At 69.0% G+C, this 55884-nt stretch carries 55 protein-coding genes and 2 pseudogenes; 37 read left to right on the forward strand and 20 right to left on the reverse strand.

Annotation, left to right across the window (positions count from 1 at the left end):
• Positions 1–102: 102 nt before the first annotated feature.
• The 7 genes from fxlM to ACIBK6_RS30850 all read left to right on the forward strand — a co-directional run bounded on the left by fxlM (position 103) and on the right by ACIBK6_RS30850 (position 7881).
• Positions 103–2265: a methyltransferase, FxLD system gene (fxlM, locus tag ACIBK6_RS30820; protein ID WP_399054721.1), complete on the forward strand. Its 2163-nt coding sequence runs from the start codon at positions 103–105 to the stop codon at positions 2263–2265.
• Complete coding sequence (locus ACIBK6_RS30825; RefSeq protein ID WP_399054722.1) at positions 2258–3064, forward strand: PIG-L deacetylase family protein; 807 nt, start codon at positions 2258–2260, stop codon at positions 3062–3064. The genes fxlM and ACIBK6_RS30825 overlap by 8 nt, the downstream gene beginning before the upstream one ends.
• 103 nt (positions 3065–3167) lie before the next feature.
• On the forward strand, positions 3168–4220 hold the full coding sequence (locus ACIBK6_RS30830; protein WP_399054723.1) for an NUDIX hydrolase: 1053 nt from the start codon (positions 3168–3170) through the stop codon (positions 4218–4220).
• Positions 4221–4257: 37 nt separating this feature from the next.
• The gene (locus ACIBK6_RS30835) at positions 4258–5109 is read left to right on the forward strand and encodes a hypothetical protein (protein ID WP_399054724.1); all 852 of its coding nucleotides are present in this window, start codon (positions 4258–4260) and stop codon (positions 5107–5109) included.
• A 482-nt stretch (positions 5110–5591) separates the two neighbouring features.
• Positions 5592–6581 carry a hypothetical protein gene (locus tag ACIBK6_RS30840; RefSeq protein ID WP_399054725.1) on the forward strand — a complete coding sequence of 330 codons (990 nt, stop codon included), beginning with the start codon at positions 5592–5594 and terminating at the stop codon, positions 6579–6581.
• A complete protein-coding gene (locus ACIBK6_RS30845) occupies positions 6581–7285 on the forward strand; it encodes a hypothetical protein (protein WP_399054726.1) in 705 nt (234 codons plus the stop codon). Before ACIBK6_RS30840 ends, ACIBK6_RS30845 begins: the two co-directional genes overlap by 1 nt.
• Positions 7282–7881 carry a hypothetical protein gene (locus tag ACIBK6_RS30850; protein ID WP_399054727.1) on the forward strand — a complete coding sequence of 200 codons (600 nt, stop codon included), beginning with the start codon at positions 7282–7284 and terminating at the stop codon, positions 7879–7881. The genes ACIBK6_RS30845 and ACIBK6_RS30850 overlap by 4 nt, the downstream gene beginning before the upstream one ends.
• A 106-nt stretch (positions 7882–7987) precedes the next feature.
• Here ACIBK6_RS30850 and ACIBK6_RS30855 read toward each other — a convergent pair whose 3' ends face one another.
• On the reverse strand, positions 7988–8410 hold the full coding sequence (locus ACIBK6_RS30855; RefSeq protein ID WP_399054728.1) for a hypothetical protein: 423 nt from the start codon (positions 8408–8410) through the stop codon (positions 7988–7990).
• A 430-nt stretch (positions 8411–8840) separates the two neighbouring features.
• Between ACIBK6_RS30855 and ACIBK6_RS30860 the strand changes: the two genes are divergently transcribed.
• Entirely contained in the window at positions 8841–10112 is a 1272-nt protein-coding gene (locus ACIBK6_RS30860; protein WP_399054729.1) for an ATP-binding protein, read from the forward strand.
• Positions 10109–11233: a tetratricopeptide repeat protein gene (locus ACIBK6_RS30865; protein ID WP_399054730.1), complete on the forward strand. Its 1125-nt coding sequence runs from the start codon at positions 10109–10111 to the stop codon at positions 11231–11233. Before ACIBK6_RS30860 ends, ACIBK6_RS30865 begins: the two co-directional genes overlap by 4 nt.
• A gap of 301 nt (positions 11234–11534) precedes the next feature.
• Here ACIBK6_RS30865 and ACIBK6_RS30870 read toward each other — a convergent pair whose 3' ends face one another.
• Positions 11535–12410 (reverse strand): phosphotransferase enzyme family protein, encoded by an 876-nt coding sequence (locus ACIBK6_RS30870; protein WP_399054731.1) that lies wholly within the window; start codon positions 12408–12410, stop codon positions 11535–11537.
• On the reverse strand, positions 12407–13840 hold the full coding sequence (locus ACIBK6_RS30875; protein ID WP_399054732.1) for a helix-turn-helix domain-containing protein: 1434 nt from the start codon (positions 13838–13840) through the stop codon (positions 12407–12409). Before ACIBK6_RS30875 ends, ACIBK6_RS30870 begins: the two co-directional genes overlap by 4 nt.
• A 442-nt stretch (positions 13841–14282) precedes the next feature.
• Here ACIBK6_RS30875 and ACIBK6_RS30880 point away from each other — a divergent pair, with 442 nt between their 5' ends.
• The 4 genes from ACIBK6_RS30880 to ACIBK6_RS30895 all read left to right on the forward strand — a co-directional run bounded on the left by ACIBK6_RS30880 (position 14283) and on the right by ACIBK6_RS30895 (position 18917).
• Positions 14283–15326, forward strand: a complete 1044-nt coding sequence (locus ACIBK6_RS30880; RefSeq protein ID WP_399054733.1) for a hypothetical protein — start codon at positions 14283–14285, stop codon at positions 15324–15326.
• A gap of 35 nt (positions 15327–15361) precedes the next feature.
• Positions 15362–16894: an amino acid permease gene (locus ACIBK6_RS30885; RefSeq protein ID WP_399054734.1), complete on the forward strand. Its 1533-nt coding sequence runs from the start codon at positions 15362–15364 to the stop codon at positions 16892–16894.
• The gene (locus ACIBK6_RS30890; RefSeq protein ID WP_399054735.1) at positions 16894–18336 is read left to right on the forward strand and encodes a glutamine synthetase family protein; all 1443 of its coding nucleotides are present in this window, start codon (positions 16894–16896) and stop codon (positions 18334–18336) included. Before ACIBK6_RS30885 ends, ACIBK6_RS30890 begins: the two co-directional genes overlap by 1 nt.
• A gap of 68 nt (positions 18337–18404) precedes the next feature.
• Positions 18405–18917, forward strand: coding sequence for a hypothetical protein (locus ACIBK6_RS30895; protein WP_399054736.1), 513 nt, complete (start codon positions 18405–18407; stop codon positions 18915–18917).
• Here ACIBK6_RS30895 and ACIBK6_RS30900 read toward each other — a convergent pair.
• Complete coding sequence (locus tag ACIBK6_RS30900; protein ID WP_399054737.1) at positions 18892–19569, reverse strand: 2'-5' RNA ligase family protein; 678 nt, start codon at positions 19567–19569, stop codon at positions 18892–18894. The genes ACIBK6_RS30895 and ACIBK6_RS30900 overlap by 26 nt on opposite strands.
• Positions 19535–20905 carry a helix-turn-helix domain-containing protein gene (locus tag ACIBK6_RS30905; RefSeq protein ID WP_399054738.1) on the reverse strand — a complete coding sequence of 457 codons (1371 nt, stop codon included), beginning with the start codon at positions 20903–20905 and terminating at the stop codon, positions 19535–19537. The genes ACIBK6_RS30900 and ACIBK6_RS30905 overlap by 35 nt, the downstream gene beginning before the upstream one ends.
• Positions 20906–21209: 304 nt before the next feature.
• On the opposite strand from ACIBK6_RS30905, the gene ACIBK6_RS30910 reads away from it, so the two are divergent.
• Together ACIBK6_RS30910 and ACIBK6_RS30915 are read left to right on the forward strand one after the other, a co-directional pair.
• The gene (locus tag ACIBK6_RS30910) at positions 21210–22091 is read left to right on the forward strand and encodes an aminoglycoside phosphotransferase family protein (protein ID WP_399054923.1); all 882 of its coding nucleotides are present in this window, start codon (positions 21210–21212) and stop codon (positions 22089–22091) included.
• A 1-nt stretch (position 22092) separates the two neighbouring features.
• Entirely contained in the window at positions 22093–23148 is a 1056-nt protein-coding gene (locus tag ACIBK6_RS30915; RefSeq protein WP_399054739.1) for a hypothetical protein, read from the forward strand.
• Here the strand turns inward: ACIBK6_RS30915 and ACIBK6_RS30920 are convergent.
• The 3 genes from ACIBK6_RS30920 to ACIBK6_RS30930 form a co-directional block, all read right to left on the reverse strand.
• A complete protein-coding gene (locus ACIBK6_RS30920; RefSeq protein WP_399054740.1) occupies positions 23145–23318 on the reverse strand; it encodes a hypothetical protein in 174 nt (57 codons plus the stop codon). The genes ACIBK6_RS30915 and ACIBK6_RS30920 overlap by 4 nt on opposite strands.
• Positions 23319–23464: 146 nt before the next feature.
• Positions 23465–23689, reverse strand: coding sequence for a hypothetical protein (locus tag ACIBK6_RS30925; RefSeq protein ID WP_399054741.1), 225 nt, complete (start codon positions 23687–23689; stop codon positions 23465–23467).
• Positions 23686–23883, reverse strand: a complete 198-nt coding sequence (locus ACIBK6_RS30930; protein ID WP_399054743.1) for a hypothetical protein — start codon at positions 23881–23883, stop codon at positions 23686–23688. Before ACIBK6_RS30930 ends, ACIBK6_RS30925 begins: the two co-directional genes overlap by 4 nt.
• 183 nt (positions 23884–24066) lie before the next feature.
• On the opposite strand from ACIBK6_RS30930, the gene ACIBK6_RS30935 reads away from it, so the two are divergent.
• The 8 genes from ACIBK6_RS30935 to ACIBK6_RS30970 all read left to right on the forward strand — a co-directional run bounded on the left by ACIBK6_RS30935 (position 24067) and on the right by ACIBK6_RS30970 (position 35758).
• Positions 24067–25326: a Tat pathway signal protein gene (locus tag ACIBK6_RS30935; RefSeq protein ID WP_399054744.1), complete on the forward strand. Its 1260-nt coding sequence runs from the start codon at positions 24067–24069 to the stop codon at positions 25324–25326.
• A gap of 19 nt (positions 25327–25345) precedes the next feature.
• Positions 25346–25897 (forward strand): GNAT family N-acetyltransferase, encoded by a 552-nt coding sequence (locus ACIBK6_RS30940; protein WP_399054745.1) that lies wholly within the window; start codon positions 25346–25348, stop codon positions 25895–25897.
• 486 nt (positions 25898–26383) lie between these two features.
• Entirely contained in the window at positions 26384–27247 is an 864-nt protein-coding gene (locus ACIBK6_RS30945; protein ID WP_399054746.1) for a hypothetical protein, read from the forward strand.
• Between the two features lie 77 nt (positions 27248–27324).
• Positions 27325–28080 (forward strand): PIG-L deacetylase family protein, encoded by a 756-nt coding sequence (locus ACIBK6_RS30950; protein ID WP_399054747.1) that lies wholly within the window; start codon positions 27325–27327, stop codon positions 28078–28080.
• A 115-nt stretch (positions 28081–28195) separates the two neighbouring features.
• Entirely contained in the window at positions 28196–28324 is a 129-nt protein-coding gene (locus ACIBK6_RS30955; protein ID WP_399054748.1) for a hypothetical protein, read from the forward strand.
• Positions 28325–28566: 242 nt separating this feature from the next.
• Positions 28567–31602, forward strand: a complete 3036-nt coding sequence (locus ACIBK6_RS30960) for a TnsA-like heteromeric transposase endonuclease subunit (RefSeq protein ID WP_399054749.1) — start codon at positions 28567–28569, stop codon at positions 31600–31602.
• Positions 31602–32738: a TniB family NTP-binding protein gene (locus ACIBK6_RS30965; protein ID WP_399054751.1), complete on the forward strand. Its 1137-nt coding sequence runs from the start codon at positions 31602–31604 to the stop codon at positions 32736–32738. The genes ACIBK6_RS30960 and ACIBK6_RS30965 overlap by 1 nt, the downstream gene beginning before the upstream one ends.
• A complete protein-coding gene (locus ACIBK6_RS30970) occupies positions 32735–35758 on the forward strand; it encodes a LysR family transcriptional regulator (protein WP_399054752.1) in 3024 nt (1007 codons plus the stop codon). The genes ACIBK6_RS30965 and ACIBK6_RS30970 overlap by 4 nt, the downstream gene beginning before the upstream one ends.
• Positions 35759–35922: 164 nt before the next feature.
• Here the strand turns inward: ACIBK6_RS30970 and ACIBK6_RS30975 are convergent, their stop codons facing one another.
• Together ACIBK6_RS30975 and ACIBK6_RS30980 are read right to left on the reverse strand one after the other, a co-directional pair.
• On the reverse strand, positions 35923–36150 hold the full coding sequence (locus tag ACIBK6_RS30975) for a DUF397 domain-containing protein (RefSeq protein ID WP_399054753.1): 228 nt from the start codon (positions 36148–36150) through the stop codon (positions 35923–35925).
• The gene (locus ACIBK6_RS30980; RefSeq protein ID WP_399054754.1) at positions 36147–37022 is read right to left on the reverse strand and encodes a helix-turn-helix domain-containing protein; all 876 of its coding nucleotides are present in this window, start codon (positions 37020–37022) and stop codon (positions 36147–36149) included. Before ACIBK6_RS30980 ends, ACIBK6_RS30975 begins: the two co-directional genes overlap by 4 nt.
• A gap of 320 nt (positions 37023–37342) precedes the next feature.
• On the opposite strand from ACIBK6_RS30980, the gene ACIBK6_RS30985 reads away from it, so the two are divergent.
• Positions 37343–37774: an ATP-binding protein gene (locus tag ACIBK6_RS30985; RefSeq protein ID WP_399054756.1), complete on the forward strand. Its 432-nt coding sequence runs from the start codon at positions 37343–37345 to the stop codon at positions 37772–37774.
• A gap of 86 nt (positions 37775–37860) precedes the next feature.
• On the forward strand, positions 37861–39693 hold the full coding sequence (locus ACIBK6_RS30990) for an SUMF1/EgtB/PvdO family nonheme iron enzyme (RefSeq protein WP_399054757.1): 1833 nt from the start codon (positions 37861–37863) through the stop codon (positions 39691–39693).
• On the opposite strand, the gene ACIBK6_RS30995 is transcribed toward ACIBK6_RS30990, so the two are convergent.
• Positions 39688–40116, reverse strand: a complete 429-nt coding sequence (locus tag ACIBK6_RS30995) for an NUDIX domain-containing protein (RefSeq protein WP_399054758.1) — start codon at positions 40114–40116, stop codon at positions 39688–39690. The two genes, ACIBK6_RS30990 and ACIBK6_RS30995, sit on opposite strands and share 6 nt — an antisense overlap.
• Before the next feature lie 44 nt (positions 40117–40160).
• Here ACIBK6_RS30995 and ACIBK6_RS31000 point away from each other — a divergent pair, with 44 nt between their 5' ends.
• Positions 40161–41021 (forward strand): NTP transferase domain-containing protein, encoded by an 861-nt coding sequence (locus ACIBK6_RS31000; protein WP_399054759.1) that lies wholly within the window; start codon positions 40161–40163, stop codon positions 41019–41021.
• 41 nt (positions 41022–41062) lie between these two features.
• Positions 41063–41716: pseudogene (locus ACIBK6_RS31005) on the forward strand (radical SAM protein); the annotation flags it as partial.
• A gap of 12 nt (positions 41717–41728) precedes the next feature.
• Here the strand turns inward: ACIBK6_RS31005 and ACIBK6_RS31010 are convergent.
• A complete protein-coding gene (locus tag ACIBK6_RS31010; RefSeq protein ID WP_399054760.1) occupies positions 41729–41980 on the reverse strand; it encodes a hypothetical protein in 252 nt (83 codons plus the stop codon).
• Positions 41981–41997: 17 nt separating this feature from the next.
• On the opposite strand from ACIBK6_RS31010, the gene ACIBK6_RS31015 reads away from it, so the two are divergent.
• The 6 genes from ACIBK6_RS31015 to ACIBK6_RS31040 all read left to right on the forward strand — a co-directional run bounded on the left by ACIBK6_RS31015 (position 41998) and on the right by ACIBK6_RS31040 (position 46624).
• On the forward strand, positions 41998–42171 hold the full coding sequence (locus ACIBK6_RS31015; protein ID WP_399054762.1) for a hypothetical protein: 174 nt from the start codon (positions 41998–42000) through the stop codon (positions 42169–42171).
• Complete coding sequence (locus tag ACIBK6_RS31020) at positions 42171–43346, forward strand: protein-L-isoaspartate O-methyltransferase (protein WP_399054764.1); 1176 nt, start codon at positions 42171–42173, stop codon at positions 43344–43346. Before ACIBK6_RS31015 ends, ACIBK6_RS31020 begins: the two co-directional genes overlap by 1 nt.
• Before the next feature lie 478 nt (positions 43347–43824).
• Positions 43825–44247, forward strand: coding sequence for a hypothetical protein (locus ACIBK6_RS31025; RefSeq protein ID WP_399054765.1), 423 nt, complete (start codon positions 43825–43827; stop codon positions 44245–44247).
• Between the two features lie 572 nt (positions 44248–44819).
• The gene (locus tag ACIBK6_RS31030) at positions 44820–45242 is read left to right on the forward strand and encodes a hypothetical protein (RefSeq protein WP_399054766.1); all 423 of its coding nucleotides are present in this window, start codon (positions 44820–44822) and stop codon (positions 45240–45242) included.
• A 90-nt stretch (positions 45243–45332) separates the two neighbouring features.
• The gene (locus ACIBK6_RS31035) at positions 45333–45980 is read left to right on the forward strand and encodes a 2'-5' RNA ligase family protein (protein ID WP_399054768.1); all 648 of its coding nucleotides are present in this window, start codon (positions 45333–45335) and stop codon (positions 45978–45980) included.
• A gap of 83 nt (positions 45981–46063) precedes the next feature.
• Positions 46064–46624, forward strand: coding sequence for a 2'-5' RNA ligase family protein (locus ACIBK6_RS31040; protein ID WP_399054769.1), 561 nt, complete (start codon positions 46064–46066; stop codon positions 46622–46624).
• 262 nt (positions 46625–46886) lie between these two features.
• Here the strand turns inward: ACIBK6_RS31040 and ACIBK6_RS31045 are convergent, their stop codons facing one another.
• Positions 46887–48446 carry a hypothetical protein gene (locus ACIBK6_RS31045; protein WP_399054770.1) on the reverse strand — a complete coding sequence of 520 codons (1560 nt, stop codon included), beginning with the start codon at positions 48444–48446 and terminating at the stop codon, positions 46887–46889.
• A 390-nt stretch (positions 48447–48836) separates the two neighbouring features.
• A complete protein-coding gene (locus tag ACIBK6_RS31050) occupies positions 48837–50498 on the reverse strand; it encodes a hypothetical protein (RefSeq protein WP_399054771.1) in 1662 nt (553 codons plus the stop codon).
• A 70-nt stretch (positions 50499–50568) separates the two neighbouring features.
• Between ACIBK6_RS31050 and ACIBK6_RS31055 the strand changes: the two genes are divergently transcribed.
• Both ACIBK6_RS31055 and ACIBK6_RS31060 read left to right on the forward strand, forming a co-directional pair.
• A complete protein-coding gene (locus ACIBK6_RS31055; protein WP_399054772.1) occupies positions 50569–50697 on the forward strand; it encodes a hypothetical protein in 129 nt (42 codons plus the stop codon).
• Positions 50698–51561: 864 nt separating this feature from the next.
• Positions 51562–51726, forward strand: coding sequence for a hypothetical protein (locus ACIBK6_RS31060; protein ID WP_399054773.1), 165 nt, complete (start codon positions 51562–51564; stop codon positions 51724–51726).
• A 101-nt stretch (positions 51727–51827) separates the two neighbouring features.
• Here the strand turns inward: ACIBK6_RS31060 and ACIBK6_RS31065 are convergent, their stop codons facing one another.
• Both ACIBK6_RS31065 and ACIBK6_RS31070 read right to left on the reverse strand, forming a co-directional pair.
• Positions 51828–52106, reverse strand: coding sequence for a hypothetical protein (locus ACIBK6_RS31065; protein WP_399054774.1), 279 nt, complete (start codon positions 52104–52106; stop codon positions 51828–51830).
• Positions 52106–52792, reverse strand: coding sequence for a DUF1524 domain-containing protein (locus ACIBK6_RS31070; RefSeq protein WP_399054775.1), 687 nt, complete (start codon positions 52790–52792; stop codon positions 52106–52108). Before ACIBK6_RS31070 ends, ACIBK6_RS31065 begins: the two co-directional genes overlap by 1 nt.
• A 349-nt stretch (positions 52793–53141) precedes the next feature.
• Between ACIBK6_RS31070 and ACIBK6_RS31075 the strand changes: the two genes are divergently transcribed.
• Positions 53142–53402: a DUF6087 family protein gene (locus tag ACIBK6_RS31075; protein ID WP_399054777.1), complete on the forward strand. Its 261-nt coding sequence runs from the start codon at positions 53142–53144 to the stop codon at positions 53400–53402.
• A 135-nt stretch (positions 53403–53537) separates the two neighbouring features.
• On the opposite strand, the gene ACIBK6_RS31080 is transcribed toward ACIBK6_RS31075, so the two are convergent.
• Entirely contained in the window at positions 53538–53834 is a 297-nt protein-coding gene (locus tag ACIBK6_RS31080; RefSeq protein ID WP_399054779.1) for a hypothetical protein, read from the reverse strand.
• Between the two features lie 247 nt (positions 53835–54081).
• On the opposite strand from ACIBK6_RS31080, the gene ACIBK6_RS31085 reads away from it, so the two are divergent.
• A complete protein-coding gene (locus ACIBK6_RS31085; RefSeq protein ID WP_399054781.1) occupies positions 54082–54582 on the forward strand; it encodes a hypothetical protein in 501 nt (166 codons plus the stop codon).
• A 237-nt stretch (positions 54583–54819) separates the two neighbouring features.
• On the opposite strand, the pseudogene ACIBK6_RS31090 reads toward ACIBK6_RS31085, so the two are convergent.
• From ACIBK6_RS31090 to ACIBK6_RS31100, 3 genes and pseudogenes are all read right to left on the reverse strand, one after another.
• Positions 54820–55025 (reverse strand): annotated as a pseudogene (locus tag ACIBK6_RS31090) (transposase); the annotation flags it as partial.
• A 15-nt stretch (positions 55026–55040) separates the two neighbouring features.
• Complete coding sequence (locus ACIBK6_RS31095; protein ID WP_399054784.1) at positions 55041–55262, reverse strand: hypothetical protein; 222 nt, start codon at positions 55260–55262, stop codon at positions 55041–55043.
• Between the two features lie 49 nt (positions 55263–55311).
• Complete coding sequence (locus ACIBK6_RS31100; RefSeq protein ID WP_399054786.1) at positions 55312–55656, reverse strand: hypothetical protein; 345 nt, start codon at positions 55654–55656, stop codon at positions 55312–55314.
• Between the last annotated feature and the right edge of the window lie 228 nt (positions 55657–55884).

The following is a 55884-nucleotide window of genomic DNA, read 5'->3' on the forward strand; positions in this document are numbered from 1 at the left end:
GCCTTTAGGACTTGCTTGAGCCGTGTGCCGCGACGAGTGGCACGCACGGTTCTGAGGGGGGACCGCCGCAGCAATGCGGTGGTCCTACCCGACACCGGTGAGATGGCCGCCTACCTGGCCTCCCTCGGATACACCGTCGACGCCGCCGACTTCGCCGAGGATGTCCTGGAACGAGCCCGCCAGGAGCATCCCGGAGTGGAGGGGGTGCGCTGGCTGTGCCTGGACATCGAGCACGACGACCTGGCAGACCTCGCCGACGACTACCACCTGATCACCCTGCGGCACTTCGTCGCAGGTATCCATGATCGCGGCCGGGTGCTTCGCTGTCTGACCGCGCGGCTGCGCCCAGGCGGGGTGCTCGTCGTCCTCACGCCGGTCGCGGAGCACACCGCCGAGGAGCGGCGCCACATCACGCTGGGCGCGGACGAACTGACGGCGCTCGCCGATGGGTTCGATGGCGTCGAGCGGTTCGACACGGAGGGCCTGGTGGTGCTGGTCTTCCGCGGACCGGGCGGGTCGTTCAGCGCGGAGGAGAAGCTGCGGCCCGACCCGCAGGCGGTCTTCGGCGCCGCGGTGGTGGTGACCGACGCATCCGGGCGGGTCCTGTTGGGCCGCTCGACCCGGGACATGTGGGAGCTGCCCGGGGGCCGGATCGAGACAGGTGAAGCCGCCCCGGCCGCCGCCGTGCGGGAGCTGGAGGAGGAGAGCGGACTGCTGACGGAGGAGGCGGACGCTCATGTCATCACCGTGCTCCACGACGATCGGCTGGACGTGCGTCGTGTCACTGCGGTGGTCCGCGTGACCCGCTGGGACGGTGAACTGGGTCTGCCGGAGCCGCACCGCTTCCTGCGCTGGGAGTGGCACGACCTGCACACCCTGGCCAGTCTCGGGCGGATCTTCGCGCCCAGCGCTCAGGCCCTGGCCGCGGTGTGGCCCGGGGTGCTGCCCGGGCTGCCGTCGGTCCACTCCTATACGTGCGACACCGCTGTGCCGCCGGTGCCCGGTGAGCCGGCGGAGGCCGCGCGGCTGCGCGAACGGATGACGCAATCCGTGATCGTCAAAGGCTGGGCTCCCTCCCCGCGAGTCCAGGCCGCGCTACTTGAGGTCCCGCGCCACCGCTTCATCCCCGAGGCCTCGCTGACGGAGGCCTATCACGACGACCTCGCCGTGGTGACGGTCCGGCAGTCCCCCCAGACCGCGCTCAGCTCCGTCTCGGCTGCCTGGTTGCAGGCCGACATGGCCGAGCAACTTCGGCTGGAGCCAGGGATGACGGTGGTGGAAGTCGGGTCGGGCGGGTACAACGCGGAGCTGCTCGCGCACCTTGTCGGTGAGCGCGGACGGGTGGTGACCGTGGACGTCGACCCGTACGTGGTGCACCGCACCCGCAGGCTGTGCGCGGAGGCCGGCAGCGGCCGGGTCACCGCCGTCCTCGGCGACGGCGGACTCGGCGCGCCAGGCCATGTCCCGGCTACCGGGTTCGACGGGATGATGATCACGCACAATGTGTCCGACATCGCGCCGGCCTGGCGGGAGCAGCTCGCCGAGGGGGCCCGGCTGGTCGTGCCGCTGGAGATGGGCGGCTACACCCGTTCCCTCACCCTGGTCCGGCACGGCGACGTGCTGCACTGCGAGCACTGGACGTACTGCGGTTTCGTACGGGATCGCGGTGCCGCAGCCCGTACCGCCCCGGCCGTGCGGCTGGACGACGGCGAAATCACGGTGCGGTGGGACGACGGGGCGCCCGGCGACACCGCTGGCCTCGACGAGGCTCTGCGCGGGCCCCGGCACGAGCGCTCCACCGGCCTCGTCGTCCGGGGAATGTTCAACTTCGAGACCTTGCAGGTCTATGCCGCGACCACGCTGCCGGGGTTCTGCCGCCTGACCGCGCCGAAGGGGTCCACGCTCGTGGCGCAGCAGGACGCAGCCGCGATCCTGGCGAACGGCTCGCTCGCTTACCTGACCTACCGGCAGGTCAAAGATGCCCCGGAGTCGGCCGATCGCATCACGGAGTTCTTCATCCACGCCTACGGCCCAGCTGCCGAGGCGGCGGCGGAGGACTTCGCCGAGTGCGTCCGGGTCTGGGACCGCGAGGTGCGCGAGAGCGGCTATCCGGCGATGACCGTCCACCCGGCCACAACGCCCGACAACCAGCTGCCGCCCGGTGATGTGCTCGACAAGCCCAGCGCACGGCTTGTCTTTCAGTGGCCGGGTCGAACCCCCGCCGGCACACAGAGCCTCTCGGCCCCGGGTGGCCAGCGTGCCTGACTCCGACGAGCTGACCCCCGCGAAGGGGGCGGCTTCCGCCTTGCCGTCCCTGCTCGGCGTGTTCGCGCACCCCGACGACGAAAGCCTCCTCGCTGGCGGTGTACTCGCCCAGCACGCCGCCGCGCACGCACGCACCGCTGTCGTCACCATGACGTGGGCGCCCGACAGCCCGCGAGCCGCCGAACTCGCCGACGCCTTGCGGGCACTCGGTGCGGGCGCACCTCGCATGCTGGGATACGGCGATGCCCGCAACCCACAGGCGGCCCCCGGCCGTCCCCGGCTCGTCGACGCACCGCTCGACGACGTGATCGCCGCCCTGGTCCGCCAGATCCGCTCGTTCCGCCCCGACATCGTGGTGACGCACGACGCCCTGGGCCAGCTGACCGGTCATCCCGACCACCGCCGCACCCACCAGGCCGCTCTCCTCGCCGTTCAGGACGCGGGACTCGCGCACCTTCACCCCGAAGCGGGGCAGCCCTGGCAACCGCGCGCCGTGTACTGCGCCACGCACCCCGAGTCCGGTGTCGGCGAGCTCGGACCTCTCCTGGAGGCCGTCGGCAAAGCTGTGCTCGCGGTCCCGGACGCGTACGCCACCACAACCGTCGACGTCACCCTGTGGCTGGAGCAGAAATGGGCCGCCATCCTCGCTCACCGAGGCGAAGTCGCCCGCGAACGGCCACTGCCCGGCATCCTCGCCCGCCTGTCTGAGGAGACCCGGCGCAACATCATCGCGACCGAGTACTTCACTCGGCTCGCGACCGGGCCCGTCCCGGATGACCCCCACCTGCTCACAGCCTGACGGCGGCCCACCACCTCCCTCCTTTCCCGGACCCGACCTGCCCGTTCTCGATCGGAGAGCCATGACGACCACATCCGTTCCCGGCGAGATGCCTGGCCCCCGAATGAGCGACGAGGCATACGGTGCTCTGCGAGCCTCGGCCGCGTTGTGGGCCGGAACGTCCGTGCTGATCACCGACCCGCTCGGGCAGGTCCTGGTCCAACACGTCGACTATCGCGACACATGCCTCCTGCCGGGCGGTGCCGTCGACGAGGGCGAGTCCCCCGCTCACACGGCCGCCCGCGAGCTCATGGAGGAACTCGGGGTCGCCGCCCGCGTCGATCGGTGCCTGGCCGTTGACTGGGTCTCCCCCGACAGCGTCAGCGCGCCTGCCGCCATGCGGTTTCCCGGCGAAATCCTGCACGTTTTCGACGGCGGCACCTGGGACGACGCACGGATCGGCGAGATCCGTCTGCCCCCGAGCGAGGTCACCGCGATCGAATTCGTCGAGCCCGCACAACTGCCCGACCTGCTCTCCCCACTCGACGCCCGCCGCGCCCTGTCCGCGCTGCGTGCCCGGATCAACGCCGGAGGCACCGTACTTCTGGAAAACGGCCTCCCGATCACTCCCACTGCCCTGGACCGTCTGGGCGTTCTGCGGACCGCTCGCCCGACCTACCGCTACCCCTGGCATCCTGGACCGGCCCCGCACAACCTGACCGTCACCCAGGTATGGGCATGGCTGTTCGCGCCGGACGGGCGCGTCCTCGTCCTCCTCGAACCCCACACCGGACTCGCCATCCTGCCCGGCGGCACACCCGAGAAGCAGGACCAGGGCGACTTCGTAGCCACCCTGCGCCGCGAAGCCCAAGAAGAAGCAGCCACCCGGATCGGGAGCCCGCTGCTCCTGGGACATGTCACCGATCCCGCCGCGCGGCGCGGATACCTGCGCTACGCCGCGGCACTCGCGGACGTCGGTCCCGCCCAGCCGGACCCAGCCACCGGTCACACCTACACCCGCATCCTGGCAGCTCCCGAACAGGCCGCGGAACTCTTCGACTGGGGACCGGCGACCGCAGAGCAACTCGCCGCGGTCCATCAAGCCCGCCGCCAGCTCGGTCTCCCCCGGGCCGCCCGCCAGCCCGTCACCGAACTCACCGGCTCCAGCGCCCGGTAACCGACCACTCCCTGTCCTCCACCGTCTCGAGGAACCTATGAACCCCCTGCTCCGCATCGTCACCTACAACCTCCAGTTCGGCGGCTGCGACGACAACGGCCTGGGCAGCGACAGCCGGCTGCGCAAGGTGTTTCCCTTCCTCCGCTCCCTCGACGGCGACGCCTACCTCCTCCAAGAGGCCAACTACTGGGACCACTTGGGCAAACGCCGCCTCCACCAGGCCCGCGCCGCGCTGGACATGGCGAGCGCCTTCCTAGCCAAGGCGAACAAGACGACCACCGGGCACGCCTTTCACACCGCGATGCTCTTTGGGCGGAGGTGGAACATCGTGGCAGAGGACAGCGACCGCGCCCGCTACCACCACGTCCTGGGCTGGGCTACCGTCCAGCTCGACGACACCGCGACCACCTGGGACATCCGCAACCTCCACCTCGATCCGTTCTCGCCCGCCAACCGGCACAACGAGGTCGCACCGCTTCAGACGCTGGCCGCGCCCGGCCGCCTCGCCGCGCTCATCGGCGACGCGAACACGCTCGGGATCAACCACCCTGAACCGGACTGGACTCCGCTGCCCGCCCACCTCCGCGCCGCCCAGCTCGCCCCGCATACCGAGGCGGCGGCCTGCGCCGACCGGAGGGCGATACGGCTCCTGCAGGACGCCGGCTTCGTCGACGTTGCGGACCGGTTCGGCGATCAGCGGCCCACCGGTGGCTTCGGGCCCAGCGACGTGCCCCGGCGCCAGGACCTGTTCCTGCTCAGCCCCGCACTGGCCGAGGCCGCCGTCGACTACCAGGTCCACGACCAGCCCGTCACCCGCGGCTTCAGTGACCACTGCGCCGCATCGATCACCCTCAACACCGCCCGCCTCTCCCTCGCAGGCCCACGGTGACAACCGTGCGCCCCCACCCCTGGACGCCGACGCCGCCCCTGCTCGACCGACACCCCGCCTAACCAGGCTTACGTCCGCACCCACGGCCCCCACCTCTGGGTCGTCTCCGAGCGGTGGCTACACGCCACTACAACAGCGTCACCCCCGTCCAGCTCGACCAGCTCGCCGCGGCCGCCCGCACTGCCCTCCAGAACATGCGGCCGTGCACCGTGCAGCTCGGCTCCACCGCGCACGCAAGATCGGACGATCGGACCGCATGGCCCGTACGGAGCGGGCGACGAGGAAGGCGACGCGCTCAGCAACGATGCGTCCGGCAGCGGTACACCGCGGCCGGCGGGTTGAGGCGGCGTTGTTCTGACGGTGATCAACCCGGGCGCTGGCCAACTATCGGGCGACCGGCTACCGCTCCACCGACGAAGATTGCATCGTGCGATTCATTAAAACTGCATCGCGCGATGCAATTGGTGGGTAGTCTGCGGTGCATGGACAAGGTTCTCCCCGATAGCGGAACACTGCCCCTCGATCCGGCCGTCTACTTCGACGATCACGAGGCCGCGTACGACGCGCTCCTGGACTGGTGGCTCGATCGAATCGACAGTGACCGGCGCAGAGATGCGCTGGTCCGCGGCGCCCTCCGGGTGTTTCCAGCGCACGGTGGGGTGACGAAGGTCCACCGGGCGACGCGGCTGGCGCGCTCCACCATCGAACGCATCGAGGCGGCGGGTGTGGGGGTACCGGCCGTAACCGAAGGCCACTTCCCCGACATCCTCGGCTATGCCGACGTCCTGGACGTGCTGGCCAGCCGGTCCGGAGCGGAAGCGCGCCGGTGCAAAGGGGACAGGGCAGAGGAACTCCGCCTGGAGCAGATGGTGTTGCAGGGTCTCGCGGCACGCCTGCGGGACTGTCCGGGTGACGACGTTGGCCTGCAAGCCTTGGCCGCGCGACTCCACTGGGAAGCGGAGGACATGCGCCGCGGCACGGTCGACACTTACGACGGCCCGCTGCGCGTCTCCCATGCGCCGAACCACGTTACTGTCCACTGCCTGGAGATGGTGGCGGGGCAGCTCACCCAACTGCGCCTGCGCGGAGACGCGGCATTCGAGGATCTTGCACCCGAGCTCGTTGCTGAAGCTCAGCAGCGAGCAAAGGAGAACCAGGACAGGGACGTCGGCGAACTGATGGGCGGGGTCCGGTACTTTACGGCGCTGCGGGAAGGCCGATCCGTTCACGGCAGTCGCGAAGCCGACCGGGCAGCAGGCCGGGTCATCACCCTGGCCCAGCGCAAGAAGGAGCTGGAGCGGGAGATTGCCGAACTTACCGACACAGCACTCGATCAGATCTCCGAGGAAGCCGACCCCTCGACCCTGCGGCCGACCGCGGCGCAGGACCAGGAAGTCCGCCTGGCCCTCATCACCGTCCTCGGCGAACAGGGCGCCGCAGACTTCCTCGCCAGCAGCGGCCAAGGAGAATGATGACCGGCACCGAGAGGCTCTCCTACCTCCTCGACATCTCTCTGCCCGCAGGTGATCTGGCGCACGTAGAAGGCTGGGTGAACCCGGGACCGCCCCGTCATAACCGGCTGGACGGATACAGCGCAGCCCAACTGCTCCTCCTGGCCGCCATCCATGAGGCTCAAGGGCCGTTAGCAGTCTCGGCTGACCTGGAGAATGCCGTCGCTCGGCACGTGCTGTCCTGCGGAAGCCAAGCACTGCGTGGCAATGGCTCGAAGACGCTGCGGGCCTACATCGGAACACCGCTGTTCGCCGGGCGCGTTGCGGCCGAGACCATCCGCGCTGCGGTCCAGAGGCATCCGGAAGCGCGTCTCGACGGCGAGCTCAACCGACTTCTCGACAACGCGGTAGAGAGCCTGTGGACGGACACGAAGGAGGGGTGGATCCACCCCCACCCTCGGCGTGACGCTGCTGCTGGGCTCGGCCTGATACGGCACGTCAACCTGCTGCAGTACTCGCGCGACGTGCATCGTGGACTGGACTGGCTGGGCCGGACCGCGGCCTGCAACTCCAGCGTGTACCAGCCGCACCTGCGGAAACTCTGTCAGATGGTCTTCGAGGAGCACTTGCGCAGCGGACTCAACCAAGGACGGACAAGCCTGCTTGGCCAAGCCCTCACAGCCTTCACGCCGATGTCCCACACCACGGGCGGAGACGATCAGTGATCGACGAGACGTACCTGCAGATCCTCTGCGCGCACTTGGCGCAGAATGTACCGGCAGGGGGCCGCTGGACGAACCACGCCAGCCAATGGGGAAAGCCGAAAGGCACTCCCGGATCTGGACACTTCCTCAACGTGAACCCGATCGTCCTCTACGCGGCAGCGCGTGATGCCGAGCTGCCGCTGCCTGACGACCATGAAGGTGAGCAGCAGATCATTCACGACAATGCCCTCGCCGTGGTCCTGGCTGCACACGCCGTGGGCAGCAGGCACGGAAAGGGACACCAGGCCGGTTCGGCCACCGTTGCGGAGGTCCTTGCTGAAGCGCGGCCCGACTCTATGAAGGTCACGTTGGAACAGCTGCTGGCAAGCAAAGCAGACGGATTCCGCCGACTCCTTGCACAGAGCGGCTGCACAGCCGCATGGATGGATCTGCGCACCATCGCGGCCATCGCATACACCACAACCCATCAAGGCGGTGTGGTACGTCTTCAGAGCAACCCCACGGGCCGATGGCCCCAGGCCGGAGGCCCATGGGAACCCATGATCACCTTCGCCCGGGCAACGTGGGCGGCCCACACGGCTGCTACCACAGCGTGACGGCACCGCCCGAGAAGCGAAAGGAAGGGGGGCCATCCCTGCGGAACCGCTCAAGCACCCTTGTCAATGCTGGCGTCAAGCCGCGCCAGATGCTGTCTGGCGGGGTTTACTCAGCTGATTCAACGGTCACCGCGACGGCGCGGCCGCGGAGGTGAACCGCCAGGACCTCCATTTCGACGAGCGTGCCGGTGAGACCGGTCTCGACGAGTTGCGTGGCCTGCTCTCGTGCCTCGCCCAGGGACAGTTCCCGTGCACCACGGAGGGCCTGCAGGACGGGAACCAGGTTTTTCGGCGGGTCTGCAGACAGACGAAGCCGTGCGGGCCCGTGTTCTTGCAGCAGAGCTTGTCGAATGTTCTCAGGCGTGACGGGGCCGCTGTCTTCCTCGCACCACCCACTCTGGCAGCTCGTGCATCGTCCTTCGGTGCCCCAGCTGAGCATGCCGCGCTCGAAGAACTGACCGACATCGCAGATGGTGGTGCCTCCGCAGGCATCGCACCGGCCTATGACGTGCACTCCTTGCGTGATCACAGGGGTCTCCTCAACATCATGGGCCAATCCAGACGGGATCCTTCCCGACAAGTCGGCTTTGGTCGATCAGGTTTGCGATCAGCGACAGCCAGCCGACAGCGTCCGAAGACGACGCACTCTGCCAGCCTCTCCGGCGTTCCGAATCTCCTCGTCCTGATTCCGGCTCACTGTCCGGACTGCTGACTAGCGTGCTCGTCATCCTCCCGCTGACGACGAGAGGCGCCGCCCGTGCCCTGTTGTTCTACGGGCTTGCGGAATGAGGACGCTCGAATGCCGGAGAGGGTGGGTTGAGGCCAGGTGTGATGTGCGGCCCGTTTGGGCCAGTAGTTGGACACTTGCGTTGGGTGTGGCTCGCTACGCCCAACACCTTCGTCAGCATTCGGCAGGGCCCGCGAATGGGATGGTGTCGTCGTGTCCGTAAAGTGGCCGCATGCCTGAGGCCTCTCCCCTGATACGTAGCTTGCGCTCGGCCGTCGAGGCGGCACCCGGTGACGTACCGCTGCGGCTGCACCTGGCCGGCCTGTTGCTGGACGCCGGGCAGCAGAACGACGCGGTCACCGAGGTGGCCATCGCGCTGCAGCACGCACCGGGTGACAGCCAGGCCAAAGCGTTGATGGCGCGCGCCATGGGTGTGCACACCCCCGCGGAAACACCGGCTCCCGCCCTTCCGCCTGCCCCGGCAACCCCGCCCACGGAGCCCGGACTCGACAACGAATTCAACTGGGGCGCAGCCGCTGACCAGTTCAAAGATGTGATTCCGCCCCGCTTCGTCGAAGCACCCCTCACCACCGACGGCAGCGGCAACCCCGACGACTCCCCCGCCTGGGACGTCGATACTCCGGGCACCGTGCGCCTCGCCGACGTCGGCGGCATGCAGGAGGTCAAGGACCGCCTGGAAGCCGCATTCCTCGCCCCGCTGCGCAACCCCGAGTTGCGCAAGCTGTACGGCAAGAGCCTGCGCGGCGGCCTCCTCCTGTACGGACCTCCCGGCTGCGGCAAAACCTTCGTGGCGCGCGCCGTCGCGGGCGAGCTCGGCGCGAGCTTCCTGTCCGTGTCGGTCAACGACGTACTCGACATGTGGATCGGCAACTCCGAGCGCAACATGCACGAACTCTTCCAGACCGCCCGCCGCCAGGCACCCTGCGTCGTGTTCCTCGACGAACTGGACGCTCTCGGCGGCAAGCGCAGCCGCACGCAGAGCGCGGGCATGCGCAACACGGTCAACCAGCTCCTGACCGAGCTCGACGGCATCAACGCCGCCGCCAACGAGGGCGTCTTCGTGCTCGCCGCGACGAATGTCCCCTGGGACGTCGACATCGCCCTGCGCCGCCCCGGCCGCTTCGACCGCACCCTCCTCGTACTGCCGCCCGACGCCCCGGCACGCGAAACGATTCTCCGCTACCACCTGCGCGAACGCCCCATCGAGAAGGTCGACTTGGGCAAGCTCGTCAAGCTGACCGACGGCCTGTCCGGCGCCGACCTCGCCCACCTGTGCGAGTCCGCAGCCGAGACGGCCCTCCTCGACTCGGCACGCACCGGGGTCGTCCGCATGATCGGCATGAAGGACCTGCTGGATGCCGCGAAGCAGACGGTGCCCTCGACCGAACCGTGGTTCGCCTCGGCACGCAACGTCGCGATGTACGCGAACGACGGCGTGTACGACGACCTGGTCGCCTACCTCAAGAAGAGGCGGAAGCTGTGACCGCGCTGCACCCGACCCTCGAACGGGCCCACGCTCTGATCGAGTTCGGACGCCATGACCAGGCCCTGGCCCTGCTGGGCCGCCATCTCGCGGAGGATCCCGGCGACATACGCGCCTGGGTCAAGCTCAGCTACTGCCACTTGCACGCGGACGAGCCCGAGAAGGCGATGGAAGCGGCCGATGAGGCTCTCAGACTGGCTCCCGAGGACTACGGTGCACTGTTGCTGCGTGCCCAGGCGATGGTGCGCAACGGGGGCTGGCTCGACGTCGAACCCGTACTGCGTGAGGCGGTCCGGGTGGCTCCGGAGGAGTCCTACGCTCGTGCCATGCTCGCGGATGCCGTATGGCGTGTCTCCCTGGTCCGATACGCCCGGGAAACCGGCGGCGGCGGCAAAATCAGCTTCAGCGACACCGAGCGCGTCACCCGCGAGGCGGCCGACCTGGCCATGGAGGCACTGCGCCTGGGCCCCGAGGACATCTACGCCCACGAAATCGCCCAACGTATCGCCAGCACCTCCGGTAACAGCACCGTCTCCGATCAACTCGACGAGGCCATCCTCCGCATCGACCCCACGCACTCGGCGGCCCTCGCCCGGCAGACGGAGAAGGCCGCACAGGCGCCGGGCGTAGGCGCGGGCCGGGCCGCCGAACTGTACGCGGACGCACTCGCCGGTCAGCCTGACCACCCATTCATGCAGCAGCAACTCGACCGCGCCACCTACCGCCTTCTACGCGGCACCCGATGGCTCGCTCTGCTCTGCCTGGTCCTGGCAGGCGGCATGATCAACCTCTTCCCCTCGGACGACCAACCCGCCCCCGAACTGCCCCTGCCCATCGGCCAGCGCCTCTGGTCCATGGTGATCATGGCAGTGATCTGGGGCTTCGGTGCCTGGCGCCGCTACCGCAAGCTCCGCGCCGGCGTACAGCTCAACGTCCGCTCCCTGATCCGCCGCGGCCGCTGGGCCCGCGTTGTCCTGGCCCAATCGGGCTGGGCCATGCTGTGCGCCGTGCTGATTGCCGGGCCCCCCTGGACAGACCTGCCCGTGCCGCGCCTCCTGTTCTGGGCAGGGATCGTGCCCATAGCGGCCACCATCCTGTTCGACAAGAAGAAGGCCCGCTAGTTGGGCCCGTCTCGTGGCCCGAGGTCCGCTGCCACCGGCCGCCGTGTCCGTGCCATGCCAGCCCTGGGCCGCGGCCCGCTCCACGGTGCGCCGCTCGATGCGCACCCACGTGCCGCTGCTGGTGCGGGAGCCGGCCGTACGACGCTTGCGGATCAGTCAGGCCTACTCCCCGGGTCGCACGTGAGAGGGCGACTTGGTTCAGCATCTCGTCGACCGATCCGCGGCGGAGATCGACGTTGCGGTTGTGCGTGTTCACTGAGCCTCCGTCGCCGACGCCCGCGCCCCGCACCGGGAGCGCTGCTCACGAGGCCGCCGACCAGCAGGCTTCGTCCCGCCCGGCACGGAGGGTCTCGACCCGGTGGGCGAGTTGGCGGGCGGCCGCTTCGTCGCCGCGGTCCGCACGTCTGACGTAGGACCCCAGGGTGTGCAGGTCCCGCATGCGGCGCAAGACGGGGAGACCGTGCCAAGCCCTGAGGTCGTAACCGTAGGCCGTGCCGAACTCATCCAGTTCTCGCTGGGTACGTCCGAACCTGATGCCTTGGTAAGTATTCGCCAGGTCGAGCTCGCGAGGGCCGATCGCCACCTCGTCCCAGTCTCCCAGGAGGACCCTCTGGTCGTCCCAGAGCGTATTGCCGGGGTAGGCATCACCGTGGAGCAGACCATCTCCCAGGGCGAAGTCCAGGCCCCGGTAAGCCTCCAGGAGCTGTTGTCGGCGCTGGAGCAGCCAGGCGCGCTGGTCTGGCCGCAGACTCGTACTGTCGGTGAGGGTCGCGAACAGGGAGGCCAGAGGCTGGAAGGGCGGAAGCTCGACGGGCGGGGCCGGCAAGTCGTGCAGGGCGCGCAGGAGTTCGCCGAGATGGCGTGCTGCCGGCCGGTCGGTGCGCGGTTGCGGGTAGTGCGTCCAGAACGTCACCGCGAATCCGTCCTGGTGGACGGGCTGGGGCAGGTCGGCCGGCTCCGTTACGGGGTACCCCTGGTCGACCAGCCAGCGTGTCACCGCGATGGACGTTGCCAGGCGTTCGTGGTGCTCGGCCCGGCTCACGCGGACGACGACCTGGTGTTCGCGGAGCAGATAGACAGCGGTGGCGTGGTTGCCGAGGGGGATGAGGGAGCGGTCTGAGAGGCCCGCGTTGCGGCAGGCGTGGCGGGCGGCTGTTTCCGCGGGGGCCTTCGTCATGGGAGGGGCACCTTCGCTGTTGTGTCTATCGCTTGGTAGCTGCGCGCGGCGTCGGCGAGCTCCCGGGCGAGTGTGCTGCCGGTGTACCGGGGATGTTCAAGGCGGGATCCGATGCGGTGAACGGCACTGCCGAGCTGGCGGATCCGCAGGTTGGCGGGCAGGTCGAGGATCTTCTGGAGCTGTGCTCGGGCGCCTTCCACTTCGCCGGTGGCAACCCGGGCCGTCGCGATGTCGAGTCGGGCGAGTGCCTCGTCGCCGTAGGAGCGGTCCTCCTGGGCGCCCCGTTCGTACAGGGCGATCGCGGCGGCGGCGTGCTGTTCGGCCCGTCGGTGGTCACCGAGCAGAGCGTACGTTCCGCCCAGGTAGTACTCCTGCTTGGCCTCGGGGAAGGTGAGGATGCCGCCGAACTCTCCGAGCCCGCCGGGTTGCGCGTGCTCGTCGCGGGCGTGGCGCATGACGGCGAGGGCGGCCTCGGCGCGGTCCCGGTCTCCTCGGCGGGCCGCGGCACGGGCTTCGACGGCTGCGATCCGGATCCGGGATTCGCCGGGTGGTGCGTAGGCGGCGGCGCGCTGGGTGTAGCGGTCGATCGAGGTCCGCAGCGGGGACCATTCGCAGATGAGGGCGGCGGTGCCGTTGGTCCAGGCGCGCAGTCCGTGGTGGTCGGCTCGTTCGGCGCACATCCAGGCGGTGCGGACCTGCGTCATGGCGGCTTTCTCGTCGCCGAGGTTCTGTGAGGCATGCGCGAGCAGCAGGCAGCCGGTGCCGGCGAGACGGAACAACTCCCTGCTGTGGGCGGGGGCTTGGCGCCCCTCCAGGAGAGTGAAGGCGCGGCCGGTGGTGTCCAGGAGCGCCGCGAGCAGCGGTTGCAGCGGAGTGTGGACGTAGTCGCGGGCAATCCTGGCGAGGGCGACGCTCAGGTCTTCCAGGTCGTCGTCACAGACGTTGGTGCCGATGTGACGGGCCGCGAACCGGGCAGAGAGTTGGGCTGCCCGGCTGGCCAGTCCGGCGTCGGCTTCGGCGATTGGCGGTGTGGCGGCCTGGACCCTGGCTGTCCGGCGGGCGGCCGCCGGGCGGAGGTCCCTGGTGCCCTTGGGCGCCCCGACGGCGTCGAGGAACCGGTTGATCTTGTTGATGTTGGTGAGGTGTCTTCTCCCGGATTCGAGGAGGGAGAGGTAGCTCTGACTCAGGCCGGTCGCGGCCGCCAATTGCACTTGGCTCACCCCGCCCAGGGTGCGGATCAGTCTGCTGAGCGCGCCGAAATCAGCCGAAGCCAGCGCGCCTTGTACGTCCGGGTCCTGCCAGATGCCCGGCGGAACCAGTGGATCGGCGGGGAGAGCCGTCCTCTTGGCGCAGGCCGCACACCTTTCGCTGGCGTTGTACTGGCTGAGTCGGCAGCCGCAGCTCGCACACGTCCGTAAGCGGTCCGCCATCACCACTCCAGGTTCATTCTGGCCAGCATTCGCGCAATGACAAGAGTAGGCCGCATTCCGCAAATCGCCTGCACCCAGCTGGAGTTGGCCTCGGCGGTGCATCCGATAGGTGTCGTTTCGCAGCATTGGAGACACGCTAATTCCCGCCATCAGTGCCTCTATGACAACTGTGATATTGCACTTGGAATGGGCAAGGCGGTGTGCGGCGATCACAGTAGTGCCGCAGCCGTCCCTGGTCGGGAACCGCAGCGCCGCGCTCGCCGACCCCGGCCCGCTCGCGGGGCTCCTTCCAGCCCGGTTCAGTGCGTCCGACCTCGCAATCCCCGTCCCCGGAGGCCACTTTGCGCCCCGCCTATTGTTCGCGAGCACGTCGTCCGGCAGTGCGCCATCACGTCGCGGCCGGCTCCCTTTCGGCCGTCCCTTCGTGTGAGGGGAGTGCCTGATGCGCGATGCGCAGCGGCTCCGCGACTTCGAGCCTATTTACCATCCGGCGGGCTTCGACGGTGCGTTGCGCCGCGCGCTGGAGGATCTGCAGGCGGGCCACTGGTGGGCCACCCGGGATCTGCTGCTGCGCACGGGCACCGACTGGCCGCTGCGGACCAGCCGGACCCAGGTGCTGGCCGCCGCGGCCGCGCGCTCGGACGTGGCGGAGGCGTGGTTGTCGGAGGACCGCCGCAGCCCCGAGGCACTCCTGCTGCATGCGCGGGTGTTGGTGGAGCGTGCACTGCAGGCGCACCGCTCCGGGCACGACGAGCGGTATCAACTGGCGTCGCTTGCCCGGGAGGCATGCCGGGGCGCCGGCGAGGCGGCGCCCGCCGACCCTGTTCCGTGGGTCGGCCTGATGGCGCTCGCCCAGGTCGACCGGGAGACCCGTTTCACCGAGCACTGGCGCGGGCCGTGGGAGCAGATGCTGCCCGGCGGCCCGTGGGGGCTGCTGTATTACGTGCATCAGCGCCACCCGGTCAACCGTGAGGCCTACCACCGGATGTTGCAGTTTCTGTACTCGTGCCGGTGGACTTCGAACGCGGACGCCCTGTCGTTCGCCCAGTGGGCGGCGAGCACCGCAGATCCGGGCTCGCCGCTGCGCATCCTGCCGCTGTACGCGTGGGTCGAGAACTACCGCCAGCGCCGTGAGAGCGGCAGCACCGATGTTCTGACGGACCGCCAGTGGGCGAACGAGCCCGTCATCTGGGATGTCCAGCGCGCCCACGAGGGCTGGGTCGCCAAGCCCGCCAGCGCACGCTCGGTCGGTGACTGCAACTACCTGGCTCACGCTCTGTGGGCGGCCTGCCAGTACGTGGAGGCCGGCGAGGTCTTCCAGTGTCTCGGCGATCTCGCGACCCAGGCCCCGTGGATTCATCTCACCGACGAGCCGGGCCGTCCGGACCTGGCGCGGGCCCTGTTCGTGCGGGCCCGCGCGGAATGCCTGAGCCCGGCCCGTAAACGGTCCGCCCGCGGATCAGCGCACCGTCCCCGCTTCGCCTGACCCCCCTCTTTCTTCTTCGGACTGGAGGCAGTCTCATGTCCCACCCCCGCCCATCCGTATCCGCTTCCCCGCCGCGGCCGGACGGCGACCTGCTGCGCGGGCTCGGCTACGAGCCTGTCCTGACCCGTCGGATGAACGGCTTCGGGAACGCCGCCATCTCCTTCTCTGTCATCTCCGTGTTGTCCGGCTGCATAACGATGTACGGGTTCGGCCTGGCCACCGGCGGCCCTTCGGTGATGCTGTGGGGCTGGGTGATCGTCGGGTTCATGGTGTTGTTCGTCGGCGCCGGGCTGGCCGAGGTCACCTCCGCCTATCCGACCTCGGGCGCGCTCTACTTCATGGCCGACCGGCTCGGCGGCCGCCGCTGGGGCTGGTACACCGGCTGGCTCAATCTCCTGGGTCTGCTGGGGGCGATAGCCGGTATCGACTACGGCGCGGCCGTGTCGATCGGCGCCCTGTTGAATCTTCAGACAGGCTTCGAGCCCACCCCGCAGAAGATCCTTGTGATCTATCTGGTGATCCTGGCGCTGCACGCCGGCCTGAACCTGTTCGGTGTGAGCCTGGTGTCCCTGCTGAACCGGATCAGTGTCTGGTGGCACGTGGTGGGAGTGGTGGTCATCGTCGGCGCCCTCACGTTCGCGCCGGTGCACCACCGCTCTCCGCGGTTCGTGTTCTCCGAGTTCGTGAACACGACGGGCTGGTCGAACAGCACCTACGTGGTGCTCATCGGGCTGCTGCTGGCCCAGTACACATTCTCCGGCTACGACGCCTCCGCGCACCTGTCGGAGGAGACCACCAACGCCGCAGTGTCCGCGCCGCGCGGCATCATGCGCGCCATCACCTGGTCCTGGGTGGCCGGCTTCGTGCTCCTGTTCGGTCTCACGTTCTCCATCCAGAACTACGCGGCGGTGCAGGGCAGCGAGACCGGGCTGCCGCCCGCCCAGATCTTCCTGGACGCCCTCGGAACCGGCGGTGCCAAGGCGCTGCTCCTCGTGGTGATCATCGCGCAGTTGTTCTGCGGCAACGCCGAGGTAGCCGCCTGCTCGCGGATGGTGTTCGCATTCTCCCGGGACGGGGCGCTGCCCGGCTCTCACCTGTGGCGGCGCGTCGACGGGCGGACGGGCACGCCGCGGGCGGCCGTGTGGCTGTCGGTCGGCGTGGCAGCCGCCCTGGCGCTGCCCTCGCTCTACAGTCCGACCGCCTACAACGCGGTCGTCGCGATCAACGTCATCGGCATCACTCCGGCGTATGCCATTCCTATCTATCTGCGCCTGCGCCACCGGGACCGGTTCACGCAGGGCCAGTGGAACCTGGGGCGGTGGAGCATGCCCGTCGGCGTGGTCGCGGTGGCCTGGGTGGCGTTCGTAACCGTCCTGTTCTGCCTGCCCCAGACCCGGCCCGAGACCGGCGCATGGGTCTCCGTGGACACCTTCAACTACGCCCCCGTCGCCCTCGTGGCCGTGCTGGCACTGGCCACCGTGTGGTGGCGGATCGCCGGACGCGACTACGAGATACCAGCCGTGGCCGCCGATACCGAGATGGCCAAGATCCAGGACGGGGTCGTCTGATGACCACCACACCCCCCTCCTTCAAGAAGCTCCCCCGACTGAGCACACCGTCCGCCGAGTCGGTCCAGAACCCGTCAGCAGCCCGGAAGCTCCCGGTGGGAAGGCTTGATGTCGACGAACTGCGAAGCACCGTCAAGGCTGGGCTGATCGACACAGTGGTCCTCGCGCTGCCGAACCTTCAAGGCCAGTTGCGCGGCAAACGCTACGGAGCCCGGCACTTCATCGACCGGGTCGCCGACGGCAGCGCGGAGATGTGCAAGTACATCCTCGCCACCGACATCGACATGACCCCCGTCGACGGCTTCGACCTCACCTCCTGGGAGACCGGCTACGAGGACGTCGCCGTCGTACCGGACCTCTCAACGCTGCGCATGCTGCCGTGGCTACCGCGTACCGCACTGGTCCTCGGGGATGCGATCGGACCGGACGAGCATCCTCTGGACGTAGCGCCGCGGCAGATGCTGCGCGACCAGCTCACCCAGCTCGCCGCGCACGGCCTTCACGCACAGGTGGGTCTGGAGACCGAGTTCGTCCTCTACCGCGGCACCAACACGAAAGCCATCCGCATAGGGTCCGGCGGGCTGGTGCCAGTGGCCGAGGACAACCTGGACTACGCCCTCGATCACCCCCCGGCGATGGACCGGTACTTCCGCCGCCTGCAGGGCTCCCTGGCGAGGGCGGGGATGCCGGTGGAAGCGATCAAGACGGAAGGCGCCCCGGGCCAGGTGGAGATCACCTTCCCCCACGGCGGAGCCCTGGCCGCGTGCGACAAGCATCTCGTGTTCAAGCACGCGGTGCGCACCCTGGCCAGCCGGGCGGGAATGACCGCGACGTTCATGGCGTCCCCGGCAACCGGTGTCGCCAGCGGCCTGCACGTACACATCTCCCTGACCCGCAGCGGCAACGCCATGCTCCCCACGCCGGACGGGGAGCTGTCGTTGATCGGGGAGCGGGCGGTCGCGGGGCTGCTGTCCGCGTTGCCGGGCCTGGCACCGCTGTACGCGCCGAACATCAACTCCTACAAGCGGTACGTGCCTGGCTCGTTCGCTCCCACCCGCATGACGTGGGGCTTCGACAACCGGACCTGTGCGGTGCGGGTGGTCGGCCACGGCGATGGCCTGCACCTGGAGGTACGAACACCGGGCGCGGACGCTAACCCGCACCTCGCGGTCGCCGCGACCGTTGCGGGGATCGTGCAAGGGCTGGAGCACAAGACACCTCCCCCGCCGGCCTGCACGGGCAGCGCGTACGAGGCGGACGCGCCCCTGATCCCCACCACGCTGGAGGAGGCCCGCTCGGCCTTCCAGAACAGCGCGATCGCCCAGAGGGCATTCGAGGGGCCCGTCGTGGACCACTACGCCCAGCTGGCCCTGCTGGAGATCGAACACCACCGCCGGCATGTCACCGATGTCGAGCGGGACCGCTGGCTCACCCGGGCCTGACCTTCGCCGGCCCCACCGGCTCATCCGCCGACGTGTTCGCGACCGAAATCATTGAAGGAACCGAGCCAGTGACCATCCCGATCAGCACAATCCCCGTCCAGCAGCTCACTCCCCGCCAGCTCCTGGCCGCCAGTCTCCTCGCCGAAGGCCGGACCGCCCGCCAGGGCACCACGTCGTGCCATAGCGAGGCAGTGAGCCTGAACGCGATGCTGCGCAGGGCCGGCCGCCAACTGGGCGTGATCGGCGGGCCTGCCATCGTCCACACGCTGTACCGCGCGCAGCAGTTGCCACGCCCCGCTCGCGCCGTCCTCATGGCTGACCTGTCCGAGACACAGCGAGAGGTGTGGCGCTATGTCGCGAGTGGGGTGACGTCGGCGAGGGCCATCTCCGACGCGTCGGCCAAGTCGGCCAAACGTCTATCGGTGAAAGCCGCACGCCGGTTACTCAGCGATCTGAAGTTCACGGTGGGAGCGGAGAGCAACGCGCACCTCGTGACGCTCGGCTGGAAGTACGGCGTGGTGGACGAGTCGGTGAACGTGGTTGCCGCCGCGCTGCTCAGCCCAACGGCAGGGAGTGAATGACGTCCCACCGGTAGGCGCGGTTCTCCCGGCGTAGCTCAACGAGGTGGACCTGGTCCACGGCCAGGTCCACCGGTTCGAGGCTGCGGAGCGGCGCGATGGTCTCCCTAACCAGCTGCGCGTCCGTTGCGATGGGGCAGTAGGCGATGCCGATGTGAGGCCGTAGCGAGGCAGTTGCGCTGTTGAGGGCCAGGCCGTTGTCCGTGCTCGCCTGCGCCAGTGTGGCGTGCAGGCTCACCACGGGGTCCCACGGGGCGAGGCTGAACCGGATGGCGCCGCGGGATGCGGTCATGGGGATGGCCTGCAGGGTGAAGGCTGCCGGCAATCGGTCGGCGGCCGCGCCGGCGAGCGCCCTGAGCTGGTGTCGGTCCACAGCACTGGCCAGCCCGATCCTGCCGAGGGTGAGATGCAGGCCGTCGGCGGGGATGGAATCGAAGCGGAGGGGCCCCAGGTGGTGCTGGCACTTCACGGCGAGGTCGACCAGCGGGACTGTCTCGGGGACGGTAAGCATCCAGTAGTAGGCACGGGTGGCCGGCGCCCAGCCGGGGCGGTCCCAGTGGTTGGTCATCTCCCGGATGCGGCTGAACTCAGCCCACTCGTAGGCGGCGATCCGGGCTCCGTCAGTGGTGCTGGGCGGCGGAGTCGGCGGGAACACTCTCGGATCGTGCGCGAGCAGCACTCCCTGCTCCTTCCCTCTGGGTCCTCGGTGCAGTCATGGTCCCAGAGGCCGTCAACGCACCGACGGCCGGTGTGCTGCGCCATGCGCGCAGCGCGTCGGTGTAGTCGCGCACGATCGCCATGTCCTTCCACGGGGAGGCGTGTTCCTGGAGTTCTCCGGCGCGCTGGACCACGGAGCGGATCGGAGCCCCGCTGCCGTTGCTGAGGACCTGCCGTCCCAGCACCATCGCCTGCTCGACATCCGGCCGGGAGCCGGCGAGGAGCGCGGTGGCGACGTCCAGGCGGACCAGGGCCCGGCTCCACGCGGAGTCGGACCCATTGACCAACGTGTCGATCTGCGTGGCGTAGCACAGGACTTCACGGGCATGGCCGAGCGCGAGGTGGGCTGTCGCGGCGTTGGCCAGGGTCCGCGCCGCGCTGTAGGGCTCGAAGGCGATGCAGGAGGTCAGCCCGTCGGGAACGCGATGCCGTGCGGTGAGTTCTTCGGCTTCGCCGATGGCGCGCAGCGCCCCCGTGGTGTCGCCGAGCTTGGCGCGAGCCCGGGCCAGACCGTTGGACAGCAGCCGGATTGCCTGAGGATCGTCCGGGCCGAGTCCGATGCCGTGCTCGGCGGCCTGGGCCGCCCGCGGAAAGTCGCCGGCGTAGTAGGCGGCCAGGGACCGGGTTCCGTGGAGCCACATCATCAGCGGCCGGTCCTCGATGTGGCCGGCCAGGGCGAGGGCCTCGGCGCAGTAGGCCTCGGCCAGGGTTTCGTGGCCCGCGTTGACGGCCATGTAGGCCAGGAGCCCCGAGGCCTGGGCGGCCAACCGGAACAACTTCTCCCGCTGGCGGGGCGGCTGTCGGCCATCGAGCTGGTCCTGGACGAACCCGCGGAGTCCAACGGTCTCGGGCGCCAGCCGGTACGGACCTTCTGTCTCGTAGCGGGCCACGAGGTCGGTGACCGTCTGCTCCAGCAGGTTCAACGTCGCGGGCTCGACGTTGGATCCCGTTGCCACGGCGAGGCGTTGCGCGATCTCCAGGGGGCTTTCCCAGGGCTGGGGAATGGGGTGCGGAGACAGCGGGGATACCGTGCCGGGCAGCACGATCGGCGAGATCTCCGGCGGCACCCCCATCCCCGACAGCATCCGGGCGATCTTCTCGATGTTGACCAGCCGGCGTTCGCCGGTTTCGACCAGGGACAGATGACTCTGGCTCAAGCCGGTGAGCGTGGCCATCTCGGTCTGGCGCAGCCCGGACAGTTCACGGATCCGCTGCAGCGCGATGGCGAAGTCCCAGGCCCGCAAGGCGCCGGCCACCTCCGGGTGCTGCCACACCTGTTCCGGAATGCTGCTGGCGTCTACCTGCTGCGCGGACCGTGAGCAGGGCCCGCAGGTAGACGAGTTGTTGTAGCGGCTGGTCCGCGTCCCGCACCGGGTGCACCGTTGGTCGTCCTGCGCCGTCACTGCATGCCTCCCCATCTCGCGGAGATCCTCGCGCCGGCACCGTCCGACCGCCAATGACAACTGTCATATTGCGGATGGAATTTACCTCCCTCACGCCCCGGCACATCATGTTCGGGCACACCGCCAGGCGCGTCCGCGGTGGCACTCACGAAGGAGGCCGCGCTCAGTGATCGACATGCCCAAGGACGTCGAAGCTCTCCTCGGGTCGATAACCGTCAACTTCTCGGTCCTCACCCAGCTCAGACCACCAAGCCAGGGCCGCTCCGACCTCTGGGAGGCCGAAGACTCCCGCGGCCAGCGCCTCGTGGCGAAGCGGCATCGCAGCTCCGAGTCCCTGCGGCGAGAGACCCACGCGTACCGGCGTGCCGTCTACTCCCTGGGCGCCGACCGGGCGCCGCGGCTGGTGGCCAGCAGCGACACCGCGCAGACCACCGTGCTCACCAAGCTGGCCGGCCGGACCGTCCCCGACCAGCGCCACCGGCTGGACAGCAGCGTCGAGTGGGAGGTCTTCCACCAAGCCGGCACCCTGCTCGCCCAGCTGCACGCCGCACCGCATGACGGCGACCGGGCACGCGTCCTGCCCGCGGAGCCGTGGGACGCGCTCACCGACGGCCTGCTGAACCTCATCAACGTGTACGTACCCGCGCACCTGGCCACCGCCCTGCGCGCGCTCCTGGCCGACCAGCCCAGCCTCCCGGACCCGGTGGTCGTCCATGGCGACTACACCCCCCGGCACTGGCTGTGGGACAGCCGGCAACGCTTCCTCAGAATCATCGGATTCGGCCGGTCGGGCATCGAATCTCCCCTGCGACGAGAACTCCCCCGCCTGCTCCACGGAACGCTCAGAGGCCGGCCCGACCTCAAGAGCGCCTTCTTCGACGGATACGGCCGCAGCCTCACCTCGGACGAGCACCACGCCTGCGCCGTGTTCGCCGCAATCGACGCTGCGCGCAACCTGCGTTGGGGCCATCAGCACAGTCACCTCGACACCGTGGAGGAAGCACTCGCCATCCTGGAGCACATCCACACCGGCACGGCCGCCGGGACAAACACCTGACATGGACGACGACTGGGAGGAGCGCGACGGCATTGATGAGCTGGACGAGCGGCAGGTACGAGAAGCCCTTGAGTGCCAGTACCCGCTCACCGTGGCGAAGGTGGAGGAACTGCCCGGTGCGGATACATCACTGCGATGGCGCGTCCTGACGAACACCGGACAACACCTGTTCGTCAAGGAATGGGAGTCACACCATCACGTCCCGCGGACTAGGGTCGCAGCGGACGCAGCCATGCACGCCCGGGCCGGGCTGCTCAAGCTCCCGATCCCCAAGGTCCTCTCGGACCGGAACAGAAACCTGGTGTCCGTCACGGAAACCGGAGCATGGATGGTCATGGAAGAGGCCGTCCTGGGACAGGCCAACCCCGGGCCGTTGTCCGTGGCCCAGGCCGAACACGTCGGCATCATGCTGAGCCGACTGCACTGGTCCCTCGCCTCCTACCCGCAGCCAGCGCCCGCCCGACGACCTCCCTGGACATGCGGTGTCACGAAGGCCGTCCACCACTGCGACACCCTGCTCACACAGACCGGAAGCCAGACCTGGGCAGCGCAGCCGCAGCTTGCCGCCCAACTGGAAAAGCGCCGCCATGACTTGCACCAGAGCGCGGACTCGCTGCTCTCTGCCATACCTGACCTGCCGCCGCAGACCCTGCACGGCGACTTCACACGCGCCAACCGCTTCGTGGTCACCGATGTCGTCCAGTCCATCGTGGGCTTCGCACCCGGGTGGGGTCCACGAGCCTGGGAACTCGCACAGGCCGCTTTCGACCCCCTGACCGTCACCAGCCGCAAGAACTGGGCGGAGATCGCTGTCTCGCTGATCAACGCCTACCGCTCGGAGCGATCGGGGCTCACCCCGGCCGAGGTGACGGCCGTGCCGCGGCTGGCCCTGCTCTCCGCCCTCTTCGACCTCGACGGAGCCCAGCCCCTCGGACACTACCCGCCGCCCGCCGACGCAGCCCGGCGGACGGCGTGGACCCTGCACCACACGGCCTTTCAGGAGATCTCCGACCATTTAAGCCTGCTCGACGAAGCGCTGGCGCATCCTCCTGGCTAACGCCGCTGCAACATGAGCGAGCCCCGGGCGCGGCAGGCGGCAGCCGTAGCAAGCAGCTCACGCGACTGCTCGGCCTGCACCTTCGCCCAGCTTCCGCAGGAGCCGCGCATCACCGAGACGAGTGAGACGCCGAGCAGGCTGTGCTTGGCGAACAGCGGCTGGCCGCCCACCTCGATCCGCTGGACGTACCCGATGACGCTCGACGTGTGCGCACCAAGAACGGCGTGCTCGCCCGGCCATAATGAGGCAGCGGCATGCTGTATCTACATCTGCGCGGCGCAGAAGCCGGACAGGACACTGGCGTCAACGACGGGGATCACAGGCCCTCCCGGAAGGTGCTGGGGCCGCTCAGGTGCTCCCGCCGCCGGTCCTCCGCCCGCTCGACCTGAACGGCGAGCAGTGCGAACTGGTCCGGGCTGATGACGAGGCGGGTGTCCTCGGTGGTGCCGTCAAGCTGGTGCACGGTGATGGGCCACACGAATTCCTGCGTCTTGGGGTCGTAGGAGATGTCCTTCTGGCGGGACGTGGCGTGCGTGATCACTGCACCGCCTCCTTCGCCGAATCCTTTGGCGCCGGGCTGAGGGAGCCCATCCGCGCGGGCCACGTTTCACTGCCATGCGCGGCGCGCAGGATCAGACGCTTGAACGCGGCGGAGTCGGGGAGCTGCTCGATGAAGCCGATGCGGGAATGCTCGGCATCGAGCACCCGGTCACCGACGTTGAACCGTTGTGTCATGAGGGGCCTCCCTCGCCGGGAGCTGCGAGACGTGAGATGGGGTCACGGTGGGTGTGCATCAACTAACCGCACCCGGCGGCCAGTTGGTCATGACGAACCCGCCGTGATCTGCTCGCCGCAGAACTGACGACTTGACACTTCCTTGACTGTCGGCGGTTGCGGCCGGGGCTCTACGGTGTGGATATGCCGGGGAGCAAGAACCAGGACCTCGCCGCCTGGATGGACGCCCACGCGGTGGCGGCCGACGAGCTGGCCGAGGACCTCAACGACGCCTTAGCCGACCTCACCGGCCGTCGCGGCAAGCTCACCGAGCGCACCGTCTTCCGCTGGCTGTCGGGCGAGAACCAGTGGCCGCAGGGCAAGTACCAGGTGGTCCTGGAGCGGGTCACCGGCCGCCCCATCAGCGACTTAGGGTTCGTCCGCCCCGCACGGAACACGGCCGGCCCCGCATCACAGGAGGACCCCGTGCGCCGACGCACCTTCGTCACTGGCACCACCGCAACCGTCCTCGCCGTCGCCACGGCCCCGGTCGCAGCCCGGCCCACCGTCGGGACCACCGACGTGATGGGCCTGCGCCGTCAACTCGCCGCCCTGTGGCTCCTGGACGACACCTCCGGCGGCAGCGCCGAGCTGGAGGCCAAGGCCGTCGCCCTCGTCGAGAAGACCCGGGGTCTGCAGCAGAACGGCAGCGCCACCCAGAAGACCCGCTCCCGCCTGTACGCGCTCGCCGCGGCCTTCACCGCGACCGCCATGTGGGCCGCCGTCGACTCCCGCCGATTCACCGAGGCCCAGAGGCACCTCAACGAGGCGATCCACCTCGCCGCGCTCTCGGGCGACGGCCAGGTCCAGCACCAGATCTGGCGCTACGCCGCGGTGCTCGCAGACCAGCGCGGCCGCCATGCCGACTCCATCGCTGCTGCCGAAGCCGCTCTCAACACCCGCTCTCACCGTACTGATCCGATGTACGCCTCGCTCAGCCACGCCCGACTGGCCCTCTCCGCCGCAAGCGCCGGCGACCGGATCCGCGCCCAGCGGGCGATAGGCCGGGCCGCCGACGCCTTCGGCCGCGCCGACCCGGCCCGGCCGCGGCCAGCCTCCATGGACTTCTACACCCTCGGTGAACTCCACGGCCTGACCGGCATCACCCACTACCGGCTCGGCCAGGGCGAACAGGCCGAATACCACTCCCACCGCTGCCTGGCGGCCCTGCGCCCGGAACAGAACCGCAACCGCGCGTACTACACCGCCCAGACAGCCCTGTCCCAACTCCAGCAAGGGGAACTGGAGATGGCCTGCGCGACTGCCGAACGCGTCCTGCCCCAACCCGGTGCGGGCGTCGGCCGCGTCTCCCACCTGCTCGGCGGCTTCACCGCCAACCTCAACCAGCGCGCCCCCGGCGCACAGATCACCCGCACCTGGAACACCCTCGCCCGCACGGCCTGACCCATGAATCGGAGACCACGTGACCGAGACCGGCACCATCAAGCTGCACCGCTACGGCATCGACCAGCTTGAACAGATCCGCCCGACCCTCGTCGCCCTGTACGCCGAGGTGTACGCCGCGGACATCGAGCGGGACCCGTTCTTCTCCGTGGAACGCTTCACCGAGCGCCTCGCCGGTCACGCCTCCCGCCCCAGCTGGGAGGCCGTCGTCGCCTACGACGGCGGCGAAGCCGCCGGCTACGCCTACGCCTCCTGCCTTCCCGAGAAGACCGGCTGGTGGACCCACATGCTCCAACCGCTCACCGAGGTCGAGACCCGCGAGACCGGCCAACGCACCCTGGCTCTCTTCGAGTTGATGGTCCGAGCCCCCTGGCGGAGCTCCGGACTCGCCCAGCGCATCCACGAGAAACTCCTCACCGATCGCGCCGAAGAACGCGTCACACTCCTCGTCGATCCCGAGCATCCCAAGGTCAAGGCACTGTACGAGTCCTGGGGATACCACGACATCGGCGGCCAGCAGCCGTTCCCCGACGCCCCGATCTACGCCACCATGCTGCGCCAGCTGCACTGACGGCGCCCATCGCGTCTCCGTCCACCTCTCTCGACCCTGACCCACGGGGGGCCAGGCATATCGACCTGATCCTGGCCAGCCGCCCCGTCGCCCCCGCGCCGACCGGCAATCACGCTCAGCGCAGTGCCGCCGCCCAGGAGGCGTCCGACCACCTTCCGGCCTACGTGGGCTTTGCCCCCTCCGAGATCGTCGGAGGGATCGCGAATTCTGAAGGTTCAACTGGGGGAACTCGCGGGACGTTGGCCCTGGAGTGCAGGGTTGAGGACCGGAGTTCCGCAACCGGCAGCCTTACCCCACGCCGCACGTACGGCGGCCCGACGGGCCGTCAGGGGCCGGGACCGGATTGGGTCAGAGCCCCCCGCACGACGTACATGATCACGGCCATCCCGACAAGGCACTGCACGTCGGCAAAGACGACGCAGCCGTAGCCCTTTGCCCGCCAGCCGCACCATGCGCGCCGGCGCCTCCAGCCCCAGCACGAACACGATGAAAGGCAACCCTGTGCAGATAACGACCGGTGAACTGTCCGGCGGCGGCCGCCCGTCCGAGGACCGCATCCTCATCAACACAGACTCCACCCTGGTGGTCGTCCTCGACGGCGTCTCCACGCTCACCGATGAAAACCCTCGCGGCGGCTGGTACGCCCAGACCCTCGGCGAGGAGATCCTCGCCTCCCACGAGCGCGCCCAGCACCTCGACCTGCGCACCACGCTCTACGAAGCCCTCACCACGGTGGCCGGCGAACACGACCTGGTCCCGGGAGCCTCACCGGCGGCCACCGTGGCGATGGTGCGGCACCGCCCCCACGACCACATGGTCGACGCGCTCGTACTGTGCGACACACCCGTCGTCGTCGAACACCGCGGCGGCGTCGAAGTGCTGCGCGACGAGCGCCTCGAAACCCTCGTCCGCCTCTCGCCGGACAGGGCGGTGATGTTCGAGCAACTGCACGCCGGGCGCGGGTTCCAGTCCTGCGAGCACCGCCAGGTGGTGCAGCAGCTGCGGGATCACCAGATGCAGCACATCAACGAGCCGGGCGACCCGCTGGCCTACTGGGTGGCCGAGGCAACCCCGCAGGCCGCCCACCAGGCCGTGGTGCGCTCCTGGCCCGTCTCGGACGTCACGCGCATGTGGGTCATGACGGACGGCGCCCTGGCCGGCATCGAGCCCTACGGCCTCTGGTCCTGGGACACGTTCGCCGACGCCTGCACCGCCCTCGCGCCGCAGCAGGTGGTCGAGACCATCGACGTCTACGAGCACACCGAAGATCCGGACGGCATCAAGCACCCCCGCTACAAGGTGAGTGATGACAAGGCGCTGGCCTGCATCGGCTTCGGGACTCAGCGATGAGAGGGCCCCACACCGCCAGGCGGAGCCCCGCACGGGCGGTCTTCCACATGGCCGGTCCCGGGACAACCGTGCTGGCCGTGCACGCTCACCCCGACGACGAGACGTGGGCCACCGGGGCCGCGCTCTCGACGCTCAGCGCGCTCGGCTGCACCGTGCACCTACGCGTGGCCTCTGGCGGAGAGGCCAGCGAGCCCGGCCAGACCGAGGCTGCCGCACGCACCCATCGGGCGGACCGCCTCGCCAGCGCGACCGCAGCACTCGGCGTACATCACTGGGACTGGCTGGACGAGGGGCGTTGGATCGACACCGCCGGCCACCCCTCTCCACGGTCCCTGACCGGCGCACGGGTCGAGGACCTGTCCGACGCCATCGGCCAGCACATAGCCGACGTCAACCCCGACATCGTGCTCACCGTCGGGGCCGACGGACTGACCGGACACCCCGACCACATCCTCATCCACCAGGCGGTGCGGCACGCGACGGCTCACCTCCCCGTTCCCGTAACGGTGTTCGGAGCGCACCTGCTGCACAGCGACATCGCGCGCGGCCATGAACTACTGCGCGCCGAACTGGGCGACATCACCATCGGGTCAGGACGGTGCACCGGGTCCCCAGCCCACACGAGGCTACGCACGCTGACCGCCACCGCTCAGGCGGCCGCGTCACGCCGTACCGCAGTGGACCACTACAGCCAGGGACTCGGTACCGCGCGGCTAGCCGACCTCCTGCGCACCTACCCCGGGCGCGGTGATTCCCTGCTCCTGCGCGGTGTGCATGACGCCATCGGGTGGGGCACTGAGCGATATTGCCTCTACGGCACCACCTTGAGGTGAATCCCCACAGAGCCAACCAGCCCTGGGGCACGGGCGGTTCACTGAGTCTGCCCGTGAAGGAGATCGACGGCCGGTAGCGTGGCGACGAAGTGACCAACTGGCAGGGGGCATTGGCGTGGAGAACTTCTTTTCCCGGGTGGAGAGCCGCGAGCACGCCTGGCCGCCCGGCCGGAAGGACCTGCACTGGCTAATCATTCCGGACCCGGACATCGCCCGCGACCAGCTGTATGCGCCATATCTGTAGGTTCGCATTTCGGGTGTCCCTTTCTCATTGACCGTGGCCCTTGTCCGGCCCAAAGGACACCGCGGTGAGACGAACTCCTGTCCGATCGTTCACTCGTCGTAGTGCTGTCCCGGCCTCGAACTATGCAGCGCCCCTCTCCGACCTGATCGTGGAGACGTCGCTGCTGATCGGGGCCGGGATTTCTGCTACCCGCTCTCGCTGCTCGGGGGTGGGCCATGGCGCGCGTGGTTGGCGAAGTCACGATGAGTCTCCGTCTCCTCGATGGGGCGATCGACGAGGACCTGGTCTGGTCGACGACAGGCGTTGACGTCTTCGAACCCTCGCTGCCGTGGCGTACGTTCCGGTGGCGGGACGGCCAGAAGCACTACTCGGGAACGCACTGGTCTTCCACGATGCGCGACCACGTCGTGTACGAGTCGCGGCTAGAGCTGACGCGCCTGCTCTACGCCGACTTCGACCAGGGCGTGACGGCCGTCTTCGCGCAGCCGTTCCTGCTGACCACCACCGTGGATGACCGTCGGCGCCGGCACGTCCCTGACTTCCTGGTGCTGCGCGAGAAGGGCGTGCCGCTGGTCGTCGATGTCAAGCCGCGCCATCTGCTCACCCGCCCCAAGGTGAACTTCGCCCTCGGATGGGCCCGCGAGGTCGTCCTGTCGCGTGGCTGGGACTTCGAGGTGTGGTCCGAGCCTCCGGAAGCCGAGTTGGCGAACGTGCGCTTCCTCGCGGGCTATCGCCGCGACTGGCTCTTCGACGAGGACCTGCTCGCCGAGATCCGGGCGGCAGACCTGTACGGGGCGTCGCTGGGTGATGCGTTTCGCGCCTTTCCCCGCCACCCGGAGTGGCGGGTGCGGGCCGCTGTACTGCGGCTGTTGTGGTGTCAGCACTTCGTCACGGACCTGACGGAAGTCCTGACCGAGCGCCATGTGCTGCGGCAGGGGCCGGCTTCGGTGATCGGGGCCGGGCGACGCGACCTTCCGCGCCCGGAAGAGACCGATCCCGATGACGAAGAGGGCGCGCAGGTCCATCTGTTCCAGAGGGTACGGAGGGAGGGGCGCATGGGCGGAGCCGCTGTGCGTGTCGGAGTGGGCACGCGGCTGATGTATGACGGGGAAGCCGTTGTGGTGGAGGAGATGTTCGGCTCGGCGGCAGGCAACGAGGTTCTGGTCCGCGACCGCTTGGACCGCCGTTTCCGGCTGTCGCTGCGTGAAGTTCTTGCCTCCGGCCGGGCCTCGGTCATCGCGGCCGGGCCGGGGCCGGCGGCCGACGACGACGCCGAGACGGCATCGGTGTTGTTCGCCCAGCTCACCGATGAGGCGCTTGCCGAGGTCAGGGAGCGTGCGGCCCACATCAACGAGGTTCTTTACGGCTTCCGTTCGGGCAGCGCCGAGTTCCCGGAAGCGGGCGAACCCCGGCCGCAGTACGAGTCCACCGTGCCCAAGCTGCAGCGGTACGAGGCGAAGGCCAGGGAACTGGGCGTGAGTGTGCGCTCCATCAAACGGTGGGTGAGTGCCTTCCAAGCCGACCGGGAGGCAGGTCTCGTGTACGGCGGCCCGGACCGCGGGAGCGGGGACATGGGCGGGCTGGGCCGGGCCGATCCGCGATGGGTGGAGATGGCCTTGGAGATCATGGCCGAGCACGGAGAGGCCAAGGACTCCAAGCCGTCCCGCGGGTCAGTGATCCGCCGTGTCGGCCCCCGCCTGGTGGCCCGGCACGGCAAGGGCGCGGTGAAGTCGCCGTCGAGGGCGACGGCCTACCGGTGGCTCGAGGAACTCGAACGCAGGTTGCCGACGTTCCGCCTGAGCGCCAAGCGCAACCGGGACATCGCTGGCCGGCCTCCGGGTGCGTACGGGAAGCTACGGCCCACGAGGCCGGGCGAGTACCTGCTGATGGACACCACCCGCCTCGACGTCTTCGCGATGGACCCGATCACGCTGAAGTGGGTACAGGCTGAACTCACGGTCACGATGGACTGGTACGACAGGTGTGTGACGGGGATCCGGGTGACGCCGGTGTCCACATCGTCGATCGACGTCGCGGCGGTGATGTTCCAGACCTACCGGCCCCGTCCGGCCGGAAAGGACTGGCCCGCGTTCGCAGTGTGGCCCGACCACGGCATTCCCCGCACCGTGTTCGTCGAGCACGAGGCCCTCGAACCCGAAGAGGAGGAAGAAGGGAAGGCGAAGAAGGTCAAGAAGCGCGGCGTGGCGAGCCCGGCGCTGGTGCCGGAGACCATCGTGGTCGACCACGGCAAGCCCTACATCTCCGAGCACATCACGTCCGTCTGCCAGCGGCTCGGCGTGTCGATCCAACCGGCCCGGCTACGAACGGGCCGGGACAAGGGACCGATCGAACGTTTTTTCAAGACCCTGCGCGAGGGACCGCTTGAGGTGTTGCCGGGCTACAAGGGCCCGGATCTGTTCTCGCGGGGAGAGAACCCGGAGGACCAGGCGTTCTTCTTCCTCCACGAGTTGGAAGCGATCATCCGGGAATGGGTGGCCTGCGTCTACCACCACAGGCCGCACAGGGGTCTCGTGGATGCGTACGCGCCGGGTGTACGCCTGTCTCCGGCGAAGATGTTCGAGCACGGCATCGCCCGGGCCGGCTACATCGAGGTGCCGCGTGATCCGGCGCTCGGCTTCGAGTTCCTGAAGACCGAGTGGAAGCCGATCCACCACTACGGCGTTGAGATGCGCAAGTGCCGCTACAACGGCGACGGCCTGGACGGCTACAGGGGCGAGACCAGCCCGTACACCGGCCCCAAGGCCAAGGGGATGTGGCCCATCCAGGTCGACCCCGACAACATCAACTACGTCTACTTCCGCCGCCCGGACACCCGCAAGTGGCACACCCTGGAATGGGAGCACGCCCCGGCTCAGAAGTTCCCGATCAGCGAGGGCGCCATCGAGATCGCCCGGAAGGTCGCGGGCGAGAAGTACCCCTACCCCGATGACGAGACGGCGGTCGCGGAACTCCTCGAACGCTGGCACCTGGGCCTCGGGCTGACCATGGTCGAGCGGCGGCTGGCCCTGCGTCAGGCCCGTGAACAGTCCGCCTTCGATCTGCCGGACACCGCAGAGAGCGACGTGCGGGCGCTGCCGACCGTCGCCCGGATCCTCACCGCCACCGACGACCAGGACGAGGCCGGAACGGCGGAGCCGGCGGCGGTCGAGGCCGAGCCGTACGAGGGCCCGGTCGCCGGGGATGACGACGAGGACGACGAGCTCGATGGCCCTGACACCGCTGAGGACTTCTACGACGACGCCATGGAGGACGCATAATGCCGCCCGAGACGCCCGAGAACGCCCACTTGGACAACCTGACACTCTCGCGGAAGGAGGGCTTGGGAGCGATGGCCACGGCGCCGCCCCGCAAGCGGCCGGAGCTGCTCACCCGCAAGCAGAAGGCGGACCTGAGCGAGGCGGCGCTGCTGGAGTACGAACACGAGCGGTCGGTGTGGCACGCCAACATCGGGCCGCTCGCCACCCCTCAACTCAAGGCGCTGCAGGAAGACTTGTGGGACATCATCACGAGTAATCAGCAGGATGGCGACAAGGCCAAGGGAGCCATCGCCGTGGACGCGCATCCAGGGCTCGGCAAGACCACCGCGGTCCTGAACTTCGCGCTGAAGTACCACCGGCAGGTGATCGCGCGGGAGGGGGCGTTCACCACCGCCGGGCACGAGCGGTGGCCGGTCTGCCGGGTCGGGCTGACCAGCAATATCGGCATGAAGGAATTCAACCGGTCCTTGCTGGAGTACTACGCGCACCCCGGCCGTAAGACGGGCACCGCCGCGCTGTTCGCGCAGCGCGCCCTGGACTGCGTTTTGGAGTGCGAGACGAGGGTCTTGATCATCGACGACCTGCATTTCCTCAAATGGCAGGACAAAACCGGCACTGAGGTCAGCAACCACTTCAAGTACATCGCGAACGAGTTCCCGGTGACTCTGATCTTCATCGGCGTCGACCTGGCCAACCGCGGCCTGTACTCCGAGGCCCACGCCCGCGGCAACATCACCCTCGCTCAGACGGCCCGCCGTACGACGCCGTTGTCGATGGAGCCCTTCACCGTCAGCAACAACAGGCACCGCATCCAGTGGCGCCAGCTGCTGAAGGGGCTGGAACAGCGGATCGTGCTGTGCGAGGCATACCCCGGCATGCTCGCCGAGGAGCTGACCGACTACCTCTACATCCGCAGCAGTGGGCACATCGGTTCCCTGATGACGCTCATCAACCGAGGCTGCCAGCGCGCCGCCCGCCTGGGCACCGAAGTCCTCGACCAGAAACTCCTCGATCACGTCAAGCTGGACGCGGCGGCGGAGAAGGCACGTAAGGGCCTCGCGGAGAAGTTCGCCCGCGGGACGATGACGACCAAGCCGCGTCCCAGTAGGGCGAAGCCCAAGAAGACGGACGGGTGAGTGGACCCCGTACCCTGCCGCTGCGGCTGGCGCCGTTCGACGGGGAGGCGTTGGACTCCTGGTTCGAGGCGATGTCTGCGCAGCTGAGGGTTCCTCTGGGCGCGTTGCTGGTGGCGCTGGGTCTACGCCAGGAGTACACACCTCCGTCGGGTTGGGCGCCCTGGGTCACGCAGCTGAGGCCGCATCAGGCCGAGCGCATCTCCTTCGTCACCGGCGTCCCACCAGAGGTCCTGCACTCCATGACGCTGCAGCACCTCGATCAGCGAGCCCTCATCGTCCACCGAGACCGCGACCGGCTCCAGATCGGCGGATCATTCATGTGGGGGCCGCGCGGCGGTGGCAGCGGATCACGGTTCTGCCCGGACTGCCTGGGTGACAGCGAAGGCCGCTGGCCCCTGGCCTGGCGGCTCGGCTGGTCCTTTGCCTGCATCACCCACCGTCGGCTACTCGCGGACTTCTGCCCCCAGTGCGACTCACGGCACCGTAAACGCCCGCATCCCAGCCACCTCATCCCACAGCCCGGCCACTGCGATCGCCTCAGCCGTCCACTCGCGTCGACTTCGCGGAGCCGGTGCCTCCACCCGCTGGCCGGCACCGAGACGATGCGCCTCGGTGCCGGGCACCCCGCACTGCTGGCCCAGCAGGCGCTGCTGGATGTGATCGCCACTGGTGTCGGCGCATTCGGCGTCTACGCCCACGATCCGCAATCCGCCGTGGCCGTACTCGCCGACATGAAGGCGATCGCACGTCGGGTCCTGATCCACATGCCCGCGTCGCGCATGGAGCGTCTGGTCCCCGAGGAGCTGGTGGCGGCCCATTTCCGGGCCCGGGAGCACAACAGCTCCTTGACGGACTCCCAGCGCCGGGCGCCCGTGGATCCCGGCCGGGCGGCCCCGGCCTACGCGGCGACCGCCGCCGCGGGAGCGGTCGCCGCCTGGCGCATCCTCGGACAGGCCGACTGCCGCCGCGCCGCCCCCTTCATGCGGGAACTCCACGGCGCGATCGTGGACCGCGGCCAGTGGACCAGCCCCACGGTGACCAGGAACTGGGCCCGCCACAACAGCCCTCTGCTCGAGGCGGTCCACCTGAAGAGCATCGCGCCGACGATGTGGCCCAACTCTGCCCTGCGCTACCGCACCGCGCTGCCGACCCCGTCGCTGCCCACCACCACGCCCGTACAACTGACCGCCCGGGCCCGGAAGATCCCCGGCATCATCTGGCCCCTGTGGGCCGTACGCCTCAACCCCGTCCCGCAGGTTCGCGAGAACCTCGCCGCCGCGCTCTCGGCCGGCCTCATGCTGGTGAACAGCCGGCTCGAGCTCCCCGACGCGGTCAAGAAGGTCGGCGACCTCATCAACCAGCCCGTTCTGACGCACGTGCTCCAGGCGCTCCGCGACGATCCTCACTACGAGGGCATCCAGCTTGCCCTGATCCGGCTCGCCGGGTATCTCGACACGCACGCGGTGCCGATCGACTACGGCCGGCGGCGGCGCCTCAACTACGCCTCGCTGTTGCCCGAGAGCGAGTGGATCGCCCTGTGCCGCCGCACTCTGACCGAGCCCGGAGCCGGCACGCGCTACCAGGTCGCCCGTAACCACCTCTTCGAGAAGATCAGCGGACTGCCCCACCCTCGAATGCCCGACCCACCGCCTGACCGGCAAAGCCTGCGCAACAGCCGCGTTCGGTTCCCCTACGTCCTGACCCCGGAGATGTCCGCCGGGCTCGACCAGCTCGGCAGCGCGTTCCTGGAACATCACGGGATCGACGACGAACCTCTGACCTGGGAACCGCCCGCCGAACTGCTCGACGGCCTTGACCTGCCCCGTGCAGACCCCGGCACCATCGACCTTGCCGATCTCCACCGCCGTGTCCGTGCCGAACACACCAGCAGCCGCATCGCGGACGATCTGGGAACAGATCTGCGCACACTGCGCTACATCCTCGCCCGGAACCCCGCCCCGGCGCTGAAGCCGACCGCCCATGGCATGGAACGCGGTCTCAAAGGGCTCCATGCCGCCCGGCAAATGATCTCCAAGGAACGGCTCGAACAGCTCTACGTACAGCAAGACATGCCCTTCCTCGCGATCCAGCACCAAACGGGCCTTAACCGAAAGGCGCTGGCCGCGCTCGCTGATGAGTACGGCATCCCACGGCGCACTCACCGCCCGCGCGGAACCCAAAGCCGGGCATGGCTCCACGAGCAGTACGTCGTTCAGCGCCGCACGCTGAACGACATCGGCCAGGAGATCGGCATGAGCGGGACCAGCGTCGGCGCCCGCGTACGCGAGTTCGGCATCCCGACGCGGTACAACCGGCAGCCGAGGGTCCCGCAGCAGGAGTTCGCGACGGCACCGCCGGTGCTGCGGCCATCCCTGGGCAACTCCTATGCGATCCGGCGGCTGCGGGTGTTCATCCAGGTTGTCCGCTACCCCACCCTCTCTGAAGCGTGCCGGACGCACGGCATGGAGCCACCGACCCTCACCGTGCAGCTCCAACGCCTGGAAGAGGACTTCGGCGGTCCGCTGCTCATCCGGGCGGGGCGCGGTCGCCAGACGGAACTCACGGAACTGGGCCACAGGGTCGTCCAAGCCGTCGAGCAGTGGGCCCACACCCTGGCCGACCAGCCTCGGGAGACCTGGGACCGAGCGACGGTACGCCGCCCGCACAAGAAGAAGCGCAAACCCCGCCGGCGCCCGGCCGATGCCCCAGGCACCGACGCGTTCCCGGCCCTTCTGCAGCCTGCCGTGCGGACATTCGGCGGGCGCCGACGACTCCGAAGGTTCTTGCAGGCCGTGGAGTACCCGTCGCTTTCGGCCTATGCCCGCGCGGTCGGGAGGTCGCCGTCGTCGATCAGCGTGCAGCTGCAGCACCTGGAACATGACCTCTTGGAGGAGCTCCTGATTCGTGGTCAGCGCGGGCACCGGATGCGCCTGACGGACTTCGGCCAGGAGGTCGTGGACGCCGCCCGTCCACTTGCGGGTCTACTCGATGACCCCCGGCGCGTTGCCGGGCCGACCTGAGCGCACCCATGCGGCAGACGGGGCCTGGGCGCACCGCCGTGTCCCCTGCCTCGCGGCGAGGAGTAGCGACAGGGCCGAGGTGGGTACGTCTGAACGGCAAGGGCCGCATCCCCCCGCTGCCGGCTGGGGGATGCGGCCCTTTTCGGTCTTGGCTTGGCCCTGTCTTACAGGGAGCCGTCAATCATGCCCTTGCGGAGGGCTGACCATTCGGAGGCGGTGAAGCACAGGGCGGGGCGGGAGGGGTTCTTGGAGTCCCGCACGGCGATGCCGCCGCCGGGCAGGTCGGTGATCTCCACGCACTGGCCCTCGCCGGCGCTGTAGGGGGACTTGCGCCAGTCGGCGCCGGTCAGGTCGTATGCGTACAGGTCGGCCTTGGCCGTGTTGTCGTTCACGGGGTACTTCCTTCGCTCATTTTCAACCGGTTGATACGGGCCAGTGAGTCGCTCACCGGCAGGGCCGCCGCGACGATCTGGCCGAACGCGTCGTCGTACAGCTTCACGTCGTCGGTGCCCTCGACATAGCTGGTGCCCTTGAGGTTCTCGAACTGCACGACCGTGGGCATCGGAGCCGGGAAGGAGACCAGGTCGAAAGCGCCCGCCCCGCCCGGGTGCGGGGTGGCGTCCAGCGGCATGACCTGGATGGTGATGCCGGGCACCTCGGAGGCATCGAGCAGGCGCTGGAGCTGGTCGCGCATGATGTGCGGGCGGTCGGAGAAGCGGCGGTACAGGACCGCTTCGTCGATGACGGCCCAGAGCTTCAGCGGGCGTTCGGGCCGAGAGAGGACGGCCTGGCGGGCCAGGCGGACCTCGGCGAGAGCGGTGACCTCCTCGGGGGTACGGGTGATCGCGTTCGCGGCGATCGTCTCGCGCGCGTACGCGGCGGTCTGCAGCAGGCCGGGGATGAGCAGGGGGGCGTAGATGCGCACCGACTCGGCGTCCGACTCCAGCGAGATGTAGTCGGAGTAGGCTGGGGAGACGACCCCGTTGTAGGTCTGCCACCAGCCGGTCTTGGAGGCGTCCTTGGCCAGCCCCTCCAGCGCGGTGACCACTTCGGGGTCTGTGACCCCGTACTCCTTGAGCAGTCCGCCGATCGCCTGGGCGCGGATGTGCGCCTTGGCGTTCTCGATCCGGGAGAGCTTGCTGGAATCCCAGCTCATCGCCGCCGCGGCGGCGTCCAGGCTCATCCCCGCATCGCTTCGCAGGCGCCGCAGCAGGCTGCCGAGACGGCGTCTGCGTACCGTGGGAACCAGAGGAACGGTAGGCATGGTGTGGGGTGTGCCTTCCTGTGAGTGTCCGGGCGGGCGGTTGGGTACCGCCTGCCCCCTGCCGGGTGTCCGTGCTCCGGCCGCGGGTGCAACTCCCTTTCATCCGGGCGCTGGTGAGCGCCTTACGGGGGCAGTCTGACGCCATCCGGGGGTGCAAGTCGATGGAACAAACTTTCTTCTTTTGGGGATTTCAACCCCAACATTGCAGAGCCGTGCCCCACGGGTGCATTCTGCCGGGACAGGAAAGTGACGGTTCGTCAATCCTTGATCACTCACTGACGTCCGGTCACGCATGTCCGCTCCGGCCAAAGGCCCCCCACATGACGACCACCACGAACGCCGTGCACGCCGCGGCGACCGGCCGCCCCGCCTACACCGAGACGATGCCGTGCGAGCCGGCCAGTGCCCGCAAGGCCCGCATACTCGTCGCGCTGGCCCTGTCCGCGTGGGATCTGGACGCGCTCGTCGAGGACGGCAAGGTGATCGTCTCCGAGTTCGTCGCCAACTCCTGCGAGCACACCGACTGCCGCAACCTGCGGGTCACCGTCATCCGCCTCGCCCCCACCTGCGTACGGATCGCTGTCATCGACAAATCCGTGAAGCTGCCCGCCCGGCGCACCGCCTCGGCCGACGAGGAGAACGGGCGCGGCCTGGCCGTCGTCGCCGCCCTCGCCACCGACAGCGGCACGGACACCTTCACCTGGGGCAAACGCGCCTGGGCCGAGCTGACCGAGGCCGCAGAAGACCGGTAGACGCCCGCACCACCACACCGCCCGTCCCACTCCGGGGCGGGCGGAGCCCGGCCGCCGCCGGGCCCCTTTTCAACGGGAGGTACCGCGTGCACACCCCGACCAACCTCACCACCGACCTGGCCGACTTCGACCGGCCGGGATCGCCGCGCCCCAAGCCGGGCAGGGTCCCGCTCGACGGCACGATCGCATCCGTCGTCGCGCGGATGGACCGCCTGGCCGAGCAGAGCGGGGGCCCGGCCGTGGCACCGGTGCTGGCCCTGGGCACCTTCGAGCGCGTCGGCTCGAACTGGCTGTGTGACTCGCTGCGAGAGGCGATGCCGCAGCACAACGAGCCCTTCCGCCAGCAGCTCGGCCGCGAACACCCGCTCTCGCCCAGCGACCGCATCCCGCCGAGCCTCGCGGGATGCGGCCTCGGCGGCCTGGGCCTGCACCACCTGCTGTGCGCGCTCAGCGACCTGCACGCCGCCGACGGCTTACCCCGCCACCTGGTCAAGGAGACCAACCTCTTCTTCGCCACCGACACCGTCCTTGGACTGCTGCCCCGTTCCCCAGCCCTCGTCCTGACCCGGGCCCCGCTGGGCATCGCGTCCTCCTTCACCCGCGGCCGGCTCTGGGAGCGATGGCACTACGGCGAGCGGTACCGGCAGGTCGCCGCCACCGCCCGCGCACCACGCTGGCGCGGCGAGTTCGCCGGGCTCCTCGACCTGGACGATCCCCACTGGGCAACCGCACTGGGACGACTGATCACCGTGAACGCCCTCCTCCTGGCCCGCGCCCTGAGCGGGCAGGGGGCAGGAGAGCGGCCCCATCTGGTCATTTCTTACGAACGGCGCGTCGCCGAGCGCACCCGTACGCAGACCGAACTCGCCCGCTTCCTCGGCATCACCCTGCCAGAGGCCGAGGCCGTGGCCCGGACCGGCGTCGACGCCGCTGTAGCGGACACCACGTTCGCCACCACCACGGACAAGGACGCGCTGGTCGCCGAACTCGACGCGACAACCGCCCAGTTGGTCACCGAGGCGGTCACGGCGACCCTGCACCGGGCCCGCCGGGCGCTGGACCCCGCCGTCACGGCGACAGCGGCCCCCTGGCTCGCCAGCGACGATCTGTACGAGGTACACCAACCCACTTCCCGGCCATCGCGCCACCCCAGGCCCGTCCGGCAGGAGGCGGACCGTGCGGGGGTGCCCCGGCCCGCGTACACGCCGGTGAGCGGGGCATGGTGGCGCAACCTGCTGGTCACCAACGAGGAGATGGCCGAGCTGCTGACCCTGCTGCACGCCGGCGGCGCACCCAACTCCCGCCTGGGCACCCGCCTTCTGGTGTGCCCCATGCCCCACGAGCGCGGCGGGCGCCTCCATTACGAGCCGTCCACGCGGCGGTGGCGGGTCAGCCCCGGCTACGAGGCGCACCCCGCGTACTGGGTCACCTGGATCGGGGCGGCCCTCATGGCCGCCTGGCACGGCGCCCGCCTGCCCACCCGCGCCGAAGCCCTCACCGCCACCCGCGGAGTGACGGCGTACAACAGCGACTACCGCGTGGGCGACTGCTGTCCGGTCGCCGAACCCGGGCTCGGCGACCACGAGATCCACCACCGCATCGGCAACGTACAGATCTGGTGCGGCGACGGACCCGACCAGCCCGGAGCACAGCCGGTGCAGCGGTACTTGTTCGGCGCCGCCTGGAACACACCTGGCACACCAGAGGCGGCGACCGCCGTGCGCTCCCGCTACCTGATGGGCTCCTCGCGGGGCGTCGGCATCCGCCTCGTACGCGACCCCGGCACAACGGACGCAGCCGGGCTCGGGGCGTGGGAGCTGGCGCACCGCCTCAACCAGTGGGCCGACGCCGCCGATCGCGGCGACCAGCCCACACCAGGCGGCCTCGACCGTCTCTTGCTCAGCGCGCTGGGCTCATAGACCGATCGCGGTCTTGGGCCCCATGTACGAGCCAGCGCCCGGGAAGTTGTCCCGGGCGAGCTTCACGAACAGATCGCTGAACCCCAGCTTCACCAGCTCCTCCAGGGCCACGAACTCGACGCTTCGGATCGGCCTCGTGTCCGCACCCTCCTTGACCGCCCCCAGCTGCCCACCGACACGGCGGGCCTCGAAGGTGATGTGAGTGACGTGAGCCTTCTGGTTGTCGCACAGGTACAGCAGCCGGCCCACCTCTACCTCGACGCCGGTCTCCTCGATCATCTCTCTGACCAGGGCCTGTTCAAGACTCTCCCCGTCCTCGACCTTGCCCCCGGGAAGGGACCAGGACCGGGAGGAGTCCGTGTCCTGGTCCAGCAGCAGGATCTTGTCGTCCTCGATGACGATGCCCGTCACGCGTACATGCATCCGCCGACGCTACCGCCCTCAGCACCGTCCCGAAGGGAACACCGATGACAAAGCCGTCCACCCCCGCCGCGGCCCCGGTGGTGATCGCCGCAGGCGGACTCGGCACCCGCGTGGGGAACTGGTCACCGTATCTACCCAAGGAACTTCGCCCGGTCGGGGGACGGCCGGGCCTCGCGCACATTGTGGACGAAGCAGCCGCCCTCGGCAGCACGCGCGCGGTCGTGGTCCACCACCCCTACTACACACCCCTGATCGACTGGACCCGCCAGGTCCTCGCCCCCGGAGCCCTGGCCCGCTACCACGCGCTCGCCGCGCAGCCGCCCGGCCAGTCCCCGCCCGCCGAACGTCTGCGCCTCGACTTCGTCGCCCAGCACGGCCGGTACGCGGATGTCACCTCCGTGCTCAACGGAGCCGAACATCTGCGCACCAAGGAGCTGTACGTGGTCTTCGCCGACAACGTTGACCCCACGCACACCGCGCTGTCCGCGCTGGCCACGGACAGCGCCCCGGGCACGCCGGCGGTCCTAGCCGCCCCCTTCAACCCGGCCGCCGCGGGCCACCACGGCGTCATCGTCTGCACCGGCACCGGCCCTGTGCAGACGATGACCGCTCTCATTGAGAAGCCCAGCCCAGCACACGCGGCCCGCCTTCAGGCCGAGTACGGCGTCGCCCGTCTCCGGCTCCTCCACGGACGCCTGCGCGTGACACCCGGGCTGCTGCACTACCTCGACCACGCCGCGCGGGAGGCGGCCGGGGAGCCGAAACTCTCCCTGCTGCTGGCCGCCTACGCGCGCGTCCACCGCGTTCAGGTCGTCACCAGCAGCCGTCCCCTGACCGACCTCGGAGCGCCCGACCCCCATCAGGCCGTCCTTTCCGGCTCCGGCGCGTCCACCGAGCGGTGGTAGACGACACGGGCCAGGCCCGGTGGAGAGGGGAAAGCAGGCCCATGACGAGCCTCGCCGGGCCTGTGCCCGCGCCTCAGAGCCGATGGCCATCCGTGCGTGCACGGCATACGGAAGTGCCGGGACGGCGGGCGCCCGCCGGACGGCGCGCGGTTCTCCAGGCGCCGAAAGATCTGCCGGCCTCCTTCTGCGAAGAGCGGGGCTGGTCCACCGTGGAACACAACCGAAGGGAACGGCTCGTGACGATCGCACCCGAAACCCCGAAGACGACAACCCCCGTCATCCCCAGCTTCCTTGAGCTGGAAATCACCCGCCGCTGCCAGCTCACCTGCGCCTCGCACTGCTACGCCGAAGCCGGCCCGACCCAGGGACACGGCACCCTGAGCGTCGCCGACTGGAAGCGAGTCATCAGCGAGGCCGCAGCCCTCGGCGTCAAGACCATCCAGATCATCGGAGGCGAAGCCACACTCCACCCCGACTTCGTCGAGATCGCGGAACATGTTCTCGCCGAACGACTCGGGCTTCAGGTCTACTCCAACCTCTACCGCGTCCGCCTCGAACACTGGACGCTCTTCGCCCGACCCGGCGTCACCCTGGCGACGTCGTACTACGCGGACACCGACGAGGGACACGACCAAGTAACTGGACGCACCGGCTCCCACGCCGCGACCCGCGCGAACATCATCGAAGCACTCCGGCGCGGCATCCGCCTACGGGTAGGGATCGTTGACGTCCTCGACGGTCAGCGCGTCGAAGAGGCCCGCGTAGAGCTGGCGGAGCTCGGCATCACCGAGGTGCACATCGACCGGGTCCGAGGCGTCGGCAACGCCGCCAAGGGCGCCGGGCTGCCGTCCACATCCGAGCTGTGCGGCCGGTGCGCCACCAACATCGCCGCGGTCCTTTCGGACGGCACCGTGACCCCCTGCGTACTGGGCCGGTTCCTCCCGGCCGGACAGGTCCAAGCCTTCCGCTGGAGCGGGTGTTCACCTCACCACGGTGGCAGCAGATCGCCGCGAGCATCCCAGCCAGCCGCAACGACCCGTGCGCCCCGGACTGCGGCCCCAACGACGACACCTGCAAGGGCGGCGGAACCTGCGACCCCGCCTCCGACGATGTCATCCCGAGCCCCGCGGGCCGAAAGGACTTCCCCTGATGAACTGGGAACCAGCCGCGCGACGGCTCGCCGCCACCAGCATGATCCGGCCCGAATCACGCTGGTACGAGCCGCTGGCCACCACGCCGAGGCACCTGTTCGTGCCCCGGTGGTGGACCAGGACCACCACCAGCGACAGCAAGGAGGTGTGGGAACTGCGCGACGGCGCGAGCGACACCGACGCGTGGCTGCGGGACGTCTACTCCGACACCACGCTCGTCACCCGCGTCGGCACCCTCCACGCCGACCACGCCGAGGTGGGCCAGAGCCTCGCCCGGGGAAGGGACCGGCGTTCCACCTCGTCCTCCACGCTGCCCGCGCTGGTGTTGATGATGTACCGGGCGGCGTGGATCACTGACACCTCCCGGCTACTGGTGACCTGCGGCAGTGGCTACGGCACCGCCCTGGCCTGTGCCCGGCTCGGCGCCGAGCAGGTCACGAGCGTGGACATCGACCCGTATCTGGTGCAGGCGGCACGGAAGCGGCTGGCCGAGGCCGGCCACCACCCGCGCGTCGAAGTCTGCGACCTGACCGGCGACCTGCCCGAGGGCCGCCACGACCGGATCATCTCCACCGTGGCCGTGCCCGCCGTGCCCGTCTCGTGGCTGGAGGCGCTCGCCCCCGGCGGCCGGCTGGTGACCACGATCGCCGACACCGGACTGGTCATCGTCGCGGACAAGACCTCCGACGGCGGCGCCAAAGGGTACGTCGCTTCGGAGGCGGCCGGGTTCATGTCCGTACGCCACGGCGAGGACTACGACGACACGTTCCCCGAGAACCCTCCCGTGTGGCAGGCCGCTCAGAACGCCGAGGGCGAGTCCGTCACCACCAGCCGCTACCCGCTGATGTACGTACCAGACACCTGGGACGTACGCTCCACCCTCGAACTCCGGGTGCCCGGCATCGACCACCGCCAGCACACCGCGGACGACGGCACCCGCACCATCTACATGCTCCACGCGGACGGCTCCTGGGCCCGCGCCACGGCCGCCGGACGCAGAGACTCCCCGACCGTGCACCAGAGCGGGCCCCGGCGGCTGTGGGACGACCTGGACCGCATCCGCACCTGGCTCGCCGTGGACGGCGACCTCCCCATCCGCGGCGCCACGGTGACCATCGCCCCCGACGGGACCGCCACGTTCTCACGCAAGGGCTGGTCGGCCACCCTCACCTGAGCATTCAGCGCACGGTCATGCCGGGGGGTCCGCGCACACCGCGGATGTTATCTAGTGCTGTCAAGCGTTCCTACAGGTCAACGGGTTGAAGCTATGTGAGGCACGTTAGGCACGCATGAGCGGCTCCGCTGTGGGCGGCAACGGCAGAGCCCTGACAGTGAGGCGGCAGAGTCCTTGTCAGTAGGGGCCCCGAATCGAAGGTGCGCACAGTCGGTGTCGTCGGAGGTGCCCGGCACCTCGGCGTCGACCGTGTGAAACACCGGTGCCGTCCGGCTTGTCTGGTGGACGGCGGGCCCAGGATTGTGAGGCTCCAGCCTGAGCGAACACTTCCAGCCGTTGTGGTGGTGCAGGACGGGAACCGCAGCGGCCCTGCCTCGTCCGCTGCTAGCGTCCACGTGGTCTTGATCTTGATCTTGGGCTGTTCCACCGGAGCCGCCACCACAGGCCAGGCCGCCTACACAAAATGGGGAGCGACATCATGCCCGAAACCGAGCCGACGCCCGTCATCCAGTTCTACGGGAGGAACGGGGAGACCGACTACGAGGGCGAATTCTACCTGACCCCCGGTCTGCACGACTTCGCGTACAACTCGATGCCGAACGACGTCGCTTATTCCTTCCAGGTGCAGCGTCCGCAGCCCGGCTACACCATCACCATCTACAACAACGGCAAAGGATCCGAAGACGAGTCGTGGGCCTCTTACAAGCTGACCGGCCCGTTCCCCACGGACCCGAACCCGTTCCTGATGGACTCGACCCCGCTCCTGAAGGTCGACGCGGCATACGGGGTCCCGATCGGCGCGGAGATCGCTCCCGGCGTACGCGCGAACGGCCACAGGGACAGCAGCCAGCTGGCCGGCAAGGTCAGCAGCGTCCGCGTCACCAAGGACGCCACCAGCTGAACACCAACGCTGGCATTATCTAGACCTCCCAGCACTCCATGCAGGTCAGCCAGAGCGATCCGGTGTCAGACACTTCCGGCAACCGGCGGCTCTGAGGCCGAGCTGGAGCAGCAGCAGGGAGGCCCGGGGAGTGGCATCGTCGCGCCCCTGTCCGCGACTGGACAGGGGTGCCCGATTTGCGACCTCAGTTCGGTCGAACCGAGGCCCCCAACTTCGTTTCGTGCGAAATGAAGTTGAGGGAGGCCATAAGGCGTACGCGCCTGACGACCCCTCGGATACCTAAGGCACATACGAAAACGACCCCATGGCCGACATGCCTGACTACGAATCTGCACCCGAGATAACTGACCCCGTAAATCCACGAGGGCCCCGGGTGGCGCGTACGGGGTGGGATGTACGCGGGCCCGGGGCCCTTGGGGTGGTGGACGGCAGGGGGATTGCCATCCACCACCGGTCTATCACACGACTTTGGCCCGGTGAGGCGGTTCTGGCAGGTCAGCGCAAGCTCGCAGAAACCAGAGGCACAGCTCGCGGCGAAGGCGTTGTCAGTGGCGTGCGGCATGGTGGGCGCCATGAGTACGCGGACGACGAGCGACAGCACCGAAGCAGAGCGGCAGATTCCAGCCCGGCTCTCCGGTACGGGACCCGGCTGGCACTACCTGCTGCAGCGCCTGCACCAGGACCTTTTCGATCTCGCGCCGGACTACCAACTCGACTCCCTCGCCAGCCGCTTCGGCGGGCTCCGCATCCACCTCGCCGACCGCTTCGACGAGGACGGTGAGTTCGACGGTGACTTCGCAGACCGCGCCGGCGCCCTCGTCGACGCCGCTGAAGCCGCCTCCGAGACGACCTGCGAGATGTGCGGCCAACCGGGCCGCCCTCGCTTCCACGGAGACCAGACCCGCACCTGGATCGTCACCGTCTGCGAGACCTGCCACGCCCGGCCGTACGCCGAGCCGTCGGCTCCTCTCCCGGACCCGCTGGCCCGTCCGTAGCGACGCATACAGGCAGACCGATGACCGACTCAGCGCCAACTCGCTTGATCCTGAACGCTGTTCGCGTCCAGTTCGGTACGTTGGCCAGCTATGAAGCCGTTCACGTTCCAGCAGGGCAAAGACGTGTGGGAAGAAGGCAGAGCTCCGTCCCTCGCCCACGCCTACGTCCCCGTAGATCTCGGGCGTAACCCCGAACTTGCCGACCTCGTGCACAGCGTTCGCGCCGCGACCAAGGACGACCCGCTCACCCACGTCGGGAACGAGTGGCTCCACATCACGCTCTACCAGTTGAGTTCCAAGCCGGCCGCCGAAGTCACGGTGGCCGAACGGCAGGCCCTGACAACCGAACTCACCCGCCAGATGCAGGACATTGCACCCTTCACCATCACCGTGGGGAGCACCCTCGCGTACGGAACCGGTCTCATTTTTGATCTTGGGCCCGACGAGCCGTTGAACGAACTGCGAACGGCCGCGACCCGCGCATTCGAGGTCGTATTCGGCACCGAAGCCACCGAGTACGAGACCGGGATCTTGCACCTGACAGAGTCGTACGCCACGGCCGAAGTGGACCTGGATCATTACCACCAGATCCACCGCCGGGTACGCCGGGTTCGCCCAAGCCACGCGCCCCTGCGGATCGACACCGTGGCGCTCGTCGATGTCGTCGCCAACGACGCCGAGAAGACCATTACTTGGGAAACCCTGACGACGATCCCGCTCGCCGGCGCCTCGACCTAGACCGAGGCATCCCTCGACCGAGCCTGAAGGGCCAAGATCGTGAGACAGAATGCCGGGCCATACGAATGAGACATCGCGAGAACATGCAGGTCGTCACGACGGAACGGGACATTCCAATTGCGGACCTACAATATCGCACGCTCGCCGAGCAGCCCGGTCTGTACCCGGTGCAGCCGCAGTGGATGCACATGACGGTGCTGCACTCCGGTCCGCAGGACAGTGCGACCGGCGCCGAGGTCGACCAGCTGGTGGCCGAGGTCACCAAACGGGCCGCCGATATCGCGCCGTTCGAGGTGACTTTGTCACGGCCGGACATCGGGACCGTGGCGATCGAATCCAAGGGATATCCGGGCGCCCCACACAGGGCTCTGTGGGAGATGACGTGGCAGGCGCAGCAAGCCGTGGTCGGTGACCGGTGGCCGCTGATCCCCAAGGCAGCCTATCCGCACCTGTCCCACGCCTACGCCGGCGGCGAAGCCCATCTGGCCGACCGAACCAGGCTCAAGGTGTTGTTGTCCGACGCGCCTGGCCGGGAGGTGACGGTGCCGGTCACCACTCTCACCCTGGTCGCGGAATGGCATGACCGCCGCGAGATCATGTGGGACGTGCTGGCCGAAGTGCCCCTCGGAGGAAGCCAGTCGTGAGCACCCTCTAGGCCGAGACGTTGACCAGCCAAGCCGGGCCGGACGCATCATGCGCACCGGGATGGCGCCTCGTTGATCAGGGAGACAACGGATGCGCGGCCCTGTGCACTGTCTGACGCCTGAATTTTGCTGCCTCTGAAGAGGTCACACGTCTGTGGCCAGGGGTGTTATACGTCGTAGCCGGGTGTGACGCTACTCAGAAGTGGGGGGGGGGGGGGGGGGGGGGGGGGGCGCCCCCCCCCCCCCGCCCCCCCCCCACTTCTCAGGGCTGCGGCAGTGCGTGCGTCAGCGCGGTGATCAGGCCGTGATGGGCCGCCTCGGCTCCCCCTGGAGCGCATCCCGTGCAGAAGGTGTGGCCGCTGCGAGTGACGACCAACCCCCAGGCTTGAGCTGCGTGGACGCTGTCTCCGTGACTCTCCGGTGCGTGCACGATGATGCCTTCGACCGGCTGGGAGAAGGCGGCGCCTGCGATCCGGTCGGCCAGCTGGGCGGAAGAGGTGAACTGCCAGTTGTTTCCGTCGGTATACGGGCTGCCGAGGCCCTGGCTCGGCAGCCGCTCCAGCAGCGCTGACGTGCCGGAGTGGTCCTCCAGCGTGAGCGTGATCGCCCACAGCCGTGCCGCGTCCTGCTCCGCAGGCGACCACAGAGGGTCGAACATGTCGTGGGCGTCGTCCAGGTCGTGCTCGACCTGGTAGCGCGTAGCGGCAGAGTCCACGAGCTGTCCGCTCTGTTCGACAATCAGAGCCTGCTGCTCCGCCCGGGCCTTCTTCCGCGTCATGTAATCCAGTTGCTGTGGGCGCAGCAGGATGACGGCTTCTGCCGGTTCCTCCTCCTCCTCCTCCTCCTCCACGTCGCCGGAGTTGTCGCAGTGGCGCCGCCATGCGGCCTCCCGCTCGACGATGCCGGTCGCCAGGTCGGCCAGCGCCGCACGCTCCGTCTCATCCGCGCCGAAAGGCGGCGGGTCTTCGCGGGCAGGAAGCCCGCAGGCCAGGGCATCGACCACCCAGCCAGGAGGTGATGGCGGCCTCGGCCCGAGATCGGTGAATGGCGTGAACCAGGCCTCGGGGCGAAGGTCATCGCCGTCGTGAATGCCATTGGTGGAGGGCGGCAGGCTGTAGGTCGCCTCCGGGGCGTAGGCGATCAACGCCGGACTGTTCCAGGCGATGGCCCTCAGTGCCCTACCGATCCGGAGGTCCGCAGTATGTGGTGACCAGTCTTCGCCAAGCCCTACGGATTCCGCAGCCTCGGATTCGTCCATGTCGTCTATCAGCTCGGGAGCCGCGGTCACCGCGAGAGCGAGCGCCACGGTCGAGGCGTGGCAGACCGGGGCGAATTCAGTATCGGCTCGAAGCTGCTGGGCCACCTGCTCAAGAATCCCGGCGAACCGCAGTCGCCAGGCGGCGTCCATCCCGTCGCACACCCGCGGCAGCCGCAGAAGCACACCGTCCCGCTCGTCGGCGTAGTAGGCGTAGGGCTGGTCTCCGAGGTGCACGGCGTCCGTGTACAGATCCCACGCCATCTGCTGGGCCGTCACCGACGCCAGTGCCCGCAGGTCCGCGCCGAGCGCCGGTCCCAGTTCAGGGCCCTCTGCCGGCCTCTGCGGGTGGGCGCACTCGCGTGCCAGGCGATCGTCCCTCGCCCAGCCGCCGACCTTCGCCAGGACGTCCAGCACCAACTCCCGCACGGGGCGAGCGGCATTCACCTCTCGGACCAGATTCGCCGCGAGCCCCCGCACCGCGTCCTCATCGAGGTAGGAGCGCAGGGCCCACGATTCGCTGATGTGCAGTGCGGCCGCCACCACCCGGGCCTGGCGGCGTAGCACGTGACCGGCCTGCCCGGGAACAAGGTCGACCCCACGTTGGCGACACTCGTCTTCCAAGAGGCCAGCCAGGCGCTGAACACGGGACACACTGGGAGTCACGTCGGCACTCTATCTGTGCTGCGGCGGCATTTCCGGCCAGGCTCGGGAAGCCGGCGGCGTTCTTCAGGTGCTGTCGCGAGGGCGACGTGGCGCGCCTCGGCTCCGGCGCTTCAGACGACCGGTTCCAGCCCCATGGCCCGGATGAAAGTCCGGTAGCGGACGATGTCCCCCCCCAGGCCGGGCTGTTGTCCGAACACCGAAGGCAGGCCAAGAACACGCGCCCCTCGCTGCTCGGCACCAGCCCGCTCCTTGTGCGGCGGGGGGCTACACGGGACACGGTCACCAGAGGCGCTAGCGCTCCCGTTCTCGCTGCTGCAGGAGGCGGACGATGTCCTGCCGTAGAAGCGGCGCGCCAGCGGGCCCCTTGACGAACTCCATGATCGTAATGTCCTCGTGTGTGCACTGCCCGTCGCTGTGCACGCGGGGGTTCATGCAGTGCGAGCGGCTGTGCTCCTGGACGGTCCATCGGTGCTTGTAGTGCACCGCGGCGTGGGCGGAGGCGTCGCCGGGCTGCGCCTGCTCGGCGACGCGGCGGCCGAGGATGGTCACCAGTCGCACCGTTCCGTCGTCGGTGATGCCGCGCCGCCGGTCGGCCCGTACCTTGGTCGGCTTGCGGGGCAGTGTCCGGGACTCGGTGACGGGTTTACCCACGGCCTCCTGGGTGATCAGGTCCCAGCAGGCGATCAGGAGCCGTGCCCCGTACTCCGGCTCACAGTCCGGGGCTTGGTCGAAGACGCGTCCGGCCGTCAGGACGAACTCGTCCGAGGACTCCAGTGGCGGGGCCGGGGCGTCGCCCCAGTACCCGTCGTCCATCGCCTGGTGGTAGAGCGTCAGCCACCAGTGCTCCCCGGAAGGGAAGGTGATGGGCAGGCGGGACTGCGTCTTCTCGTCGAACTTGTTCCAGCCGGTGTTGGGTGAGTCGGGGGACCAGCGGCCCCAGGAAACCGCGACGAGGTCCCTGATGCTGGAAGGTGTGAGCTGGGGAGCAGACCGGCTGCCCCTGCTGCGGGGCGCCGGTGTGCGTGGCAGCCGGAGCGGGATCGGCTCGGCGAACACCAGCAGGCCGTACGGTGCTGGGACCCGATGGGCCGCCAAGGGTGTGGACCGGGCACGCATGGCCTTCTTGACCGCTACGGTGCACATGTCCGTATCGACGAAGTACAGCCACGACTGCGTTAGCCGGTCCGCCTGCTGGTCGCACAGGATGCTGCTGGCCACATCCCAACTGCCGACGTCCGGGCTCAGAGCGAGGCTACCGTCCTCGAGGAAGTTCGCGGTGAGGCGGCGCGTCGCCGGTTCCGTGGCGAAGGCGATCTGCTTGCGCCGGATGTCGGGCAGCAGCCGCGGATCCGGCGGCCAGGACGGCCTTGGCGTCTCCGCCTCGGAAGCAGTACGCCCCTCCAGCCACGCCAGGGTGGAGGCGTCCGGTTCGGGCGGGTCGAGACTGCGAAGCCACGCGGCACTGGGCTCACCGCGAGTCGCGGTGACACCAGCGAGGAGCATCAGCCATGCGGGGATGTGGTCGGTCCGATCCTGGTCCAGAATTAGGGAGCCCCCGGGGGCGTCCGGGTGGCCGGCCACATCGGCGTAGGCCACGACCAGGTCCGCTGCCGCGGCTCCTGCGTGGCGCTCCACCCAGCCGACCGCGCGCAGCGCCGCTTCCCCGGGCGGGGTGAGCGATCCGATTCCCATCATCCAATTCGTCAGCAGCCACATCGGCTGCCGGTACGCCACCAAGTTGGCGACCTCGTCGTCATGCGGGCGCAACGCATGCAGATGCTCCGAGACCCACTGCCGATCCACAGCCCCGCCGAGGGCAGCGACCGCGTCGACCAGCTCGACACACAGGCCCGCTAGCCGGTCCAGCGAGAATACGGCGTCCGGGTGCGCATGTTCGCTCACTACCTCACGCCCGGGCAGTGCGGCGTTGCGCCGGGCCATGGCGCGAGTCATGGCCTCCTGTAACTGCGCGATCGGCACCGGCGGTCCGTCTGCAGTGATGCCCTCCTCAGCGAGGTAAGGCATGAGCTCCGCCACGATCTCCTCGGCGCTCGTGCCACTGCCCGGGCCGACCCCCACGCCCGGAGAGCGCTTCCTCCTGCTCGCCTTCCCCATCAGCGCCGCCCCCGCCGGTAGATCCGTCCAGCCGTAGCCAGCCGTACCCAAATCCACCACCGACCAGGGCGCCGATCCGCGCCCGGCCAGTGACCTGAGAAGACACACGCAGTCACGGCGATCGAAGACTCCAATTTGCGCTTGGGGTGCTGCTAAACCCCTAAGCAGGCGGTTGGGACAGCGAGTTGGCCATAAGCGATCCAACACCGAAGCAGCCCAGCGACACCAGTGCAGGCTTCTGCACTGATGAACAAGGTCCCAGGTCAGCGAAGACAGCACCAGCACGCAGCTCCCCTTTCGAGTGACCTCCTCCCGAAGTCCGTCTTCATCTGCAATTCTTGTGCTAGGCCACGGTGTTCTGGGCCATCGAGCAGACAGTCACCCCCGGTCACTACAGTCAGGATCCCGTCGTCGATCACGTTGATCCGTCGCTCGTGCCGTACGGGCTTGGCTCCCAGGCCGAACACCACGGTCGTGGAGCTGTCAGCCGGCTTTGATGGCGTGTACTTCAACCAGACGATGAAAAGGCCCAAGTCACGGGCTGCCGTCGTCCAGTCCCGCCCGGTCGCCAGGCACCACCGGAAGTAGAAGGCCGCCCCGCCAGCGTGCGACTTCGTCGTCAGCTCGGCCCGGCTCCGGCCGAGGCGAAGGAATCGAAGCCACTGATCGGCGATGGGGACGACCCGAAGGTCACCGTCGACGACGGTCCAGTACCGCCGCCCTGAAGGCAGGTCCACAGGGAATGCCCGCATGTACAACTCCGTGATTTGGCGGTCAGTGCAACAACCCGCCACAGAGCCACACTCCTTGAGAACGAGTCTCAGAGGCACAACGAACCCCCCTCGTACCACGGCACACCACACCTGCTGAGGCCCCAGAGAACGGGACGCGCCACGGCACCATGGTCGGTGTCTCGGACCGACGCGAGGTGCCCGAGGAGCACAGCGCCGTCATCAACACCGCGATGAACGAGAAGATGCGCGCCGCGCTGCACAAAGTGTGGGGCGAGCCGGGCCTGGCTCTAGCAGTGGGCGCTGGCCCCGTGGGCGCGGGCCGCCGGCTGTGAAGAAGACGGCCGTCGCAGCCGTGATTAACGTAGAGCCCCAGGGATGGCGACGGCGCCTGCCGGGTGACCGGTGCCCGTGGTCATCGGGTACCGGTCCGTGGTCATGCAGGGGCGATGGCTTCTGCGCCGACTTCGACGGCGTCCAGGACGCGGTGGTGGTAGTCCTCCAGTTCACCGTCGGGGACGGCAGCAGGGCTGCCGGTCAGTGTGTACCACTCGTCCGCGCCGGTGTACTGGACAGCGATGGCGACGCGATGGTCGGCCTGGCGGGTGGTGCGGACAGTCAGATCGCCGGTGATGACGCCGACGTCGTCGGTCATCGCGCCGCCCGGGCCGGCGGTGACCTGGTCGTCGCACACCGCCGGTTCCGGGGTGTGCATCAGCTGTCCGGGCAGGTGTCGAGCATCTCCCCGAGCGCGGCCTTCTCCGGTCCGGTGACGTTGAGTTCGTAGACGTGCTTCACGTCGATCCAGGCGCGGGAGTAGGTGCACCAGTACGACTTCAGCGGGGGCTTCCACAGGTCGGGGGTCTGGTCGCCCTTGGACCGGTTGGAGGCGGCGGAGACTGCGATGAGCTGGGAGTGCACCAGGTCGTTGGCGAACGCCTTGCGCTTGTCGGTGTCCCACTGGTCCGCGCCGGCCCGCCAGCCGGCGGCGAGCGGCACCATGTGGTCGATGTCGACCTGTGCGGAGGCGGTGAGTGTCTTGCCGTCGTACTCGCTCAACCAAGTCCCTGACACCGCACGGCATTGATCGTCCTGGACGACGTCCTTGCCGTCGCGCTGCAGGACGACCTCGCGCGTATCGCACTGCCCGTACTGCCTGGCCCAGTGCGGGAACTTGGCCCGGCTGTAGCCGGTCATCGCGTGGGGAGCCTCGACGTTCAGGTCCTCGAGTTCGGTGCGGGCGACATCGGCTGGAGGCGGCTCCGGCAGCCGCCGCAGCGCCGGGGCGGGCTGGGCTGTGATGGTGGGGGCAGTGGCGGATGCCGGAGCGGCAGGGGCAAGGACGGCGGAGAAACCGACAAGGGCGATGGCGGCGCGCAGCCACCCGCGAGAAGTGATCACGGGTCAAGAGATAGCGCCCGTGTCCGCGTGCAAGCTCACGAACAGCTCCGCATCACCCATATGAGGGCCGGGGCCTGGTTGTCAGAGGCGGGACGTACGGTGCGGGCATGGACCACACTCTCGGGTGAGGGGAGCTCACGTCAGACGTCAGTCGGCGGCTCTGACCGCGCCGAAGCCCAACAAGCGGCGCTTGCTGGGGAGTTGTGGCGGCTGCGGGTTCCGGTGCGGCACACTCGGGGCATGGCGCGTGAGGACGCCCCCGGAAACGGCGAGGTCGCCGAGGAGGAGCGCGACCAGATGGCGCCCTTCGACACGATGGACCCCGGCGACGGCCAGGAGGACGACGGCGATGACTGAGCGGCGGGCAGAGATCGATCGCCGGTGGGGGAAGCGGCTGCTGGCCCGTACGTACAGGACGGGCCGGATGCGGGCGGTCACGCAGCGCCCCGGGCCGCCGCGTGCCGCGCACCTGGATCCCGAGCTGCCCCGCGTGGTCGTGCGGTGGAGCGGTACCGCGTGGGAACTCGTGACGGTGGTGCCGAACCTCGCTGCCGCGCAGGAGTTCATGCGCCCGAAGGACACGAAGAAGGTCGAGCTCGAACCGTGGTGACCCTGGGTCATGACGGCACCGACCGGGAAGGCCACCGCTTGCGGCATGCAGCTCCCCGCACGAGTGGGGGTGAGCTCCGTCAGGGTGGTCCTGTCGTGCGGCTCGGACGTCTGCACAGCAGCCCCCCGTCTGGGGTCAGCCCTCGCGCTCGGCTCCCGGTGCTGCCGGTGCCCAGGCATCGGGATGACTGGACAGGGCGCGGACCCGGTCCCACGCCGCTCGCAGTGCGGTCGCCTGCTCAGGGGTGTACCCGGGGGAGTCGGGGAAAACGACATCCCCGCCGGGGCGGCGGCTGGTGTAGCCGGGCATCGGCTCGGCACTCCACGGCAGGGTCCGGCCCAGGGCCTGGAGGTCGGCGACGGCCTGCTGGAACGGGGTGAGCGGTCTCGGCTCGGAGAGGGCGCCGGAGGCGTCAGCGAGGGAAGGGCTCATTCCCGAAGCGTAAGCCTGTTCGATTATCTGATGCGAGTTGACGCGCACACCACGCCCCTCAGCGCATCCCCGGTGGCTGCTCGCGACGTGCGGATGCCGCCGACCCGGTCCAGCCATAACCGAAACTAGATGACCGGAAGGTGAGAACTCATCTCTGAACCCCGGCCAGCAGCTCCGCGCCTCCGTTCGGGCCAGATCTCACAATCGCCACTCGCTGGGCCGGTCCGCGTGACTACCCTCGATCGTCATGACGATGCGCGGTGCACAGGTCAAGGTGGGCGCAGTTCAGGCGGCGTGGGACCAAGCGAGCATGCTGCGATCGGGGGACGCCCCAGAGGAGCCCGTCCTGAGTGAGCGCATCGCGGCAGCCACGGCCCTCTACGGCACTGGTGAACTCCTGCGCGGGACGGTGCTCCTGATCGATGGCGCGCTGAACCAGATTGGCGCTGGCCGTCCCGGAGGCGAGCAGTTCACCGAGCGGTTCACCCAGGTGCTGCTGGACAAGGTCAGCCAGTGGGACGAGGTCGTGGAGCCGACCGACTTCCCCATGGTGCGCCACGTTGTGAAGGCCGCCTTCGAGGGACGCGACCCGGTGGCCTGGCGGGACCAGGCCGGGCCGGTGCCCGACAGTGAACCTCGCACGATGACGTGCGCACTCGCGCTCATCGCCGATTTCGTGGACCGGGTCGACGGGCCGGGAGAGTGTGAGCGCGTACTGCTGGCCGGCCTCGGCAGCGCCCTCGGCTGATCCAGCAACCGCAGACAGGCCCCAGCGTCTCTACGCGGCCCGTACAGAGCTTTCCGGGCCATGCGGTGCATGCGCCGGACCACGTTCGTCGTGCCCGCCCACCCCCCTTTGCTCCGCAGCGGGTAGCGGCGCTCATCCCCGCCGAGGACCTGTGGAACCAGCATTCTCCCGGCCTGCGAAAGATCGTCTCGGTGCCGACTTGTCCATTGGGGTGAGCGGGGTGTTGCGCGGTGTACCCCAGACGATGGCGATTTCGGGGTGTATGAGCCGGAGCCGGAAGAGGGCTTCGCGGGCGGCGACGCTGTCGTGCATGTCGGCCGGGGTGACCAACACGAACAGCGGGAACTCTTTGAGGTCCACGATTATGTGTCTCTTCCGGCCCGGCGTCTTTTTCCGGCGTCGTATCCCGACGTGGCGCGCGGGACGGTGGCGGCGACCTTGACGATCCTCGCCCCCCGCTACCCCTGGCCCCGCTGACCGGCCGTGGCGCCGGTGCGCAGCAGCTTGGAGGGACCGAGAGTCACGGTGAGGGCGTCGCCCATCAGCCGGCCCGTGGCCATGCCCGCGCCGTACAGCCAGTACGCGGCGGCCGCAGTCGTGGCGCTGGCCCCGAGAGAGCGGACGTGGACTGCGGACCAGTCCATGGCGGTGCCCTCGGTGACGAGGCCAGCGGCGATCATGGCGCCGAGTAGCCAGATGTTCCCGCGAATGGTGGGTGTTTCGGGAGCGTCAGCCGAGGTCTGTGGGTCGGGCAGTTTGAGTGTGGTCGGCGCGGCGAGGAGTGTTGCGACGGCCACGGTTGCACCCACTGACCACCTTCTCCAGCGCGATGTTGATCAGGTCCGCAGGCCGGTTCTTCGACGCCGCCTCCTGTCGCCGACCACTACTGCCCGGGGGTGTGATGCTGGCCGGCGTACGAAGGGATCTCCCGGGCAGCGCCTCTTCGAAGGCGACCATGACGGCGTCGTCGACAGGAAGGAGCCGCTCGGTGCCGCCGGGATCGAAGTAGCGCATGTAGATCCAGTCACGGGCAGCCCGGACGGGGCGCAAGGTGCGGGGCGTCGGCGGAGGCATGCCAGTCCTTTCTGAGCACGGTAGGGCGTCGCCCAGGCGGTCAAGCGGTGATGGCGAGGATGGGCAAGCGGGCACGAGAGCGGCGTGGTCCTCGCGCGCGAGGACGCGCTGCCGCTTCTTCCGCGCCGGAGCGGAAGCTGAACGGACAAGTATCGCTGCGGACCGGATGCCGTCTCTTACCGGGATGTTCAGCAGTGAGTGACGCCGATACCCGATGCGGAGGGCGAC

This window comes from Streptomyces sp. NPDC050485 (assembly GCF_044458185.1).
Classification (GTDB): Bacteria; Actinomycetota; Actinomycetes; order Streptomycetales; family Streptomycetaceae; genus Streptomyces.

Bases quoted from the DNA above. Each gene is read 5' to 3' on its own strand.
- fxlM (WP_399054721.1), top strand. From the start codon at position 103: ATGGCCGCCTACCTGGCCTCCCTCGGATACACCGTCGACGCCGCCGAC.
- ACIBK6_RS30830 (WP_399054723.1), top strand. From the start codon at position 3,168: ATGAGCGACGAGGCATACGGTGCTCTGCGAGCCTCGGCCGCGTTGTGG.
- ACIBK6_RS30835 (WP_399054724.1), top strand. From the start codon at position 4,258: ATGAACCCCCTGCTCCGCATCGTCACCTACAACCTCCAGTTCGGCGGC.
- ACIBK6_RS30840 (WP_399054725.1), top strand. From the start codon at position 5,592: ATGGACAAGGTTCTCCCCGATAGCGGAACACTGCCCCTCGATCCGGCC.
- ACIBK6_RS30845 (WP_399054726.1), top strand. From the start codon at position 6,581: ATGACCGGCACCGAGAGGCTCTCCTACCTCCTCGACATCTCTCTGCCC.
- ACIBK6_RS30860 (WP_399054729.1), top strand. From the start codon at position 8,841: ATGCCTGAGGCCTCTCCCCTGATACGTAGCTTGCGCTCGGCCGTCGAG.
- ACIBK6_RS30870 (WP_399054731.1), bottom strand. From the start codon at position 12,410: ATGACGAAGGCCCCCGCGGAAACAGCCGCCCGCCACGCCTGCCGCAAC.
- ACIBK6_RS30875 (WP_399054732.1), bottom strand. From the start codon at position 13,840: ATGGCGGACCGCTTACGGACGTGTGCGAGCTGCGGCTGCCGACTCAGC.
- ACIBK6_RS30880 (WP_399054733.1), top strand. From the start codon at position 14,283: ATGCGCGATGCGCAGCGGCTCCGCGACTTCGAGCCTATTTACCATCCG.
- ACIBK6_RS30885 (WP_399054734.1), top strand. From the start codon at position 15,362: ATGTCCCACCCCCGCCCATCCGTATCCGCTTCCCCGCCGCGGCCGGAC.
- ACIBK6_RS30890 (WP_399054735.1), top strand. From the start codon at position 16,894: ATGACCACCACACCCCCCTCCTTCAAGAAGCTCCCCCGACTGAGCACA.
- ACIBK6_RS30910 (WP_399054923.1), top strand. From the start codon at position 21,210: ATGCCCAAGGACGTCGAAGCTCTCCTCGGGTCGATAACCGTCAACTTC.
- ACIBK6_RS30915 (WP_399054739.1), top strand. From the start codon at position 22,093: ATGGACGACGACTGGGAGGAGCGCGACGGCATTGATGAGCTGGACGAG.
- ACIBK6_RS30930 (WP_399054743.1), bottom strand. From the start codon at position 23,883: ATGACACAACGGTTCAACGTCGGTGACCGGGTGCTCGATGCCGAGCAT.
- ACIBK6_RS30935 (WP_399054744.1), top strand. From the start codon at position 24,067: ATGCCGGGGAGCAAGAACCAGGACCTCGCCGCCTGGATGGACGCCCAC.
- ACIBK6_RS30945 (WP_399054746.1), top strand. From the start codon at position 26,384: ATGAAAGGCAACCCTGTGCAGATAACGACCGGTGAACTGTCCGGCGGC.
- ACIBK6_RS30960 (WP_399054749.1), top strand. From the start codon at position 28,567: ATGAGTCTCCGTCTCCTCGATGGGGCGATCGACGAGGACCTGGTCTGG.
- ACIBK6_RS30965 (WP_399054751.1), top strand. From the start codon at position 31,602: ATGCCGCCCGAGACGCCCGAGAACGCCCACTTGGACAACCTGACACTC.
- ACIBK6_RS30980 (WP_399054754.1), bottom strand. From the start codon at position 37,022: ATGCCTACCGTTCCTCTGGTTCCCACGGTACGCAGACGCCGTCTCGGC.
- ACIBK6_RS30985 (WP_399054756.1), top strand. From the start codon at position 37,343: ATGACGACCACCACGAACGCCGTGCACGCCGCGGCGACCGGCCGCCCC.
- ACIBK6_RS30995 (WP_399054758.1), bottom strand. From the start codon at position 40,116: ATGCATGTACGCGTGACGGGCATCGTCATCGAGGACGACAAGATCCTG.
- ACIBK6_RS31000 (WP_399054759.1), top strand. From the start codon at position 40,161: ATGACAAAGCCGTCCACCCCCGCCGCGGCCCCGGTGGTGATCGCCGCA.
- ACIBK6_RS31020 (WP_399054764.1), top strand. From the start codon at position 42,171: ATGAACTGGGAACCAGCCGCGCGACGGCTCGCCGCCACCAGCATGATC.
- ACIBK6_RS31025 (WP_399054765.1), top strand. From the start codon at position 43,825: ATGCCCGAAACCGAGCCGACGCCCGTCATCCAGTTCTACGGGAGGAAC.
- ACIBK6_RS31030 (WP_399054766.1), top strand. From the start codon at position 44,820: ATGAGTACGCGGACGACGAGCGACAGCACCGAAGCAGAGCGGCAGATT.
- ACIBK6_RS31035 (WP_399054768.1), top strand. From the start codon at position 45,333: ATGAAGCCGTTCACGTTCCAGCAGGGCAAAGACGTGTGGGAAGAAGGC.
- ACIBK6_RS31040 (WP_399054769.1), top strand. From the start codon at position 46,064: ATGCAGGTCGTCACGACGGAACGGGACATTCCAATTGCGGACCTACAA.
- ACIBK6_RS31050 (WP_399054771.1), bottom strand. From the start codon at position 50,498: ATGACTCGCGCCATGGCCCGGCGCAACGCCGCACTGCCCGGGCGTGAG.
- ACIBK6_RS31055 (WP_399054772.1), top strand. From the start codon at position 50,569: ATGAGCTCCGCCACGATCTCCTCGGCGCTCGTGCCACTGCCCGGGCCG.
- ACIBK6_RS31060 (WP_399054773.1), top strand. From the start codon at position 51,562: ATGGTCGGTGTCTCGGACCGACGCGAGGTGCCCGAGGAGCACAGCGCC.
- ACIBK6_RS31065 (WP_399054774.1), bottom strand. From the start codon at position 52,106: ATGCACACCCCGGAACCGGCGGTGTGCGACGACCAGGTCACCGCCGGC.
- ACIBK6_RS31075 (WP_399054777.1), top strand. From the start codon at position 53,142: ATGACTGAGCGGCGGGCAGAGATCGATCGCCGGTGGGGGAAGCGGCTG.
- ACIBK6_RS31080 (WP_399054779.1), bottom strand. From the start codon at position 53,834: ATGAGCCCTTCCCTCGCTGACGCCTCCGGCGCCCTCTCCGAGCCGAGA.
- ACIBK6_RS31085 (WP_399054781.1), top strand. From the start codon at position 54,082: ATGACGATGCGCGGTGCACAGGTCAAGGTGGGCGCAGTTCAGGCGGCG.
- ACIBK6_RS31095 (WP_399054784.1), bottom strand. From the start codon at position 55,262: ATGATCGCCGCTGGCCTCGTCACCGAGGGCACCGCCATGGACTGGTCC.
- ACIBK6_RS31100 (WP_399054786.1), bottom strand. From the start codon at position 55,656: ATGCCTCCGCCGACGCCCCGCACCTTGCGCCCCGTCCGGGCTGCCCGT.